Source organism: Amycolatopsis sp. NPDC048633 (genome assembly GCF_040650695.1).
GTDB lineage: Bacteria > Actinomycetota > Actinomycetes > Mycobacteriales > Pseudonocardiaceae > Amycolatopsis.
This window is the reverse complement of record NZ_JBEZHS010000003.1, coordinates 222898-278096: the sequence shown is the minus strand read 5'-3', so window position 1 is coordinate 278096 and position 55199 is coordinate 222898. Positions and strand designations below refer to the sequence as shown.

Here is a 55199-nt window from a genome sequence, read left to right as displayed (position 1 = left end):
TCCATCTCCCAGGCGGGGCCGACGGAGATGTAGCGCTGCACCGCCTTCTCGAACAGCTGACGCTTGTCGCCGAATGCGGCGTACATCGAGGGCTTGTTGATGCCCATCGCCTCGGTCAGCTGCGCCAGTGACGCGCCCTCATAGCCGTGTTCCCAGAACACGTCGACCGCCCGGTCGAGAGCGGCGTCGACATCGAACTCGCGTGGCCTTGCCATACCCCAACTATACCTCGCGGTACAGAACATGCCATCATGATTCGATACCGCTCGGTACAAAACCGACGACAGGAAGCAGGACATGGGAAATCTCGACAACAAGGTCGCCCTCATCACCGGCGGATCACGCGGCATCGGTGCCGCCATCGCACTCCGACTCGCCCGTGAGGGCGCCGATGTCGCCATCACCTACACCGCGGCCGAGGAGGCGGCCAACACCGTCGCCAAGGAGATCACCGGTCTCGGTCGCCAGGCCCTGGTCCTGCGGGCGGACCAGGCCGACCCGGCCGCGGTCGACGCCGCCGTCCGGCAGGTCACCGGAGAACTGGGCCGGCTCGACGTCCTCGTGAACAGCGCCGGCGTCACCCACACCGGCCCGGTCGGGCCCGGCGGTCTCGACCTGGAGACCTCCGACCGGCAGATCGACATCAACTACCGAGGCGTGCGCAACGCCGTCCGCTCCGCCGCGGCGGTCATGGCCGACCACGGGCGGATCATCAACATCTCCACCTCCACCGCCACCGGCTCGATCATGTTCCCCGGGTTCGCCGAGTACTCCGCGACCAAGGCGGCCGTCACCGTCTACTCCAAGGGCGCCGCCCGCGACTTGGGGGCGCGAGGGATCACCGTCAACGTGGTCCAGCCGGGCCCGATCACCACCGACATGAACCCCGACGAGGGTGAGCTCGCCGACCTGCTCAAGGCCCGCGGCGCGCTCGGCCGCTACGGCACGACCGAGGAGGTCGCCGCGCTGGTCGCCTTCCTGGCCGGTCCGGAAGCCGGCTACATCACGGGCGCGACCTTCAACATCGACGGAGGGCTCGCGGCGTGAAGACGTGCCTCGTCCGCGTGGGCTTCCGCGTCGGACGAGGCACGCCCCCACACCGGGCAGGCTGGTGACGGCGCGTCCCCCGACCCGCCGGTGACACTGCCGGCCCCGCCCGCGGTTGTGAAAGGACCGGCCGCCGAGTCCGACGCCATCGGCCAGCAGGGGATGGTGCCCCACGTCGGGCGAACATCTGCCCGCGGAGGATGCGCGTTGTGACCAGGCCGCCAGCTCGGCCGCGGTCTTGGACCGGTAGGCCAGCAGCTTCGACGGGAACAGGTCCGTCCACAGTGTCTCGTCGGTGACCCCCGTCGGCGGTGGCCGTGGCCGTGGCCGAGCAGGTCCGCGATGCACCAGCCGGCCACTCAGCCGGTCACCAGCACCGTTTCCGTCATGATGTCCTCCCCCAGTTCGTCATCCGCACGGCCGACGAACTCAGACCAGCACTACTTCCTGGCGAGCCGGTTGATGTCGCCGCTGGTGAGCGTCCGCGGCCCGGTACCGTCCATTCGCGACACCGCCAGCATCGCCTGTCCGATGGCTCCGGTCGACGTCGTCCGGTCCGGCAGCACCCTTTTGAGTAGTGGATAGAGCCAGGACGTGGCCGCGTGGATCATCCGCGCGGCGCGCTCGCGGGGGCGGGCCCCGTACATCGGCTTGATGTAGCCCGGGCGGAACACGTAGGTATGGAACGGATACGCCAGCAAGGCGTCCTCCGCGCGCGCCTTCACCCTGGCCCACATGAGACGTGAGTCGCGCGAAGCGCTCGCACCGGACACGTAGACGTAGGTCAGCTCGTTGTCGAGCGGCAGGAGCGCGTCGGCGGCCGCGACCGCGTAGCCGACAGTCACCGCCGCGTACTCCGCCTCGCCGAGCCCGGCGGACGGGACGCCGACGCAGAAGAAGCAGGCGTCGACCTGGTCGAGGTGCGCCGTGGCCGGCTCGAGGTCGGCGAAGTCGTCGTGCAAAACGACTTCGAGCTTCGGATGGGTGATCTCCGGCGGGCGGCGGCAGATCGCGGTCACCCGCTTCACCGCGTGGTCGCGCAGGCACTCGTGCAGCACGCCGTGGCCCACCAGTCCGGTCGCGCCGAGCAGGACGACGTTCACGACCGGACCGCCGTCCCGCGCAGGAACGGGACGACCCGATCGAGGACCGCGGCCGCCTGCCCGTAGGTGATGGCGTGTCCCCGATCCGGCAGAGTGACCAGCTCCAGCTGGGGGATCCACTGTCCGACTTGCGCCGACTGCGCGTACGAGTTGACGGCGTCCGCGGTGCCCCAGGCGGCGAGGACCGGGATCCCGGAGCGCCCGACCGCCTGGTAGACGTCCGGCTGCCAGGTCGAGTCGTAGTTGCGGACGGTGTTGAGGATGCCTTCGGCGATCCCGCCGAAGCGAGTCTGCTCGGCCATCCAGGCCACCATCTCGTCGCGCGCGGGACCGGGCGGATAGGCGTCGGCGATCATGCTCCGCACTTGCGACGGCCCGGCGACGCGGAAGATCCAGTCGCCGACCACCGGCCACGTCAGCACCGGCGCGACGACGGCGGATCGCCCGCCGCCGCTCGGTGCCATGAGCGCGAGCGAGGCCACCCGTTCGGGATGGGCCGCGGTGAACGCGGTCGCGATCGCCCCGCCCAGCGATGCACCGACGACGTGGACCGGGGCGGTCATCCCGAGGCCGTCCAGCAGCTCACGCAGCTGGCGCGTGTAGAACTCCCGCGTGTACGGCACATCCGGGCGCTCCGAATAGCCGTAGCCGAGTAGATCGGGCACCACGACCCGGAACCCCGCTTCCGCCAAGGGTTTCCGCCACGCGGCGAAGCCTTGGCCGCCGACCGCGCCGCCGTGCACGAGCAGGACGACGGGCCCCTTCTCAGGCCCCGAAAGGCGAACGTTCAGCACCCCTTGCGACGTCGGCACGAAGCGCTCGGCCTTCCCGTCGCGTAGCAGTTCCGCGCGCGCGGGCTCGCCGAGCGTCTCCCGCGTCGCCCCCGCGATGACGTAGGTCGCCGCCAGCGCCACGACCAGCGTCGCGACCGCGACCCCACCCCACTTCAGCACTCTCCCCGCCATCCGGCGCTCCTCGCTCACGAGAGTTCATTAGCCAATCGGCTAATGAACACGCTACCTTGGTTCCAGGACGACCACCAGGGTCGGTGAGCGGGGCACAACCGTACTGAACGAACTGGAGGGGTGGCGAGATGCAGGCATGGCTGTCCGCGGTACCGGCGGCGATGGTGTACCTGGCCGTGTTCTTGGTGGTCGGCGGTGAGTTCTTGTGCCTTCCCCTGCCGGGAGGCGTGGTGCTGACGACAGCGACCCTGCTCGCGGTCCAGGGATCGGTCGAGCCCTGGGCGGTCTGCGCCGCCGCGACAGCCGGGGTACTGGCCGGCAGCGCCGCGGGGTACCGGGTGGGACGCCGGGGCGGCCGCGCTGTGCTGGAGAAGCTCGTGCGGCGGTTTCCCCGCATGCTGTCCCAGGCCCGGGTCGCGAACACGGAGAAGCTGTTCGAACGCTGGGGTGTCCGGATGATCGTGGTCAGCTGCTTCTCGGCCGTCCTGCGGATGATCACCGCTCCGCTGTCGGGGACCGTGGCCGTCCCGGTCCGGCGGTTCGCGCCGGGGATCACGGTCAGCGTGCTGCTCTGGTCGATCGGCACGACACTGGGGATCTACTACCTCGGACTGGCTGCGGAGTCGTGGATCGACGGCCTTTCCTGGGCCGGGCTCGCGATGCTGGCCGCGCTGGCCCTCGCGTCGGTGCCCTCGTGGTTCCGCCATCGCACCGGCACTCGATGAAATCGCGCTGGGTCCGCCGGAACCGCCTGGGCCACGATCGATGCCGTCGACCGACGTTCGGCGCGCGGCGGATCATCGCACCCGCGAGCCCGGTCGTAGAGTTCCGGTAGCCGGGCGGACCGGCACCGGTGTGCGAGGTGACGGAGGTGCGCGTGGCCGGTTCGGACGACGGTGACGACAGCTCGACGGCGGACGTGTTCGTCACCGGCGGGGACGTCACCCGGGACCTGGCCGCGGTGGACTGGTCCGCGACCCCGCTCGGCCCGCCCGCCGAGTGGCCGCAGAGCCTGCAGACCGCCGTCGACATCCTCGTGTCGTCCCGGTTCTCGATGTGGATGGCGTGGGGACCCCGGCTCACGTTCTTCTGCAACGCCGCCTACCGGCGCGACACGCTGGGCCGGAAGTACCCGTGGGCGCTGGGGCGGCCGGCGAGCGAGGTGTGGGCGGAGATCTGGGACGACATCGGCCCGCGGATCGACACCGTGCTCAGCACCGGGCAGGCCACGTGGGACGAAGGCCTGCTGCTGTACCTGGAGCGCTCCGGATACCCCGAAGAGAGCTACCACACCTTCTCCTACAGCCCGCTGCGCGACGACGCCGGTGCCGTCGTCGGCATGTTGTGCGTGGTCCGCGAGGACACCGAGCGCGTCATCGCCGAGCGGCGGATGACGACGCTGCGCGACCTCGGCTCGGATCCCAGCGTCGTACGCACCGAGCAGCAGATGCTGACCTTCACCAGCCGGCAGCTCGGCCGCAACCGGCGGGACCTGCCCTTCACCGCGACCTACCTGTTCGGCGAGGACGGCCTGGCCCGGAAAGCCGCGTCGACCGGGTTCGCCGACGGGCACCCGGCCGCTCCGGCCGAGCTGGTGGTCGGCGACGCCGCGAGCGTCTGGCCCGCCGCCGGACCGGCCCGGGACGAGCCGGTCGTGGTGGACCTGAAGGGCACTCCGTTCACCGGCCTGCCGACCGGCGACTGGCCCGAGCCACCGTCGCAGGCGCTCCTGGTGCCGTTGCTGCAGCCCGGCGCCACGCCGTACGGCTTCCTGGTCGCCGGGCTGAACCGGTACCGGCCGCTGGACGACACGTACCGCGGATTCGTGGAGCTGGTCGCCGGGCACATCGCGGCCGGGATCGGCAGCGCCCGCAGCTACCGCGCCCAGCAGCGGCGCGCCGAAGAACTGACCGAGCTCGACCGCGCCAAGACGGTGTTCTTCTCCAACATCAGCCACGAGTTCCGCACCCCGCTGACCCTGATCATGGGGCCGCTGGAAGACCTCCGTTCCCGCGTGGGCGCCACCGACGAGCGAGCGGGCCAGGACCTGGACGTCATCCACCGCAACGGGTTGCGGCTGGGCAAGCTGGTCAACTCCCTGCTGGACTTCTCGCGCCTCGAGGCCGGCCGGATGCAGGGCCGGTTCGAACCGGTCGACCTCTCGGCGGTCACCACCGAGCTCGCCGGGGTGTTCCGCTCGGCCATCGACAAGGCCGGCCTGCGCCTGGACGTCGACACCCCGCCCCTGGGCCGGCAGGTCCACCTCGACCGCGGCCTGTGGGAGAAGGTGATCTTCAACCTGCTGTCCAACGCGCTGAAGTTCACCTTCGAGGGGGCCATCACCGTCGCGGTCCGCGCCGACCACGACCAGGCGGTCGTCACGGTCGAGGACACCGGGATCGGCGTTCCCGAAGACGAGCTGCCCCGGCTGTTCCAGCGGTTCCACCGCATCGAGAACGTCCGGGCCCGCTCCACCGAAGGCAGCGGCATCGGGCTGGCCCTGGCCCAGGAGATCGTTTCGATGCACGGCGGCACGATCACCGCCGACAGCGTCGCGGGCGAAGGCAGCACCTTCACGATCCTGCTGCCCTTCGGCTCCGCGCACCTCCCTGCCGAGTCGCTGATCCCGGCCGGCGGGACCACCGTGGCGCCGGACGCCTCCGCCTACGTGCAGGAAGCGCTGCGCTGGCTGCCCGACAGCACCGCGACCGGCTCGAGATCGGCCCAGGAGCCGCCGTCGGGCCTTCAGGTCGCCTCGACCGGGGCGACCCGGGTGCTCGTCGCCGACGACAACGCCGACATGCGGGAATACCTCACGCGGCTGCTGAGTGACGCCGGCTACCAGGTCACGGCGGTCATCGATGGCCAGGAAGCGCTCGAAGCGGCGCGCGCCACGACGTTCGACCTCGTGGTCAGCGACGTCATGATGCCCCGGCTGGACGGCCTGGCGCTGGTGGCGGCCCTGCGCGAGGATCCGCGGACCGCGTCGATGCCCGCGCTGCTGCTGTCGGCGCGCGCCGGGCAGGAAGCGTCGATCGAAGGGCTGCACGCGGGGGCCGACGACTACCTGATCAAGCCGTTCGCGGCGGCCGAACTCCTCGCGCGGGTCCGGGCGAACATCGAGCTCGCCCGGCTGCGCACCCACCAGGCGCGCTGGCGCACCGCGTTGGTCGACTCCCTGCAGGAGGCGTTCTTCGTCTGCGACGCCGACGGCGCGGTCATCGAGATCAACGCCGCGTTCACCGAGATCCTGGGCTACGGCTCCGAGGGACTGCCCTACTACCCCGTCCACCCGTGGTGGCCGGATCCCGTCACCGATCCCCAGGGCCACCAGGCGGTCGCCGACGCCTTCGCGACGCTGGTCGGCCAGAGCAGCGGCACCTACACGATCCCCGTCACCCACCGGGACGGCCACCGGCTGTGGGCCAGGGCCGCGTTCAGCCAGGCCCAGGACCCGGACACCGGGCAAGCGGTGATCGTCGGCACCTTCCGCGACGTCACGGCCGAGCACTACGCGATCCAGCGGGACAACGCGCTGGCGTCGATGAGCACCCGCCTGGCCGAGGCCACCACGCTGGCCGACGCACTGTCCGCCGCATTGAGCGAGCTGAAGGACCTGTGGCGTGCCGAGGCGGTGCTCGGGGTCGTGTTCGGCGACGGCGACGAACCGGCGGTGTCCCAGGCCGGCGCGTCCCTCCGCTGGCAGGACTTGTCCGACGAGCGGCGGCGCGTCCTCACCGAGCTGTGGGACGGCCCGTTGCTGGCGCCGGTGTCCGATCACACCTGGTCCGGGATCGTGCTGGAGCACCCGCGCGGGCGGCTGGTGCTGTGGATCGACCTCGGCACCCGCCGCCCGTTCACCGACGAAGACCGGCTGCTGCTGTCCCTGCTCGCCGGGCACGTCGGGCCGAGCCTCACCCGGGCCCACCAGATCGACCAGCAGCGCGAGACCGCCGTCGCGCTGCAACGGGCGATCCTCGGCCCGTCCGAGCTGCCCGCCGGGTTCGCCGTCCGCTACGAGCCCGCCACCCAGCCTCTGGAAGTCGGCGGGGACTGGTACGACACCGTCACCTTGCCCGACGGCCGCATCGGCATCGTCGTCGGCGACTGCGTGGGCCGCGGACTGCCGGCGGCCGCCGTGATGGGGCAGCTGCGCAGCGCGTGCCGTGCCCTCCTGCTGACCGACCCCCGGCCCGCGCAGACACTCATGGCCCTCGACCGGTTCGCCGCCAAGCTCGACGGCGCGCTGTGCACGACCGTCTTCTGCGGTGTCCTCGACCCGGTGACCGGGCATCTGAGCTACAGCACCGCCGGCCACCCGCCCGGCATCATCGCCGGCTCCGACGGCTCGACGGCCCTGCTCGAAGGCGGCCGCTCCCTGCCGCTCGGGGTCCGCCCCGGCCGAGCGCGCCCGGCCGCGGAGCACACCATCCCCGCCCGGGCGACCCTGCTGCTGTACACCGACGGGCTCGTGGAACGCCGCCGGCGGTCGCTCGACGAAGGCATCGAACGCGCCGGCCGGGTCCTGCACGACGGCCGCGCGAAGCCCGTCGAGGACCTGGCCGGTGACCTCATGACGCGCCTGGCCCCCGCCGCGGGCTACGACGACGACGTCGCCCTGCTCCTCTACCGGCACCCGGGGCCGCTGGAAGTGAGCTTCCCGGCCGAACCGGCCGAGCTCGGCCGGGTCCGCAAGGCCCTGCGCAGCTGGCTCAGCCAGTGCCAGCTCGACACCCTGCAGGCGCAGAACGTCCTGGTGGCGGCCGGAGAAGCCTGTGCCAACGCCGTCGAACACGGCCACCGCGACAGCCCCGGCGAAATCGTCCGGCTCCGCGCCGAAGCCTTCGCCGACCGCCTGCACCTGTCCGTCGCCGACACCGGGCGGTGGAAGACGGCGGACGCGAGCTCCGGCAGGCACCGCGGTCACGGCATCGCGTTCATGCGCGCGATGACGCAGAACGTCACCATCACCACCACCGCCGACGGAACCACCGTCGACATGCAGATCAGGATCGTGTGATGCCCACGCAGTTTTCCCTTGGCCCGCACAAGCAGCCGGACGGCACCACCGTGCTGGCCGTGAGCGGCGAGATCGACATGAGCAGCGCTCCGGCACTCGCCGCCGCCCTCGAAGACACCGCCGGCCGGCTCGTCGTCGACCTCACCGCCGTCGAGTACCTCGACAGCGCCGGGATCGCCGTGCTGTTCGACCACGCCCATCACGTCGAACTCGTCGTCCCGGAACTGCTCGCTCCGGTCGTGACCGTCTCAGGCCTCGGTGAGCTCGTCACCGTCCGCGGACCGGGAGCGGCGCCGCCGGTGTGAAGGAACGTCCCGCTTCGCGACCGGTGATGCGCCCGATCCGGCGGCCATGAGGCGATGGCTGCGTCTCGTGGTGAGCGGCGCCGCGTCCTGCGCTGGAGAAGCTGCCCTGCTGCTGGCAACCGAGCTGGGTCCTACCCGAACAGCGGTCCCGGAAATGCCGACCTCTCGGGTTCCACCAGCACTGATTCCGGGTCCTGCGGGTCATACCGCACCACCACCGACGAGCCCCGCGAAGGCGCCTGGAACAGCGGTGTCACCATCGTCGCCACCACCGTCCGCTCGCCCGTCTCCGTCGGGTACCGGACGTGGACCACGAACCGCGGGTTCCCCATCACCCAGACGTTGGTGAACTCGACCTGCACCACCTGACCGCTCACCTGCCGCCCCCGGTGGCGGAGTGCCTCCGCCCGGTCGTCCGCCTCCGCCTCACGTAGGAACGCGCGCAGCAGCACCACGATCATCACCAGCGCCACCACCGCGGACACCGCCGGGACCAGGTACGGCTCGTAGTACACGACCCAGTCCACATCGGACCAGGGCTCGGCCTTCCCGTCGAGGAAGGGCAACCGCCGGCCCACCGACTCCGGCCGGGTCCACGACGGGATCGCGATGCCGCTGCCCAGCGCCACGCCCAGTGACGTCGTCAGCGAGCTCGCCCGGAAGCCGAGGCCGAGGCCGCTCAACGACATCCCCACGCCCCACAGCATCGCGAAACCCAGCGACGATGCCACCGTCACCGCCACGCTGAAGAACAGCACCAGGGAAACCGCCGGGCCCGCGTCGGCCCCCCACGCGTCGACGCGGTTCAGCGACATCAGCCGGAAGGGGTCCAGCAACCCCAGTGCCCCCGACCAGCCCGCGGCCGCCCAGGCGAGCGTCGTCGGGATCCCGAGCAGCCACAGCCGGCGGCTCGGGCGCGGGGAATCCGAAAGCCCGAACACGGCCGCCCCCTAGTCGATCGGGCCGAACACGGCGACCTTCGCCGGGTCGGCCGGGTCGACGCGGGCCTCGTGCCGGGTGCCGGGCGCGTACTGCTGGATCGTCGCCTGCGGCGTGATCAGCGGGGTCACCGTCCGGTACGTGCTCCCGTCGGCGCGGGTGACCTCCAGCGTCGCCGTGTACTGCGCCTGCCCGGCGATGCTCCGGCCGGTTGGCTCCATTGCGCGGATCACCAGCGTGGCCGGCTCGCAGGTGTCGTACAGCCGCCGCAGCTCGGCGCCGTAGGCCTGCAGCTCCTGCTGCTGGCGCAGCTGCTCCTCCGGCGGGAGCGCCAGGAACGCCGCCAGGTCCGGGTCGGCGGTCATGCTCCGGTACGCCTGCGCGGCCAGCTGCGGCGTCGGCAGCTGCGGGGTGATGTCGTGCCCCTGCGCCGCGGCCGCCTGCCGGAACTGTTCGGCGTGCTGCCGGAAGTCCTGCGCGCCGCGGGCCATACCCTGCTGGGTGGCCTCGTTGACCTTGTCGCGGATCTTCTTGAACATCGGTCCCGCCTTTCGCTGTGTGGTGTGCACACAGCTTCGGGCGGGGCGGCCGCTACCGAACCCAGGTTTGCCCGTCGTCGGAGGCATCGAGGCAGGTCAGCGCCGCCCAGAACACCGGCGAGCGGGCCGGCTCGGCCCGTTCGCGCCAGCGCGCGAGCCGCGTCCGCTGCCACGCGCAGAGCTCGGCGACCGGGTCGTCGCCGGCCAGCGCCGTGTCGACGGCGATCACCAGCTCGGCCATCGGGTCCGCGCCGGGCACCGCCGCCGACGTCGGCAGCGCCCACACCGTCGCGGCGACCAGCCGGGCCCCGGCCGCGACGGCCGCGAGCAGCACCCCGAACGGTTCGGCCAGGCCGAAGTCGCTCGCGCTGGCACAGCCGATCAGCGCCACCCGCGCCGGCATCGCGTCCACTTCGGACAGCGCGAGGTCCGCGGCGGTGAAGGGGCGGTGCGCGCCGATCGGTGCGGCCGTGCCGGGCAGGCCGGCCGCACACGACAGGTGCAACGCGGTCTGCGCGCCGTGCTCGTCGCGGACCCGGCTGACGTGCCCCACGAACACCAGCCGCGAACACGGCTCGGCCAGCAGCCGCGCGAGCAGCCGCCGGTCGGTGTCGGTGCGGCGGACCAGGTCGAGACCCCGCGCGGCGGCCGGCCGGACCGGGCCGTCGGCGAGCCGCGCGTCCAGGTGGCGGATCAGCGGCGACGCCGGATCCTGCTTGCCGAGCACCGAACCCAGCTCACCGAACGCACTCTGGCCTGGGATCCGCGGGTCGAGCAGGTAGACCGGCGGCCCGGGCGCCGCCGGTGGGCGCCGCGGGATCCCGACGGGCGCCAGCAGCGAGACGTCAGTGACGTCGAGGACGCGCTCGTCGCCGTCGAAACAGCTGCCTTCCGCCCCGGGTTCGAGCACGCGGTCCGGCCGCCGGTCGGGCAGGGCGAGCAGCCCCCACGGCACGGCGGCGAGGCTCGGCGACGGCTGCACCCGCAGCAGCGGACGCCGTCCTTCGGCAGCCGCCTGCCGCAGTCGCGCGACGAGGTCGGCGGGCAGCAGGTTCAGGCCGAGGACGCGGGCCAGCCGTTGTTCGCCGGCGAAGCTGCCGAAGGCGTCCATTGCCCGTGCGACGGCGTCCGGGACGCTCTCCCCCTCCTGCGGCGTCGGTGCGGCCGCGTCCAGGTACTCGCGGGCGGTCGCGACCAGGGCGGCGTCGACCGGGTGGGTGTGGACGGTGTCCAGGTCACCGGTGGTCCGCCACGTGAGGAAGGTGTGCCCGGCGTCGGCGTAACGCAGGATGAACGTCTCGCGCCCGGCAGCCGGCCAGGTGCACACAGCCGGCGTTTCGGGCCGGGACAACGGATACCGCTCGGCGGCGACCTCGAGCCAGCGGTCGAGCTCCATCGGCGAGTCCGGGGACCACCGCAAGGCGGGCGGCGGGGCCAGGCGCAGCGGCAACGACGACGTGACGGTGCCCAGCGCGGCGAGCGGCAGCCGGTCACCGGCGGGCGCCACGTCGAGAGCGGGCACCGTCCCGGTCAGCCCGACGGGCGCTCCCTCCGCCCCCGTGTAAGCGCCGACGGCGCAGGTGCGTTCGATCAGCTCCGCCGCCAGCCTCGGCTCTCGCAGCCGCGCCAGCACCGCCATCAGCAGTTCGGTCGCCGGGCCCGCGACGTCGCGCGCCCACGCCGTGCGGGCCCGCGGCGACGCGAACTCGAACCGGTACTCCGCCGCCGCCAGCGCCAACGGCAGCAGCAGGTCGAGCAACGCCCGCAGGTCGTCGCCGCGCGCGTAGCCGATCGTGGCCGCGACGAAGTCCGTGTGCAGGCACTCCAGCCATTCACCGGACGCGCGCGCCGACTCCCGCGCTTGCATCGCGTGGTCCTCGGCCGTCTCCCAGTCGCCTTCCGCCGCGGCGCACCGGGCCAGCGCCACGTCGAGCCGTCGCAGACCGGGTGTGTCTTCGTGGGCCGCCCAGATCTTGCCCGCGTGCTCGAACTGGTCCCGCGCTTGCCTGACGTCGCCGGCGAGCAGCAGCAACATCCCGAGCGCGTGGCTCGCCTCCGCCACGTCGCCGGTCGCGCCCGTCGCCGCGAGCTCGTCGCGGGCGGCGATGATCGCCGCGACCGCACCCGGGAAGTCGCCGCCCGACGCGCGATCGGCGGCCAGCTCGATGGCGAACTTGGCGGAGTGGTCCGCGGTGAGCCGGACCAGGTCGGCGCGCGCGTCGGCGTCTTGGCCGCCGGCCCGGCGAAGGCGGGCACGCTCGGCCTGAGCCATGGCGCGCAGGGACGCCACCCGGTCGCCGGTCGCGACGTCCAGCGCGCTCAGGATCCCCTCGAGCGCGGCCGACGCCCCGGCCGGATCACCGGCGGCCACCCGGACGCGCGCCTCGAAGATCCGCAGCTCCAGCTCGTCCGTGCCGTGCGGGTCGAGCAGCTCCGGCGGGTACTGCTCCGGTCCGGCCGCCTGCCGCTGGGCCGCCCGGTGCCGCTGTCCCGCGATCAGCTCGCGGGCCCGCACTACGTCACCCTCCTCAGTGGACAGTGAGATCAGCACGCGATCGGCGACCTCACGGGAACCTTCGACCATCCGGAGCTCGGCGTACTGTCCGAAGTGGACGGCAGCGGCCACGCTCACCCGGAAGGCCGTCAGGACGGCTTCGGCGCACTGCCGGGCGTTGCGCAGGTCTCCCGCCGAGTAGCAGACCGTGGCCAGGTCGCTGACGGCGGCGAGCTCGAGGTCGCTCCGGTCGAGCTGCTGAGCGATCCGCCGCATCCGGCCGTACATCCGCTGTGCGCCGGCGATGTCCCGCGCCGCGGCGAGCCGCTTGGCCTCCTGCTGGACCTCGGCGGCTTCGCCCAGCAACCGCCGGTACTCGGCCTCGGCGAGCGAACACGCGGGCAGTTCGCCGTAGGGTGCCGGGTCCAGCCCGAAGTGCGCGGCGACGCACCGGCAGTTGTAGCCGTGCGAACTCGCCCCGGCCAGTTCGTCCGGCAGCGGCCGGTCCGGCGGGGTGAGCGGCGGCGGCAGACCCACGAGCACGTCAGAACTCCTCTAGGGCGACCGCGCGCTCGGCCAGCGTCCGGGCCGCCGGAGGCAACGCCTCGCGCGCCCGCACGAGGGACACCACCTCGGCCCGGTCGGCCGCCGTCGTCCCGGCGACGTCCTCGGCCGTCACGCCCACGACGAGTCCGAAGTGGACGGAAGGCGCGGTGGCCAGGTCGACGGCCCCGGCGAACTGCCCGGCGCCCAGCTGCAGGGGAACCTCCGCGACCACCTCGCCGTCACGGGTCGCGAACGCGGTGAGGGCCGCGTCGGCCAAGGCCCCGGTGACCTCGACCTCGAGCCGGGTGGCCGTGGGCGCCGCGACGACCCGCCAGGTCACGGTGTCCTCCGCGGCGTCGAGGACGCCCGGTGGCACCCGAGCCCAGTCGACGCTCGCCCGGCCCTCGGTCACCACGCCCTCCCCGGACGCGCCGGAACCGGCTCCCGCGGCCAGGGCATACGCCCGTTGACCCGGCATCGCGTCGGCCGCCAGCCGGGCCGCTGCTTCGGCGCGCACGACGTCGTCCTGGTCGTCGAACCAGGCCGACAACCGCGTGCAGAGGCCACGGACTTCGTCGGCGACGGGCGTCGCGGCGAGCCCTTCGACGGCTGAATCGAACAGTTCGCCCGGCGTGGCTTCGAAACCGTCGAGCATGCCTTCGCCCACGTTCTCGACCGCCGCGGTGGCGACGGCGGTTTCGAGATCGAGCAGCGCCGGATCCAGGGACGGAACCCCGAGCGCCACGCTCGCGGGCCACCACCGGCGAGCCCACAGCAGCAGTGCCAGGGTGGCCAGTTCGGGCCGGGCGGGGACATCGACGTGGCCGGAAGCAAGGGCCTCCAGGGCGTGCTCCTCCCCGACGAGCCGGGTCAGCCAGGGCTCCGCGGCCGCGGCGTCACTGAGTTCGACGCGCATCGAGTCGGCCACGCCGGTGAGCAGGTCGGCGAGGGTGAAGCGGACGAGGCCGCCGTCCGCGGCGACGACGGGGGTGTGCACCGGGTGCGTCACGACACGGCCTCCAGATCCGGCAGGCGGGCCACGAGCGCGCGCCGCACCTTCGTCCGCAGGTCCAGCGAGGTCGACCGGACGACGCCGGTGACGAGGTCGCGGACGTCCGCGGCGTCGGCCGGGAGGTCGCCGCGCACGTCGAAGCCGTGCAGGCGGATCCACAGCCGGCCGAGGAACTGCTTGCCGAACTCGCGCAGTTCGCGCACGAGCTCGGTGTCGGGACGCGGGGTGAGCGGCGTGGCGCCGGCCAGCGCCCGACGCGCGTGGAGCACGTATCCCTCGCGCGCGACCTGGGCGTTGAGCTGCCGCGCGAACGCGGGGGCGGTCCCGGATGCGACGCCGTCGAGCGGCCGGAGGGCGGGCGCGAGGACCACGCCCAGCGCGAAACACGTGGCCAGGGCGGGCAGGCCGAGCCCGAACCCGGCCACGACGCGGCGGGTTTCGTCGTCGACGAGGTCGGCGACGGAACCGCGTTCGCCGGCGGGGAGCCGCCGCAGGGTGGCCCGCACGCGCCGTTCGACACTGCGTTCGAGGAGTTCGGGGCCGGCTTCGTCCTGCCGCCGCAGCGGCGGGACGGCCGTGCGATCTCCGCGCTGCAAACCGAGATCCGGCGCCGGCGAGCCGGAAACGGCCTCGGCGGCGCGGGCGAGCGCGTCGGCTCCGCCGGGCTGACGCAGCGCGAGGCCGAGGGCGTGGCCCGCGGCGGACCCGGCCAGCCACGCGGCATCGGTGAGGGTGTCCACGAACTCGCCGAGCAGCACCACGGCTTCCTGCGGCGCGAGACCGGCGCCGGTGTGCCAGCGGCGGTGCAGCGCGGCGGTCAGGTCCGCGGCAGCCCGGGGGTCGGCGAGATACGCGGTCAGCTGCGCGACGCCGGCTTCGTCTCCTTCGCCGTGCAGCTCGCGCAACGCCGACGCGGCGGCCTCCGGCGCCTCGGGCCCCGGCATGCCGAATCCCGTCGCCAGCTCGTACGCCAAGGGGAAGCAGACGTCCTGGACGTCGCCCGCGGTGATGCGCAAGGCCCGGCGCTGCCGTTTCAGGTGGACGAACCACGCGGCGGTCGCCCGCAACCGCGGCGCGTCGGCGAGGAGCAGCTCGGTGAGCTCGGCCGCCGCGGCGGGCTCCAGGAGCGGCCGGCCCAGCTTCGGGCGCGCCGCGGTGCGGACCACGAGCGGGTCGATGATCTTCTTGACGGTGCGGGTCAGCGGGCCGCCGTCCCCGGCCGACAGGACCTCGAGGCCGGGGATCCGGTGCCACGCCGCCGCGAGAACCACCGAGCGCAGCCGGGGCTTGCCCGATCCCGTCACCGCCACCCTCGCACCTTACGTGACCGGTACTCGAAGGCCGGCGCCTACTGAGGGCCGTTGGTCAGCGAGAGGTTGAACGCGTAGCGGGACGCCCGGTAGACGTGCCAGCCGTACTCGACCACGCGGCCGGTGTCGTCGTAAGTCGTGCGCTGCATGGTCAGCAGGGCCGCGCCCGGCTCCTCGTCCAGCTGCTCCGCGTCCTCTTCGGTCGCCAGCCGGGCGCCGATGTGCTGCTCCGCCGCGTGCAGGCGGACCCCCGCCGAGCGCAGCAGCTGGTACAGGCCTTTGTCGCGCAGTTCGTCGTCCGCCGGGTCGATGATGCCGTCGGGCAGGTAGTTGTTCATCAGCGCGAGCGGCTCGCCGTCGGTCGAACGGATGCGCGTCAGCCGCCGCACCTGCGTCAGGCCCGGCGCCTCCAGCAGCTCGGCCACCTCGGCGCCGGCCGGCTCCACGCGGTTGGCCAGCACCACCGACTCCGGCTTGCCGCCGAGCCCGGTGAGGTCGTCGAAGAGGCTGCTCAGGCGCAGTGGCCGCGCCACCTTGGTCCGGACGACCTGGGTGCCGACCCCGCGCCGCCGCACGAGCAGGCCCTGGTTGACCAGCGTCTGGATCGCCTGGCGGACGGTCGGGCGCGACAGCCGCAGGTTCGCGGCCAGGTCGACCTCGTTGCCCAGCCGGGCCCCCGCCGGCAGCCGGCCGTCCTCGATCGCGGCGTGCAGCTGCCGGGAGACCTGGAAGTACAGCGGCTCGGGACTGCCCGGGTCCAGCACGATCTCCCGGCCGGGATCCCAGGCCGGGTGCGTGACATCCACGCGGGACGACGGCGGAGGGGTGCTCACCGGCGGAAGCCTACCGTCACCCGGCCGGTTGACCGTATGTCCATATGTCTTGACAAAGTCCGCCGGGCGCTGGCATCGTCGATCGCGTGACGGAAATGGTGCGGCGCATCGTCGCCAAGCGGGTGCACGACCCGGGCGCGGTCGCCGAGGCGGCCGCGAGCCGCGTGCGGGCCGAGTCGCCCTTCAACAACAAGGGCCGCGCGATGATCATCGCCGCGGACCACCCCGCCCGCGGCGCCACCGCCGTCGGCGGCAATCCGACGGCGATGGCGAACCGGGGCGAACTGCTCGAACGGCTGTGCCTCGCGCTCGAACGGCCCGGCGTCACCGGCGTGCTGGGGACCGCGGACGTCCTCGACGACCTGCTGCTGCTCGGCGTGCTCGACGGCAAGACGGTCATCGGGTCGATGAACCGCACCGGGCTGGCCGGGTCGAGCTTCGAGATCGACGACCGGTTCGCCTGCTACGACGCCGAAGCGATCGAACGGATGCGGTTCGACGGCGGCAAGACCCTCACCCGCATCTGCCTCGACGACCCGGCCACGCCGAGCGTCCTGGAGAACACCGCGAAGGCGGTCAACGAGCTGGCCGACCGCAAACTCGTCGCGCTGGTCGAGCCGTTCCTGTCGCGGTGGACCGGCGGACGCCTCAAGAACGACCTCTCCCCCGACGCCGTCATCAAGTCGATCACGATCGCCGCCGGGCTCGGCCGCTCGTCGGCCTACACCTGGCTCAAGCTGCCGGTGGTGGACGACATGGAACGCGTGCTCGCTTCCTCGACCCTGCCGGCCCTCCTGCTCGGCGGCGAGGTCACCGACCCGGACGCGGCCTTCGCGGCGTGGCAACGCGCGCTCACCCAGCCGACCGTGCAAGGCCTGGTCGTCGGACGCTCGCTGCTCTACCCGCACGACGGCGACGTCGCCAAGGCAGTCGACACCGCGGTGGGGCTGTTGTGAACAACCGGATTCAGCGCACTACCCGTGGGAGCATCGTGAACACCATCGACCACTGGATCAACGGCACCGCCACGTCCGCGGGCTCGACCCGCACGGCGCCGGTCCACGACCCCGCCACGGGGCGGCAGCGGGCGGAGGTCCTGCTCGCCGAAGCGTCCGATGTGGACACCGCGGTCGCGGCCGCGAACAAGGCCTTCGAAACCTGGGGCGACTCCTCACTGGCCCAGCGCACCAAGGTGATGTTCGCCTTCCGTGAGCTGCTGGTGAAGCACGAGGACGAACTCGCGCGGATCATCTCCGGCGAGCACGGCAAGGTCGTCGAAGACGCCCGCGGCGAGATCGCGCGCGGCCGCGAGGTCGTCGAGTACGCCTGCGGCATCGCCGACGCGCTCAAGGGAAGCTTCTCCGACCAGGTCTCCCGCGACGTCGACGTGCACGACTTCCGGCAGCCGCTCGGTGTGGTCGCCGGGATCACGCCGTTCAACTTCCCGATCATGGTCCCGCTGTGGATGCACCCGGTCGCGATCGCCACCGGCAACACGTTCGTCCTCAAGCCGAGCGAGCGCGACCCGTCGGTGTCGAACTTCGTCGCGCAGCTCTATGCCGAGGCGGGTCTGCCCGAGGGCGTCTTCAACGTCGTGCACGGAGACAAGGTCGCGGTCGACGCGATCCTGGACCACCCGGACATCGCGGCCGTGTCGTTCGTCGGCTCGACCCCGATCGCGAAGTACGTGCACGAGCGCGGGACCGCGGCCGGCAAGCGCGTCCAGGCCCTCGGCGGGGCGAAGAACCACGCGGTGGTCCTGCCCGACGCCGACCTGGAGTACGCGGCGAACCACCTGACCGCCGCCGCGTTCGGCTCGGCCGGGCAGCGGTGCATGGCGATCTCGGTCGGCGTCGCCGTCGGGGCGGCGGGCGACAAGTTGGTCGGGATCCTCGAGCGCAAGGCCCGCGAGGTCAAGGTCGGCCCCGGCAGCGACCCGGCCAGCGACATGGGCCCGGTCGTCACTGAGGCCGCCCGCGAGCGCGTGGTGAACGCCGTCGCACAGGGCGCGCGGCAGGGTGCCTCGGTGGTGGTCGACGGTCGCGGGCTGACGGTCGAGGGCCACGAGGGAGGCTTCTTCGTCGGGCCGTCCCTGCTCGACCACGTCACCACGGACATGCAGGCTTACCGGGACGAGATCTTCGGGCCGGTGCTGGCGGTCGTGCGCGCGGAGACCGTGGACGAGGCGATCGCGATCATCAACGCGAACCCCTACGGCAACGGCACCGCGATCTTCACCGCCAGCGGCGAGGCGGCGCGGAAGTTCCAGCGCGCGGTCAAGGTCGGCATGATCGGCGTCAACGTGCCGATCCCGGTCCCGATGTCGTACTACTCCTTCGGCGGCTGGAAGGACTCCCTCATCGGCGACAGCCCCGTCCACGGCCCCGCCGGCGTCCGCTTCTACACCCGCGCGAAGGTCGTCACGACCCGCTGGCCCCACACCGAAGCAGCGTTCACCTTTCCCACGTCCAGCTGACCGACCGGTAAGCGGAACACCCATCTCCGGTTTCCGGTACGGTGGGTGGCGGCACCGACGAAGGAGGCCACCGTGGGATATCGAGGCCCGCTCCCGAAGAACGCCGTCGACCGCGTCAACACGTGCGTCGGCACGCTGCGGACGTCCCCGCGCTGGGGACGGCTGGTCCGTCGCCACCTCACCCAGGTCACCTACACGGGACGGCGGTCGGGCCGCACCTTCAGCACCCCGGTCGGCTACCGGCGCGCGGGCGACGTCGTCACGATCGGCGTTCGGCTGCCGGACGCGAAGTCGTGGTGGCGCAACTTCACCGGCGACGGCGCCCCGCTCACCCTCGAACTCGACGACGCCGCCCGCACCGGCCACGCGGTGGCCCACCGCGACGAAAAGGGCCGCGTGACGGTGACCGTCCGGCTCGGCGAAGACGAAACCGCCTAGCGGGCCATCCCATGCCAGAGCAGCTCGGCAAGGCCCTCCGCGTCGCGGCGCCACTCGCCGTTCGGGTCGAGGAGCAGCAGCCCGGCCAGGCCGCGCAGCACCACCAGCGGGTCGAGGTCCGGGCGCACGGTCCCGGCCGACTCGTTGGCCTTCAACAACGTCGACACCGCGCCGACCATCGCCTCGTACGCGTTCGCCGGCAGCTCGCCGCGGGAGGCCGTCGCGCGGCGCAGGGCGTCGGCCAGTCCCTTCTTGGTCATCATGTAGTGCGCCAGGTGGTCGGTCACCCACACCCGGAACGCCTCGTCCGCGGGGTGCTTCTCCAGCAGCACCGGCACGATGTCGACGATGTGCCGCACCTCGCGCTGGTACACCGCGAGGATCAGCGCTTCCGGCGTCGGGAAGTGCCGGTACACCGTGCCGACGCCGACCTCGGCCTGCTTCGCGATCGCGTTGAACGAGACTTCGCCCGTCCTGGCCAGCGACTCCGCGGCGACGACGAGGATGCGCTCGTGGTTGCGCCGGGTGTCCGCGCGCCGGGGGCTGACCGATCCCGTCGTCATCGCCCTCCCGTTCGTCGTGCCGTCCCGCCGAATCTAACCCAGACCTGGAGCGACTCCAGCGTGTCCGGTTCGTTGCGAACCGGATTGTAATCCGCTAGCCTCGCGATCGGGTGAAGCGGATGAGTATCCGCTCCCCGTTCGCCGCCACCACCACCGTCAGGTACCCACCCGGACGAGCTGCGGAAAGAGACCAGTGGACATCTCACTCGAAGTCAACGGCAGTACCGAACACCTGGACGTCGATCCCGGGGTGACCCTCCTCGACGCGCTGCGCGAGCGCCTCGACGTCACCGGCCCCAAGAAGGGCTGCGACCGCGGGCAGTGCGGCGCCTGCACCGTGCACGTCGGCGGCCGGCCCGTGCTTTCGTGCCTCACCCTGGCCGCCACCGTCAAGCAGCCGGTGACCACCGTCGAAGGACTGTCCACAGAGGACAAGCTGCACCCGGTGCAGCAGGCGTTCGTCGACCAGGACGCCCTGCAGTGCGGGTTCTGCACCGCCGGGCAGATCATGTCGGCGGTCGCCGCCGTCGAGCAGGACGTCGAAGACGTGCGGGAGTTCATGTCCGGCAACCTCTGCCGGTGCGCGGCCTACCCGAACATCGTCAAGGCTGTCGACCAGGCGAGGCGGGCCGATGCGTCCGTTTGAGCTGACCGCGCCCACCACCGTCGAAGCCGCCCTCGCGACGCCCGGCACGTTCCTGGCCGGCGGCACGACCCTCGTCGACCTCATGAAGCTCGACGTCCTCACGCCGCAGCACGTCCTCGACATCAACGAGGTGCCGCTGCGCGGGATCGACACCACCGACGGCCTGCGGATCGGCGCGCTGGAGCGGATGAGCGCCATCGCCGCCCACCCGCAGGTCTACCCGGCCATCTCGCGCGCCCTGCTGCTGAGCGCCTCCCAGCAGATCCGGAACATGGCGAGCATCGGCGGGAACCTGCTGCAGCGCACACGCTGCACGTACTTCCGCGACGTCGCGACGCCGTGCAACAAGCGCGAGCCCGGCAGCGGCTGCTCCGCGATCGGGGGTGCCAACCGGATGCAGGCCATCCTCGGCACCAGCGACTCCTGCGTCGCGACGCACGCCAGTGATGTCGCCGTCGCCCTGGTCGCGCTCGATGCCCGCGTGAAGCTGGCCGACGCCGAGGGAACCCGCGAAGTCGCCCTGCGCGACTTCTACCAGCTGCCCGGCGACACCCCCGCGCTGGAGAACGACCTGCGGCCCGGCGAGCTGATCACCGAGGTGATCGTCCCGCGGCTGGACTGGGCGGCGAACTCCACCTACGTCAAGGTGCGCGACCGCCAGTCCTACGAGTTCGCGCTGTGCTCCGCCGCGGTCGCGCTGGACGTCCGGGACGGCAAGATCGCCGATGCCCGGGTCGCGGCCGGCGGCGTCGGGACGGTGCCGTGGCACCTGCCCGCCGTCGAGGACGCCCTGCGAGGCGCCCCGGCGACCCAGGCCACCTTCGAGGCGGCCGCGGCCGTGGCCGCCGAAGGCGCCGAACCGTTGTCGGACAACGGCTTCAAGGTGTCACTGCTGAAGCGGACGATCGTCCGCGCGCTGCTCGAACTGACCGAGGGGAGCTCCCGATGATCACCCGGCTCGACGCGCCGCTGAAGGTCACCGGCGGGGCCAAGTACGGCGCCGACCACACCTTCCCCGGCATGGTCTACGGCTACGTCGTGCTCAGCACGATCGCCCACGGCGAGATCGCGGCCATGGACTTCTCCGCCGCGCGGGAAGCCCCCGGTGTCGTCGGCGTGTACTCGCCGTTCGACCCGCTGAAGCTGGCGACGGCGACCTCGCCGCTGTTCGGCGAGACGTGGGTTCCGCTGCAGACCGAGGAAGTCACCTACTACGGCCAGCCGATCGGCTTCGTCGTCGCGGAGACGTTCGAGCAGGCACGGGACGCGGCGGGGCTCGTCCGGGTGACCTACCGCGAGCTGCCGGCCAAGACGTCGCTGTCCGAAGGCCTCGCCGACGCCGAAGACGCGCCCCCGGGCCGCGACGGCGAAGGGTCGACACTGGCGATCCTCGAGGACGGCGTCGAGTCCATCGAGGACGCGTTCGCCGCGAGCCCGGTGGTCGTCGAAGCGACCTACTCGACCGCGACGCAAAACCACGCCGCGATGGAGCCCCACTCCGCCGTCGCGGTGTGGGACGGCGGCGAGGTGACCGTGTACAGCGGCAACCAGGCGTCGAACTTGCAGGCGATGGAGCTCGCCAGCGCGCTCGACACACCGCTGGAAGCCGTGCACTGCGTGAACCCGTTCGTGGGCGGCGCGTTCGGCGGCAAGGGCCGGACGTCCGCGCCCGCGTTCCTCGCCGCCGCGGCGGCCCGCGACCTCGGCCGGCCGGTGAAGGCCGCGCTCACCCGCGAGCAGGTCTTCACCGCGACGGCGGGCCGGGCCGCGACGGTCCAGACGATCAAGCTCGGCGCGGAACGCGACGGCAGCCTGGTCGCCCTGAGCCACGACTCCTGGTGCAGCACGGACACCGCGCGCTCGTTCGTCGAACCGACCTCGCACGGCACCTCGCGCGAGTGGTACGCGACGCGGAACCTGGCCATCAGCCAGAAGATCGTGCCGCTGAACGTCCCGCCGACCACGTTCATGCGCGCCCCCGGCGAGGCACCCGGCTCGTTCGCGCTGGAGAGCGCGATCGACGAGCTCGCCGAAGCACTCGGCATGGACCCGATCGAGCTGCGGATCAAGAACAACTCGATCGCCCCGCCGGGCAAGGACCTGCAGTGGGCGAGCAAGCACCTCGACGAGTGCCTCCGCGTCGGTGCGTCCCGGTTCGGCTGGCAGCACCGCCGGCCGGGCGGGCACACCGACGGCGACTGGCTCGTCGGGATGGGCGCGGCCACCGCGATGTTCCCCGCCCTGCGGTTCCCGGCCACGGTCGGCATCACGCTGCGGGCGGACGACACCGCCGACGTCGCGACGAGCGGCGCCGACCCCGGCACGGGCCTGCTGACCGTGCTCTCCCTGATCGGCGCGGAGTCGCTGGACATCCCGGCCGACCGGATCAGCCCCCGGCTCGGCGACTCGTCGCTGCCGCCGGGTGGCCTGTCCGGCGGTTCGACGGCGACGGCGAGCGCGGGCACGGCCATCATGATCGCGGCCACCAAGGCGATCGACGAGCTGGTGGCGCTGGCGTCCGACCCCGGCGCGCCGTTCGAAGGCGCCGAAGTCACCTACGCCGACGGCCGCGTCTTCGCCGACGGCAAGACCATGACGTTCGGCGAGTTGCTGCGGACGCTGGGCCGGGAGAAGCTCGAGGTGACCGGCTCGTCCGCCCCTGGCGAGGAGCTGACCAAGCACTCGTTCAGCTCGTGGGGCGCCCAGTTCTGCGAGGTCCGCGTGCACAAGTGGACGCGCGAGGCCCGGGTGTCGCGGATGCTCGGCGTCTTCGACGCGGGCCGGATCATCAACGACAAGGCGGCCCGCAGCCAGCTCATGGGCGGCATGATCTGGGGCATCTCGGCGGCCCTGCACGAGGGCCTGGAGATCGAGAAGAACGGCCGGCTCGCGAACGGCGACTTCGCGAGCTACCTGCTCCCGGTGAACGCCGACATCCCGGAGGTCGACGTCCAGTTCGTCGAGTACCCGGACACGCTGCACAACGCGGTCGGCGCGCGCGGGCTCGGCGAGATCGGCACGGTCGGCATGGCCGCGGCGGTCGCCAACGCCGTGCACAACGCCACCGGCATCCGGGTCCGGCACATCCCGATCACCATCGAAGATCTGCTCGAAGACTGACGTCCGAGGGGCGGGGCACGCGCGTGTCCCGCCCCCTCGTTCGGCCACCTGGCGCAACGGACCCGGCGCCGTTATCCATCCGCGACAACCAAGGGGACGGTTCGCCCATGACGGCGGCCCGTCCCCGGTCCTAGGCTGACGGGCGCTCGCCCGATCTTCCTCGAAGGGACCCCCCGGCATGACCGACCCCGTCGTCCCCACCACGTCCGGCGCGGTCCGCGGTCAAGTCACCGCCGCCGGCTTCGCGCTGTTCCGCGGCATCCCGTACGCCGCCGCGCCCGAGGGCGACCTGCGCTTCGCCGACCCGGTCCCGGCCCCGCCGTGGGAGGACGTCCGCGACGCGAACAGACCAGGGCCGACCGCACCGCAGCGCCGGCACGACGTGCCCGGGCTCGACCTCACTCCCCTCACCGGCACCGGCTGGCGGCCGGGCCCGGAGTACCTGACGGTCGACGTCTGGACCCCGCAGCTCGGCGCGGCCGGCCTGCCCGTGCTGGTGTTCGTGCACGGCGGCGCGTTCCTCGGCGGCACCGGCTCCGCCCCGGTCTACGACGGCACCTCGTTCTCGCACGCCGGCGCGGTGCTGGTGACCGTGCAGTACCGGCTCGGCGTCGACGGCTTCCTGCCGTTGGACGGCGGCACGACGAACCTCGGGCTGCGCGACCAGCTCGCGGCCCTCCGGTGGGTCCAGGAGAACATCGCCGGCTTCGGCGGCGACCCCGGCAACGTCACCTTCTTCGGCGCGGCCTCGGGCGCGGTGAGCGTCGCCTGCCTCCTCAGTTCCCCGCTCTCGCAAGGACTCTTCCACCGGGCGATCGTCCAGAGTGGACACCCGGACATGGTGCGCGACGGCGTCCAGGCGCGCCGCCTCGCCAAGGTGATCGCGGACGAGCTGAAGGCCGAACCCACCGCCGAGGCGTTCCGGAAGGTGTCGACCGAGCAGCTGCTCGACGCGCAGGACGCCGTCCTGCGGCCCGGTGGCGCCCCCGACCTGCGCGACGCCCTCGGCTACGACCGCGGGTACGGGCTCAGCCCGTTCCTCCCGGTGATCGGCGACGACGTCCTGCCGCAGCACCCGGCCAAGGCGATCCGGGCGGGCGCGGGCCGCGACGTCGACCTGGTCGTCGGCAGCTGCAGCGAGGAGATGCGGCTCTACCTGGTGCCCACCGGCGCGCTCGAAGCGGTCACCGACGACCAGGCCGTGGCCTCGCTGGCCGTGTCGCACCCCGACCCGGCCGGGGTGCTGCACCGGTACGGCCTCGGCTCGGACCTCGCCGCGGGCGAGGTCCTCGTGGCGGCCCTGACCGACCTGGTCTTCCGCGACGGCGTGCGCGAGCTGGCCGAGCACCACGGCGGCCGGACCTTCCGGTACGAGTTCGAGTGGGGCTCGCCGCTGCTCGAGGGCAGCCTGGGCGCGTGCCACGGGCTCGAGCTGCCCTTCGTGTTCGACGCGCTGGGGCCGGCGTCCGGGCCGCGGGGCCTGCTGGGCGAGCACCCGCCACGGGAGCTGGCCCGCGACCTGAACGGCGCCTGGTACCGCTTCGCCGCCACCGGTTCGCCCGGCTGGGAGGAGTACGCGGGTGAGGACACGCTGTTCCACACCTACTGAGCGGTGAACACCCCGCGCCAGTGTTCGGCGGCGCGGGCGAGGTCCCGGCCCACGTGGTCGAAGTACCGGCCCATCGCGTCCAGCCGGTCGCCCGCCGGGGTGCCGTCGAGCAGGCCCGCGCCCTCCCGCGCGGCGTTCGCCCAGGTGGTGCAGACCTCGACTTCCCGGGCGGAGGCGCGGTACCAGGCGTCGTCGTCGACGACGTAGCGCTCGCGGCGGCCGGCGGCGGCCCGGTCGCGACGAACCAGCTCGAGCCGTTCGAGGTAGGCGACGGCCTTCGACACCGACGCCGGGCTGACCCGCAGGCGGCGGACGAGCTCGGCGGCGGACAGGGTGGCGCCCTCGCTGGTGAGCAGGCAGGCGAGCACGCGGGCGGGCATCCGCGCGAGGCCCGTCGCGACCATCACGGCGGCGAACCGGTCTTCGAACGCGCCGATCGCGTCGCCGGGACCGGGCGCCGGCGGAGCCAGCCGGCGGGCCCGGTTCCGCGTCGCCACGTCCGCGGCGGAAGGCCGGTAGCCGCTCGGGCCGCCGTTGCGCGCGATCTCGCGGGTGACGGTCGACGTGGGGCGCGCGAGCCGGCGCGCGATCTCGGCGTACCCGAGACCCGCGACCAGCCCCTCGGCGATGCTCTCCCGATCGGTGAGCGTGAGCCGGCTGCCAGGCATGGCGTCCTCCTTTGCACTCCCGGCAATCATTGCAACGATCTTCGAAAACAGCACCTCAAAACGATGAAACGCGTTGACCGAGTTGGAAACGCAACATAACGTCCGAAGTATGGGAACCACGCTCCCGGCCTTCACACCGGTCGAGAAAAGCCTCTACCTCACCCTGGGCGGCCGCGCGCTCGACAGCCGCTCGCCCCACCCGGTGCTGAACGACCCGACGGCCTGGGAGATCGCCGAGAAGGTCGGCTACGACCCCGCGACGACCAGCGTCGTGGCGAGCCAGGTCCGCGACATCGCGCTGCGGGCCAAGAAGCTCGACGAGGTGGTCCGGCGGTTCACCGGGCAGCACCCGGACGCCGTCGTGCTGGATCTCGGCGCGGGTCTCGACGATCGCCGCTCCCGCGTGACGCCGCCGTCCACGGTGGACTGGTACGACGTCGACCTGCCCGGGGTCACGGCCGTCCGGCGGGAGGTCGTGCCGCCGCGGGCCAAGGTCCACGCGCTCGCCGCCGACCTCACCGACCCGGAGTGGCTCGCCGGCGTTCCGGCGGACCGGCCCGCGGTGATCGTCGCCGACGGGCTGGTGGCGTTCCTTAGCGAAGCCGACTTCACCGCCCTCCTGAACCGGCTGACGAGCCACTTCCCCACCGGCGAAGTGGCTTTCAACGGCTACACCCGCTTCCACCTGTGGGCGATCAAGCACTACCGCGGCACCGGGTCCATCGCCGGCGTCGTGCGCCACCCCGGCTTCGACGACCCGCGCGAGCCCGAGCGGTGGGACCCGGATCTGACCCTCGTCGAGGAGATCCTCCTGGCCCGCGCGCCCGAGGTCGCCGAGTACCCGGCCGCGATCCGGTGGTTCACGCGGCTGGCGGCGCTGAGCACCGCCGTCTCCCGGCGCGGCACGACCGTGCTCCGCTACCGCTTCTGACCGGAGGGGACCCCACCCCGGGGGCGGTTGACGACGGCCCCGCCGCGCTGCCAGGCTCAGTCAGCCCGGACGGCCGGATGAAATGGGGACCACCGATGCCCGAGGCGGGCTCTGCCGAACCGCCGCGCGCGCTCGTTCGCACGCTGCTGCGGAGCGGCACGCCCGCGGAACCGGCCGGGCCCCCCGACGAGCACGGCGACCTCGCCGCCGTCGGGGACGCGACGCTCGCCCGAGCCGCGCGCTACTGGGTCGTCGTGCCGCTGGCGTACCGGATCGCGGCGTTCGTCAAGGTGTTCATCGGGTTCGCCGCGGCCAACGGCCGGGTCGGGCTCGGGCCGGTGCTGGCGGCCACGGTCTTCGCCGTCGCGGCCAACACGGCCGCGATGGCCTGGGTGCTGCGCTCGGGCGGGCTGCGGACCCGCGTCACCGGCCGCGCCCTCGCCCTGGACCTGGCCGTCGGGGTGGCGCTCAACTTCGTCGTCGCCGCGACGACCCCGGCGTCCGTGCAGCCGTTCGCCGTCGACGTGTCGTGGACCTGGCTGGTCGGCGCGGTGGCCATGTGGGCGGGCACGTCCGGGCTGCCGTCGGCGCTGTGGCTGCTGGTGGCGGCCCTCCCGCTGCGGGCGGCGCTCACGCTGGCCGGCGGTCTCCCGCTGACCGACCAGCTCTCGGTGACGCGCTCGATCGGCTGCATGATCGCGCTGGCGGTGGCGATCGTGCTCGCCGCGGGCATCCTCATCCTGCTCGGCGCCGGCACGCGGTTCGCGGTCGACATCGGGATCCGGCGCGGGCGCGAAGCCGAGCGCCACCGGACGCGGCGCATCATGCACGACAGCGTGCTGCAGACGCTGGAAGCGCTCGCCATCTCGGCACCGGGCGACGACGCGCACGCCGTGGCCCGGCTGTCCGAAGTGCGTTCCGTGGCCCAGGCCGAGGCCGCCGAGCTGCGGCGCCGGATCACCGAGCCGGTACCGACCGGGCTGGCGCGCGGGTTCGCGGTCGAGCTCGCCGACGTCGCGACCGAGATGGCCCGCGACGGCCTGCGCACCCAGCTGGTCGCCGCGGACTTCGCCGACGAGCACAAGCTGTCCCAGGACCGCCGCACCGCGCTGTGCGAGGCGGTGCGGGAAGCGTTGCGCAACACGGTGAAGCACTCCGGGACGAAGCAGGTGGTGCTGCGCGTGGAGGAGCGCGACGGTGGGATCGCGGTGGTGGCGCGCGACCAGGGCCAGGGCTTCGACGTCCGCGACCGGCCGCCGGGCTTCGGCATCACCCAGTCGATCGTGGCCCGTCTGGCCGAGGTCGGCGGCCACGGCACGGTGGACTCCCAGCCGGGCCGCGGCACCCGCGTGACGATGTGGGTGCCGAACTAGCCCGAAATGATCCGGGCGATCTCCGGGGCGTGCGTGAAGACCAGCCCGTGATCGGCGTCGAGCCACGAAACGGCGATCTCCGGTCGCTCGTGGACGAGCCGTTCGACACCGGCCCGCCAGTTCCGGTTGCACCGCACGGCGAGGCCTTCGCTGTCCCCGGCCATCGACGTGGACATGATCATGCTGATCGGGCAGTCGATCTCCGCGTACCGGCCGAGGATCCGTGCGCGGACCTCGTCGATCTCGACGTTCAGGTCGAGGATCTCCGGCCCGGTGAGCAGCACCTGGCGCGAAGTGCCCCGGCGAGCTTCGTTCTCCGCCGCCATGTCGTCCCACATCGCGCGGAACACCGGCAGGTCGGCATCGGTGAGGAACGGCTCCGGCACCGGGTTCGCCCCGTCGACGAGCACGAGCCGGTCGACGGTGCCGGGGTGCGCCGCGGCGTGGTGCACGGCCAGGTCCGCGCCCAGCGAGTAGCCCACGAGCACGGGCTTGACGGGTCCTACCTCAGCCATGACGGCGGCGAGATCGCCGAGGAAGCCGTCGAAGGAGTACCCGGCGGCCGCCGACGCGAGGCCGTGGCCCCGCAGGTCGAAGGTCATCACGTCGTGGTCGCGCCGCAGCAGTCCGGCCAGCTCGTGCAGATCGGCCTGGGTCGAGCTCAGCCCGGGGCAGAGGACCAGTGGCCGGCCGCGGCCGCCTCGGGAGACCGGGATCGTGACGTCCTCGTGGTGCACCGTGAATTGCCGCATCGCCTGCCGACCCTAGTCCGCGCTGCGTGCCAACCACCCTGCGCTGCGGCACAAGACCGCGGCCCGCCGCGGGGCGCACCATGCCCGGACAAGCCACCGCGGGAGGAGAAATCCCATGTCCGACGCACTGCGCCGCGACGCGCTGGGCACGCCGGGTGTCGTCTTCCTCGTGCTGGCCGCCGTCGCGCCGCTCACCGGCATCGTCGTCATCGCCGCCCTGGGCATCGCGCTCGGGAACGGCGGGGGCATGCCCGGCGCGTTCCTGCTCGCCGCCGTGATCCTCGTGCTCTTCGGCGTCGGCTACGCGCAGATGAGCAAGGTCGTCACCGGCGCGGGTGGGTTCTACGTCTACGTCACCAAGGGGCTGGGCCGCCCGCTCGGCCTGGTCGCCGCGCTGGTCGCGCTGCTGGGCTACAACTGCTTCGTCGCCGGCGCGGTCGGGACGAGCGGGTTCTTCACGGCGAACGTCGTCGAGCAGGTCTTCGGGTGGCACACGCCGTGGCAGCTGTGGAGCCTCCTGTCCGCCGCCGCGGTGTTCGCGCTCGGCCGGCGCGGGGTCGACGTCAGCGCGAAGGTGCTCGGCGTCTCGCTGGTCCTGGAGGTGTCGATCCTGCTCGTCCTCGACGTCGCGGTCGCCGTCCGGACCGGCCTGGACGTCCACGCCTTCGCGCCCGGCGTGGTCTTCTCCGGCTCGGTCGGGGTCGCGTTCCTGTTCGCCTTCAACGCCTTCGTCGGCTTCGAGGCCACCGGATTGTTCAGCGAAGAGGCCCGGGACCCGCACCGGACGATCTCCCGCGCGACCTACACGGCGATCGTGCTCATCGGCGTCTTCGCCGCGTTCACGACGTGGGCGGTCGTCAGCGCGACGAGCGTCGCCGAGGCCGGGAAGACCGCCCAGGACCACCTCGCCACCGGGGACCTCGTCTTCGCGATCAGCCGGACCTACCTGGGCTCGTTCCTCACCGACGTGATGATGCTGCTGCTGGTCGTCAGCCTGTTCGCGGCCCTGCTGGCGCTGCACAACTCCGCGACGCGCTACCTGTTCGCGCTCGGCCGGGCCCGGGTGCTGCCCGCGGCTCTCGGCCGGACGAACGCGCGCAACGGCGCGCCGTACGTCGCCAGCGGGACGCAGATCGGGGTGGCGACGCTGATCGCGGCGGTTTACGCGCTGGCCGGGCTGGACCCGCTCGCCGACCTCACCGCCAGCATGACCGGCATCGGCACGCTCGGGGTGATCGCCCTGCAGGCCCTGGCCGGGGTCGCCGTCGTCGCGTTCTTCCGCCGGCGGCGCGACCCCCGGATCTGGCGCACCGCGGTGGCTCCCGGCCTCGGCGGGCTCGGCCTGATCGCCGTGACGACGCTGGCGTTCCTCAACTTCCCCACCCTCGCCGGGTCCGACGCGCCGGCGATCGCGCTGCTGCCGTGGCTATTGGCCGTCGCGGTGGCCGGGGGACTCGGGCTCGCCGGGTGGCTGCGGCGTCGCCGGCCGGACGTCTACGCGGGCCTGGACGAGCTCGGGCTCGAAACCGTGTCCGGCTAGGCGGCGCGCCGGGCGTCGCGCTCGGCGGCCAGGCTCGAGCGGCAGGCCACGGTCAGCCGGGTGGTGGCGGCGCTGCCGCCGTGGCCACAGCGCGGGCAGGTCATCGAAACGGCCAGGGACAGCTCGTCGACGGCGACGGACAGCTCGGTCCGGCAGCCGCGGCACCAGCGGTGCCGGGTGACCGGGCTGACGTGCGCCGGCGAGGCGACGCACTGGTGGATCCACCGGCCGTGGACGTGGCAGGTCAGCCGGTCGTCGGGGGCCAGCAGACCCATCTCCTCGGCGTCGTCTTCGGTGGCGAGCAGGACCGGCAGACTGCGGATCCGGGTGCTGGTGGTGCAGGTCGTGGTGGTCATCGTGGTCCCCTTCCTCTACCTGTTCGTCGAAGGAGGACCGCCGGATTCGACATCGGAGACAGGTTGGCCGGATCTCGGTGGTTCTTGGCATTCCAGCCACTCCCGAGCACGTCGCGGGGAAGCCGGCCGAGATCACGCCGCCCGGCGCCTAGCCGGGCACGCGGACCGCGACGAAGTCCGGCCGCTGCCGCAGGACGAACCCGAGCGAGAGGTAGAGGCGGATCGCGGAGGTGTTGCTCGCGGCCGCGTGCATCATCGGTGTCTCGCCGCGCTCGCGGATGCCCGCCGCCACGGCGAGCACGAGCCGCGTCCCGAGGCCCTGGCCGCGGTGGGCCGGGTCCGTGCACACCGCGCTGATCTCGGTGTAGCCCGGCGGGTGCAGCCGCTCCCCGGCCATCGCGACCAGTGCGCCATTCCGCCGGATCCCGAGGTACGTGCCGAGCTCGACGGTCCGCTTCCGGAACGGCCCGGGCTTCGTCCGCTCGACGAGATCGAGCATCTCCGGCACGTCCGCCAGCCCCAACCGCACGGCTTCCGCGTCCGGCGCGGCCGCGACGCTCTCGTCGACGAGCTGGACACCGGGCAGCGCGTCGAGCACCTCCCAGCCGGACGGCGGCCGCGCGGCGGTGGCGGCGAGCACCACGACCGCTCCCGGACCGGCGAGCCCGGCGACGTCCAGCCAGTCCTGCTCTTCGGGAGCGTCGGGAAGGGCGAGGAACGGAGCGACGTCCACGGGGTAGCGCAGCACGCGTCCACGCCGTTCCGCGAACCGGGCGTGCGGGCCGGCCAGCGACGCCCAAGCCGGGTTGTCGAGCGGAGAAGCCATGACACCAGGATGCTCGGAACCGCCGGCCTCGCGGCGGCGCTCCCACATCCTGAGCGAGCGCTCAGCCGACGGTCGTCAGCTCGTCGTCCGAGAGCACGCCGGACCCGGCCGACACGACCAGCCTGCCGCCCCCGACCTGGTAGGTGTAGTCCCCGTTCTTCGCGACGAACCCGTCGCCCGACGCCTGGGCCGGCAGCACGATGTGGGTGTCGTCCGAGGCCGCCTGCCCGCGGGCCTGGCCGTCGTAGAAGATCTTGCCGTCGGGTACCTGGCAGATCGTGATCAGGGACTTCGCCGTCTGCGCGACCAGCAGCGCCGTCCCCTGGCCGCCCGGCAGGTACCGGGCCGCGTCGCCCGGGCACGGCTTCCCCGCCGGCGTGGCCGAGGTCGAGGTCGGCGTGGACGGCGTGACCGGCGGGGTGAGGCCGTTCGCCGTCGTGACCACGGTCTTGGTCGTCGGCAGGGCGGGCGTCGTGTACGAGGGGAACGGCCCGGACGCGTCCGGCGAAGGCTTCTCACCTCCGGAGAACAGCAGGACCCCGCCCACCGCGACCCCGGCGACCACCATCAGGGTCAGCAGCACCCACAGCGCCCGCGCCCGAGCCCGACCGGGGGCCAGGCTCGAGCAGGTACCGCACCGTCCGGCCGCGGGGTCGTTGACCGCGCCGCACTGCGCGCACGTCCAGGGGGAACCCGCCATCGGGCCTCCTTCGCCCCGGCGCGGGAGCACGCCGGCCCCTCATCGTCACCGACGCGGGCGCGGGCTGCAACGCCCCGTTACGCTTTTTGGACGACGTTGACCATCCACGGGATGCCGAACTTGTCGATGCAGGAACCGAATTCGTCGCCCCACATCTGCTTTTCGAACGGAACCGTCACGGTGCCGCCCTCGCTCAGCTTTTCCCAGTAGCCGCGCAAGTCGCCCGCGTCGTCACCACTGAGGCTGACCGTGATGTTCGTGCCCGGGTCGTGGTCCATCCCGGCCGGCGTGTCGGACGCCATGAGCGTGTAGCCGTTGCCGGTCTCCAGCTGGGCGTGCATGATCTTCTCCGCGTCCGCTCCTTCGGGTGAACCGAATTCCCCGAACGTGTTGACGGTCAGCGTGCCACCGAAGACGCTCTTGTAGAACTCCATCGCCTGTCGTGCCTCGGCGCGGAAGCTCAGGTACGGGTTGAGAACGGAAGCCACGGCGAACTCCTTCTGCTCGAAGAGAGCAGCATCCTCGCAGAAGCCCGTGACCTCGACAAACGCGGGAATTTCAGACGACGAACCGGCGGTGCGCGTGCGGTTCCAACGGCAGCGCGCCGTTCAGCGCGGCGCGGGCGCGCAGCTCCAGCGCGCGGTCGAGGGGCGGGGTCCCGGCGGCGGGCGCCGTGTGGAACGTGCCGCGGTCGAACAGGTACACCAGCGCGAGCTTGCGGTCGCGGCGCCCGTCCGGCTCGGCGAACTCGACGGTCGCCGAGCGCAGGCAGCCGCCGTAGCCCGCCCGGGCCAGCCGGTCGGCGACGTCGACCAGGTCGGCCGTCAGCACGCGCAGATCGCGGTTGCGGCGCCAGCACCGGACCGTCGAACGGCCGTGGAGATCCTGCGTCACCAGCGGGTGCACCGGCAGCCGGTCCGACGTCGCGGCGATCAGCTCCGCCTCGGTGCGGGCCAGCGCGTCGCCGTCCACCTTGAACCCGACCGTGCCGCCGCCGGTCGGCATGAGGCCGAGCGCGGCGCGCATCCGCGGGGCGGCCGCGGCGAGGGTGTAGAGGGACTGCAGGTGCGGACGGGACGTCCAGCAGCGGACGAGCTTGCTGTCCAGCAGGGTCACGGGCGGTGTGTCCTATCTCCGGTCGAGAAGACCACCGGGCCGGGCGCACTGGCAATGTCCACAGTGGACGTCAGGCGCGGGGACGCGGGGTCGGAAAGGACAGCATGCGCCCGCGGCCGCCGGTTCCGGACCGGAACTCCGCGATCACGCGGCGAACGGCCGCACTTCGCCGCCGAACGGTCACTCCGAGTCAGGTTCAGCCGATCAGCGGTATCCCTCTCGCCTCAGGCCGTCGTGATGACGACCTTCCCGAGGTTGCGCCGGCTCCGGAACCGCTCGAACGCGGCCACGGCGTCGTCGAACGGGAAGACGCTGTCGACGACCGGTTCGATCGGATGGACCGCGAGCCGCCGGACCAGGTCCTCGGTGTCCTCGCGGCTGCCGACCCAGATCTTCCGCACGGTCGCGCCGCTGCGGAAGAGGTCCATGAAGTCGATCGGGGCTCCCCCGGTGCCGACGAACCCGACGAGCGCGATGTCGGCGTGGTGCGTCCCCGCCGCGACGAGCGACTGCGCGAACGTGCCGGGCCCGCCGACCTCGACGATCCGGTCCGCGCCCCGGCCGCCGGTGGCGTCGAGGACGGCCTTGCCCCACTCGGGCGTCGCGGTGTAGTCGATGACGACGTCGGCGCCGAGCTCGGTCAGCTTGGCCGCCTTGGCCGCGCTCGACGTCGTCGCGACCACCCGCGCGCCGTACTGCTTGGCGAGCTGCACGGCGAACAGCGACACGCCGCCGGTGCCGAGGGTGAGCACGACCTCGCCCGGACGCAGCGGCGTCCCGCCGTTCAGCGACGTCCACGCGGTGACCGCGGCGCACGGCAGCGTCGCCCCCTGTTCGTAGCTCAGGGAGTCCGGCAGCGCGACGAGCGCGTGCTCCCCGACGGCGCGGTACTCGGTGAGCCAGCCGTCCTGGCCGTTCCCGTAGCCGACCAGGGTGTCCGGCAGCCGTCCGGCGATCCAGTTCGAGTGGAAGGAGCCGATCACCCGGTCGCCGGCCGCGAAGCGCGTCACGCCGTCGCCGACCGCGACGACGTCACCCGCGGCGTCGGACACCGGGACCAGGCTCCCGGGACCGTTCGTGAAGTGGTCGCCGTCGAGGATGAGCAGGTCCCGGTAGTTGAGCGACGTCGCCCGGACCCGGACGAGCACCTCCCCGCGCTGCGGCTCGGGAACCGGCTCGTCGCGCAGGAGCAGGTGGCCGGATTCGGGACGGTAGACGCGCACCGCGGGACTCCCTCATGTTAATCGATTGGCTAACATCGACCATGGCACAGCTGCCCGCGCCCCGGCAACCGGGGATACTCGGACCATGGCCAGCCGCACCGCGACCCCCCTGGAGCACCCGCCCCTCGCGGACGTCTCGTTCCCCGCGGCCCTGGAAGCCCTGCGCGACCCGCACCGGCTGGCCATGGTCGCCGCGCTCGCCCGCGAACCCGGCCAGTCGTGCGGCGCGATCATGCCGCCGGTCAGCAAGCCCGCGGCGTCCCGCCACTTCAAGATCCTCCGCGCGGCCGGTCTGCTGAAGCAGTGGGACAGCGGCACGCAGCGGCTGAACGCGTTGCGCCGTGAGGAGTTCGACGCCCGCTTCCCCGGCCTGCTCGACCTGGCCCTCGCCGAAGCCGCGCGCCTGCCGGGCTGATTTCCGCGCATTTCTCCCCGACCAGACATTTAGCATTGCTAATAGATCTGAGTCAGAGCTACCTTGACGGCATGACCGAACTCGCCGAACGGCTGCTCGGCGCCGTCCAGGGGATCCGCCGGGTCGTGCGCCGCCGGGTGCGCGCCGACGTACCCGGCTTCCCCCTGCCCGGCGCGCAGGTCGAGGTCCTGCGCGTGGTGGCCGACCAGCCCGGCGTCGGCGTCGCCGCCGCCGCACGCGAGCTGCACCTGGCCGCCAACTCGGTCAGCACGCTGGTGAACCAGCTCGTCGACGCCGGCCTGCTGCGGCGCGAAGCCGACCCCGCCGACCGGCGCGCGGCCCGGCTGGAGATCACCGACGCGGCGCGCGACCGGATGGCGTCGTGGCGGCGCGCCCGCACCGGGCTCGTCGCCGAAGCGCTCACCGGGCTGTCCGAAGAGGACACCGCGGCGATCGAGCAGGCGTTGCCGGCGCTCGAAAAACTCATGGGCATCCTGAAGGAGCAGCCATGACCGAACCCGCGGTGCGGTGCACCGAGCTGAGCCACTCGTTCGGGACGACCCGGGCGGTGGACGGCGTCGACCTGGAGATCCCGCCCGGCGAGGTGTTCGGCCTGCTCGGCCCGAACGGCGCCGGCAAGACGACGACGCTCCGGATGATCACCACGCTGCTGCCGACCACACCGGGCCGCATCACGGTGTTCGGCGTCGACGTCGCGCGCCGCCGGATGGCCGTGCGGCGGCTGATCGGCTACGTCCCGCAGCAGCTGTCGGCCGACGGCGCGCTGACCGGGCGCGAGAACGTCGCGTTGTTCGCGCGGCTCTTCGACGTGCCCCGCGCGCGACGCGACGCCGAAGTGCGGCGCGCCCTGGACCTCGTCGGGCTGGCCGACGAAGCCGACCGCGTCGCGAAGGGCTATTCGGGCGGCATGATCCGCCGGCTCGAGCTCGCCCAGGCCCTGGTCAGCTCGCCGCGGCTGCTGATCCTCGACGAGCCGACGATCGGGCTCGACCCGGTCGCCCGCTCGGCCGTGTGGGAACGGATCACCCAGATCCGCACCGACACCGGCATGACCGTGCTCGTCACCACCCACTACATGGACGAGGCCGAGCAGTACTGCGACCGCGTCGCGCTCATGCACACCGGCCGGATCCGGGCGCTGGGCACCCCCGCCGACCTCGAGACCGACCTCGGCCCGGGGTCCACATTGGACGATGTGTTCCGGGTGGTCACCGGCGACCGACTCGAAACCGACGAAGGAGGGATCCGCAGTGTCCGTGCCGCTCGCCGCACCGCCCGCCGTCTCGGCTGACCCCGGTCCGCTGCGCCAAGCGCGCATCCTCGCCGCGCGCGTCGGCGCGATGTGCCTGGTGGAGCTGCAGAAGCTGCGCCGCGACCAGACCGAGCTGCTCACCCGGGCGATCCAGCCCGCACTGTGGCTGCTGATCTTCGGGGAGACGTTCACCCGGCTCAAGGCGATCCCGACCGGCTCGACGCCGTACCTCGACTACCTGGCGCCCGGCATCCTCGCGCAGTCGGCGTTGTTCATCGCGATCTTCTACGGCATCCAGATCATCTGGGAACGCGACGCGGGCGTGCTCGCCAAGCTCCTGGTGACCCCGACGCCGCGTGCGGCACTCGTCGCGGGGAAGGCGTTCGCCGCCGGCGTCCGGGCGCTCGTGCAGGCGCTGATGGTGCTGATCCTGGCCGCGATCCTCGGCGTCAGGCTGACCGTGAACCCGCTGAAGCTGCTGGCGATGGCCGTCGTGCTCGTGCTCGGGTCGGCGTTCTTCTGCTGCCTGTCCATCGTGATCGCCGGGATCGTGCTGTCACGGGAACGGCTGATGGGCATCGGCCAGGCGATCACGATGCCGCTGTTCTTCGGCTCGAACGCGCTGTACCCGGTGGACCTGATGCCGTCGTGGCTGAAGGTGCTCAGCCACGTCAACCCGCTGAGCTACCAGGTCGACGCGCTGCGCGGGCTGCTGATCGGCACGCCGTCGCACCTCGGGCTCGACTTCGGCGTGCTGGCCGCGGCGACGGTCGTCGCGATTTCGGTCGCCTCGGCACTGCTCGGCAGGTTGGCCCGGTGAGGCACATGTCTCACCGAACAGAAGCTTTATCGCGGAATGTCTAATCTCGATTCTGTGAATCGTGGCCGGGGCGTGGTCCCCTTTGTCGGATTGTGTCTGCTCGCCGGAATTCTCGTGGCCGGAACGGCGGCACCCGCCGCCATCGGGGCGGGCCTGTTGTCGAATCAGGTCAGCGATTCGGTGGACGCCATTTCCGCCCAGCTGGCCGCCGCCGATCCGCCGCTGACGACGACGGTGACCGACCGGGACGGCACACCGATCGCGACGCTGTACGCGCAGTACCGCCTCCCGGTGACCCCGACCGGGATCGCGACGACGATGAAGGCCGCCATCATCGGGATCGAGGACCGCCGGTTCTACACCGAAGGCGGCGTCGACGTGCAGGGCATGCTCCGGGCGGCGGTCAACGACAGCGCCGGCGGCTCGCTGCAGGGCGCGTCGACGATCACGCAGCAGTACGTCAAGAACTACCTCGTGAACGTCGTCGACCGGACCAACCCGATCGCGCAGCAGGAAGACCGCGAAGACTCGCTCGCGCGCAAGCTGCGCGAGGCGAAAATGGCCGTCCAGCTCAACGACACGACGAGCAAAGACGACATTCTGGCAGATTACCTCAACGTGGTCGAATTCAGCGGAACCGTGTACGGGGTCGGCGCCGCGGCGAAAGCCTATTTCGGGACGACGGCGGACAAACTGACCGTGCCACAGGCGGCGTTGCTCGCCGGAATGGTGAACAACCCCAGCATCTACAACCCGTACACCCACGCGGACCGGGCGACGCAGCGCCGGAACCTCGTCATCGACGCCATGGTCACCAACGGCTCCATCCCGGCGTCCTACGCGGCGACGGCGAAGGCGGCACCACTCGGGCTGCTGCCGGACGGGCCGGTCACGCCGTCCGGCACGTGCATGGGTGCGGCACCGGACGCCGGATTCTTCTGCGCCTACGCGGAAAACTACCTGGTGCACGCCGGGTTCACGGCGGACCGGCTGGCCACCGGCGGCTACACGATCAAGACCACGCTCGACCCGCACGTCTCCCAGGTGACGAAGGACGCCGTCGACGCGAACGTGCCGACCACCCAGGACGGCGTGGCCAACACCTTCGCCGTCGTCCAGCCGGGCCCGGCCGGCCACCAGGTGCTCGCCATGGTCGCCAACCGGAACTACGGCACGGACCCGGCACAGGGCGAGACGTCCACGGACATCGTCGCCGACGCGAGCAACGAGTTCGGCGCGGGCTCGTCGTTCAAGATCTTCACCTCGGCCGCGGCGCTCGTCACCGGCAAGGCGGGCCTGGAGACGCCGCTGCCCAACCCGGACAGCCAGTGCTTCACGCCGCCGAACGCCAACGCGCACACGGCGTGCTACACCGTCCACAACGACGGCCACTACGCCGACCCGATCAGCCTCGCCGACGGCCTCGCGACGTCGCCGAACGTCGCCTTCGTCGGGCTCGAGAACCAGGTCGGGATGCCCGCCGTGCTCGACATGGCGTACAAGCTGGGCCTGCGGAACACGCTCGCGACCAACGACGCCGGGGCCGTGCCGAACCCCGCTTCGGGCAGCCCGCAGTACAACGAGCCGCAGTCGAAGTACTTCCAGAACCTGCTCTCGTTCACCCTCGGCAACAGCCCGGTCAGCCCGCTGGAGATGGCGAACGTCTCGGCGACGCTGATGAGCGGCGGCGTCTGGTGCCCGCCGAACCCGATCCTGTCGGTGACCGACCGGGACGGGAACGCCGTCCCGGTGCCGCAGCAGGCGTGCGAGCAGGTCATCCCGGCCGGTGTGGCGAACACCCTCGAAGCGGGCCTGAGCAAGGACACGACGGACGGCACGTCGGCTCAGGCGGCCCACGCGGCCGGCTGGACCCGCCCCGACATCGGCAAGACCGGCACGACGCAGCAGAGCGAGTCCGTGGCGTTCGTCGGCGGCGTCGACGGCTACGCGGTCTCGTCGATGGTCTTCGCCGACGGCCCGCGCCCGCGCGAGATCTGCCCGGGCACCCCGGTGCACCTCGGCACCTGCGGCCACGGCGCGTTCGGCGGCACGGTCGCCGCGCCGCCGTACTTCCACGCGATGAGCGTGCTGCTCGCGGGTGTGCCGGACCAGGCGATCCCCGGCCCGGACCGGGGCTACCTGACCGCGCGGGGCTAGCGCGGCTCGAGGAAGACGAGCGGGATCTCGCGCTCGGTCTTGGTCTGGTACTGCGCGTAGTTCTTGAAGTCGCCGGAGATCTTCGGCCAGAGCTTCGCGCGCTCGCCGGCGTCGGCGACCCGCGCGTGCATCGGCCGCTTCGGGGCGCCCTTGAGCGACACCTCGACGTCCGGGTTGTCGCGCAGGTTGAGGAACCACGCGGGGTGCGTGTCGTCACCGCCGCGCGAGGCGACGACGACCAGCGTGTCGCCTTCCTGGTGCGGCGAGGTCAGCAGCACCGACCGCGGCTGCCCGCTCTTGCGGCCGGTCGTGGTGAGCTCAAGGACCGGCATGGCGGCGTGCCAGCCCACCTTCCCGCCCGTGAGCTTGATCAGTCCGCGGTGCACGGCGTTCATGGTCTTGAGGGCGAAATCGCTCGGCATGATCACAATCTAGTCCCCGAGTTCGCCGAAACCGCCACGCGGCGGCGCGCCGATGTGCGACGCTGCGCGGCGGACACAAGGACCTGGGAGAAAGAAGTACCGATGCTGATCTGGGGCTGGCGAACGCGGATCTACGTGCTGGCGATGACGACCTTCCTGTGCGGCCGGTGCGGCAACCCCGCCTCGCACGCGGTGCGCAAGGCGGTCACGAAGTTCACCCTCTTCTTCATCCCGCTCTTCCCGATCAGCGTGAAGTACTCCGCGCAGTGCACGTTCTGCGGGATCGAGAACCGGATCCCGAAGGAGGACGCCGTCCGCCTGCAGGCGCAGGAGGAGCAGGGACAGCAGCAGCAGGCTCCGGCGCCGGGGTACCCGCAGTCGCAGGGTTTCCCGCAGCAGGGGGCCCCGCAGGGCTTCCAGCAGTCGCCGCACCCGTCCCAGCCGCAGGGTTTCCCGCAGCCGCAGCACCCGTCGCAGGGGGCTCAGCAGCAGCAGTACCCGCCGCAGGGCCAGTTCCCCCAGCAGGGCAACTGAAGTTCGGCGCTCGTCTTGAATGACTCATTCACCTCGTCCGAGGTTCCGAATGGGTCATTCAAGACATTGAGCCGCGGTCGGCTTCGCAAGCGTTCGCACACTGCGTCCTTTTCGGACAATCAGGGCGAACCTCGCCCGGGCCACCCGCTCGGCAGTCAGGCGCCGACCGACGTGAACCCCGCCGCCCGGCGCGCGATCAGAGCCGAGGTACCGGCGAACCGGCCGTAGACCGCCGCGAGCAGCACCACGTCGACAGCCGCGCCCGCGCCACACCCGCGCGCGGCTTCGCGCAACCCCCGCTCCGCGACCTCGGCGAGCACGACAGCATCGGCCAGCCCGGCATCACCTCGCCCTCCGAGCAGGCCCTGAAGCGCCCGAGCCGCCGCCACCGCGTGCCCGCCCAGCCGCCCGAGCGCGGGCCGCACCTCCATCGGCACCCGCCGCGGCTCCGCGACCTCCCGCACAAGACCACCCATCCGAGTGAGATCCGCGGCGGTGCAGACGGCGGCGACGACCGCCTTCACGTCCTCCTCCCGCGGCGCGTGCAGGGCCAGCAGCGCGCACGCCTGGTCCTCGCAGGCGGCCCCGAGCGCGGCCACCGCCGCCACCTCCTCCCGCACCCGTCCGCCCAGCGTGCGGTCACTTTCGAGCACGGAACGCGTGGCCTCTTCGAGCGCGATCGCGACCAGCTCGCACAGGTCCGCCAGCCGGTGGGCGAGCGTGACCAGCTCCTTCTGAAACGCCGTCGGCATGGCGGCAGGAAACCAGCCCGCCCGGGTGTCGGCATCTCGTCGCCCGGCCCGGAACTGTCGGACCCCCGTGCTCTCCTCGTCGGCGAGAGCGGTGCACCCCGCACCCGGAGGAGAAGGAGGAGACCGATGGCAGGCGAAACGCTGGTCACCGTGGTCGGCAACCTGACGACCGACCCCGAGCTGCGGTTCACCCCGTCCGGCGCCGCGGTCGCGAACTTCACGGTCGCGTCCACGCCGCGCACGTTCGACCGCGAGTCCGGCGCCTGGCGCGACGGCGACGCGATGTTCCTGCGCTGCAGCCTGTGGCGGCAGTACGCGGAGAACGTCGCGGAGTCGCTCGGGCGCGGAGCCCGCGTGGTCGTCCAAGGCCGGCTGAGACAGCGGTCGTACGACACGAAGGAGGGTGAGAAGCGCACCGTCACGGAGCTGGACGTCGACGAGATCGGCCCGGCCCTGCGGTACGCCACGGCGAAGGTGACCAGGCTCAGCCGGGCCGCCGGCGGCGAGGCGAGCAGTTCGTGGACGCCGGAGCCGGCGGTCGCCGGGTCGCCTCCGTTCTGAGCCCATCCGGTCGCGTCCGGCGTCCGAACACCCGTCGACGGGAAGTCGACCCGGGCTCGACCGGCGGCGGTGACGATGGACGCACGCTTCTGGCCGGGCCGGTTCCGGATGTGCTGTCGAAATCCCGTCAACTGGTTCGACGCATGGGTAGGACGAGGTCGAACCACGAGCGGGAGGGACCGAGATGACCAGGAACGAAAAGACCGGAACACCGGCCGTGCGCCCCTTGGTGAACCACCGGATGCTGGCGATGCTGCGAGCGGTCGGCGCGGGCCGCGGCCGCGTCTCCTGCAGCAGCGAGCCCGACCTGTTCATCGACGGCGTGTCGTGCGGCGACCAGTTCGCGGCCCACGCGCTGGCCCACCAGGGCCTGGTCCGCGCGGCCCGCCCGGGCCTGCCGGGCGAGCTGGTCCCGGCGATCCTGACGGCTGACGGCGAGGCGATCGTCACGGCGCAGCAGCACCACGCCGCCTGACCCGGCGGTACGCAGTTTGACAACTCCACAAAGCGAACCCGGCCGCCACTCGCGCGGGTCCGGTCCGGCCACCAGCCTGGCCTGCGCGGTCCTCCCGTGGCCGAGCCCGCGCCGCCTCCGCGGTTCCGTCCGGCCCCGGAGCCCGGCAGGCGACGCGACTACCGTGGCGGACATGAGCAACACCGAGGCCGCACCCGCCGAGCTCGCCTGCGGCGACCGGCCCACGACCGCCGACCCCGAGCACCCGGCCGTCGAAATCCTCACCCCGCGCGAGGTGCCCCTGGGCGGTCCGCGGGCGATGTCGGTCCGGCGGACGCTCCCCCAGCGGTCGCGGTCGCTGATCGGCGCCTGGTGCTTCGCCGACCACTACGGGCCGACCGACGTGGCCGGCGCGATGGACGTTCCCCCGCACCCGCACACCGGCCTGCAGACGGTGAGCTGGCTGTTCGCCGGCGAGATCGAGCACCGCGACAGCCTGGGCACGCACGCCGTGGTCCGCCCCGGCGAGCTGAACCTGATGACCGGCGGGCACGGCATCTGCCACTCGGAAGTCTCGACCGGCGCCACGAAGACGCTCCACGGTGTCCAGCTCTGGGTGGCGCTGCCCGAACGCCACCGGCACACGGCGCGCGCCTTCGACCACTACGTGCCCTCGGTGAACCGGATCGAGGGGGCCGAGATCCGGGTGTTCCTCGGGTCGCTGGCCGGGCGCACCTCCCCGATCCCGACGTTCACCCCGCTGCTGGGCGCGGAGATCGTGCTGGGCCCGGACGCCCACATGTCCCTCGGCGTCGACCCCCGCTTCGAGCACGGCGTCCTGGCCGACACCGGCGACGTCGTGGTCGCGGGCACCCGCGTCCGCGCGGCCGAGCTGGGCTACGTCGGCACCGGCGTGCGCTCCCTGACGCTGAGCAACCGGGGCACGGCGCCGGCCCGGTTCCTCCTGCTGGGTGGGATCCCGTTCGACGAAGAGATCCTGATGTGGTGGAACTTCGTCGGCCGGACCCACGAGGAGATCGCGGCCTTCCGCGAAGCCTGGCAAGCGGAGTCCGACCAGTTCGGCAGCGTCACCGGCTACGCGGGCACCCCGCAGCGGCTGCCGGCGCCGGAGCTGCCGGCGGTCCGCATCAAGCCGCGCCGGAACCCGGCGTTAGGCCAGGAAGCCCGCCACGGCTGACACGAACGCCGGCGCGTCGTCCAGCCAGGGATAGTGCGCGGCGCCGGGCAGGACGACGACCCGGCCGTCCGGGAACAGCGCGGCGAACTCTCCGGCGACGGCGGGGCTGGCGATCCAGTCCAGCTCACCCGCCAGCACCAGCACGGGAGCCTCGACGGCACCGAGCGCGTCCCGGGTGCGCTCGGGTTCGAAGGCGCCGGCGGAGTTGTAGACGCGCGCGGCGGCGCCGTTGCGCTGACCGGGCTCGGCGGCTTGGTGCCGCCGGGCGGCTTCGTCCCAGCGGCCGTAGTACATCGGTGCCATGGCGGCCCAGTCGGCGCTGGTCGCGGTCCTGGCGGCGATCGCCTCATAGGCCGCGGCGGCATCGTCGAACCAGGGCGCACCGGCCCGCCGCTCCATGATCCGCCGCCGGTCGGCGACGGGCAGTTGCAAGCCGACGGCCCGCGGGCTGGGCGCGACGAGCGCAAGGCGCCGCAGCCGCCCGGGATACCGAGCGGCATAAAGGACGGCCAGACTCGCCCCGGCCGAGTGCCCCAGCAGGTCGAGCCGCTCGAGACCGAGGTGCTTGCGCAGCGCTTCGACGTCCTCGACCTGCCGATCGCACCGATAGGTGGCGGGGTCACCGGGTGCCTCGGAGTCCCCGGTCCCCCGCGCATCCAGCACGGCGAGAAGGCGCTGAGCACCAAGCCCACCGAGGTCGTCCAGGTAGGCCCCGGCCCGCATGGGCCCACCGGGCAGGCAGACCAGAGGCTCACCACCGAAGCCGCGAAGGCGAAAGGCGAGCGCGGTCCCATCCGGCGCGGAGAAGATCGGCATCCCCGACCCTGACACTCCCGGGGCAACCGGGGCAACCCTCACCAGGACACCCGAGCCCGGCGGTCCCCGCGCCCTGCCGAGCAACCCTCAATCGCGCGCCCGCGCGAGCCAAACGACCGCTCGCCCTCGCACCCTCGGCATGCAACCCTCCCCTGCAGGGACCTGCACCGGTGCCGTACGACCCCGGCCTCGCCAACCGGAGACCGCCTACCCGGCCCGAGCAGCTCCTCAACCGGGCCCGGCGACCATCACCGCTCCCGCGCGAGATAAGCCTCCAGCGTCGCCAGCCGATGCCCCCGCGCGAACCGCTCGACCTCCGCCGGATCGCCCCCGCCCTCGATCAGCTCCAGCAGCCGCTCGTGCTCCTCGACCGACTTCGGTGCCCGCCCCGGGACGGACGCGAACGTGCTGTCGCGGACCGCGGCCAGCCGGGTCCAGCAGCGCTGCACCAGGTCGACCAGGTTCGGGTTCGGGCAGGCGCCGAACAGCACCTCGTGGAACTCCGCGTTCAGCGCCGTGAACGCGAGCGGGTCGAACTCGGCCAGGCTCCGGCGCATCCGCTCGTTCAGCGAACGCGCCCGGGCCAGCGCCTCCGGCGTGAGCAGCGGCGCGGCGAGCCCGGTCGCCGCGCCTTCGACGATCGCCACCGTCTGCATCGCGTGCTGGTATTCCGTAGGGTCGATCGCCACCACCCGGGCGCCGACGTTCCGCTCGAACTGGATCAGCTCCTCGGCCTCGAGCCGGCGCAGGGCCTCGCGGACCGGCACCGCGCTGACCTCGAGCTCGCGGCCGATCTGGTCGAGCACCAGCCGGTAGCCGGGCCCGTAGCGGCCGGCGAGGATCCTGGCTTTGATCGTCTCGTAGGCCAGCTGGGACTTCGTGACCGGTCTTCCCGAGGACGCGCTGATCATGTAGGAAACCATATATGGTCCCGCCGACGGACGACGCCCAGGAGGCCGTGCCGATGCCGATTCCCCCGCCCGCTCCCACCGCGGCCGACCTGATCGTCGACGGGCTGCGGGCCCACGGCGTCGACACCGTCTTCGGGCTGCCCGGCGTGCAGACCTACGACCTGTTCGACAGCCTCGCCCGCGCGGGCGACGACATCCGGGTGATCGGCGCCCGGCACGAACAGACCGTGGCCTACATGGCCTTCGGGTACGCCCAGGCGACCGGCCGCACCGGTGTCTACACCGTGGTGCCCGGCCCCGGCGTCCTCAACGCCTCGGCCGCGATGCTCTCGGCGCACGGGGCCAGCGCGCCGGTGCTCTGCCTGACGAGCGAGATCCCGCGCGCGTACCTCGGCCGCGGGCTCGGGCACCTGCACGAGATGCCCGACCAGCTGGCCACCCTCCGGACATTGACCAAGTGGTCGGCGCTGGTCGAGCACCCCGTCGAGGTCCCGGACGCGCTGGCGACCGCCTTCCGCGAAGCCGCCGGCGGGCGACCGAGGCCGGTTTCCCTGGCGGTGCCCTGGGACGTGCTGGGCCTGCGCGCCCCCGCCGAAGCGGTCGGTCCGCTGCCGCTGCCTCGCCCGGCCGTCGACCCGGTGGCCCTCGCCGAAGCGGCGGAACTGCTGCACGGCGCGCGGAACCCGATGATCATGGTGGGCGGCGGTGCCCGGCACGCGGCCGCCGAGGTCCGGGCGCTGGCCGAACGGCTGCAGGCGCCGGTGGTGCCGTTCCGCGGCGGGCGCGGCATCGTGGGCGACGACCACCCGCTGGGCTTCACCTGCGTCTCCGGCTTCGAGCGGTGGGCGGAGACCGACGTGGTGATCGGCATCGGGTCGCGGATGGAGCTGTCCTGGTTCCGCTGGCCGGAGCGGCCCGGGGGCCTGAAGACGATCCTGCTCGACATCGACCCGCGGCAAGCGACCCGGCTGGAAGCGGATGTCGCGATCGTCGCCGACGCCGCCGACTCGACGGCCGCGCTCACCGAGGCCATCGGTCCACAACGGACGGATCGGACCGCGGAGTTCGCCGCCCTGAAGGAGACCGTGGCCGAACGGTTCACCGACGTCGGGCCCGAACTGGAGTACCTGCGGGCGATCCGGGACGTGCTGCCCCGCGACGGCTTCTTCGTCGAAGAGATCTGCCAGGTCGGCTTCGCGTCCTACTTCGGGTTCGAGGTCTACTCGCCGCGCACCTTCGTCACGTGCGGCCACCAGGGCACGCTCGGCTTCGGCTACCCGACGGCGCTCGGCGTGCAGGCGGCCTTCCCCGGCCGCCCGGTGGTTTCGGTGGCCGGAGACGGCGGTTTCATGTTCGCCGCGCAGGAGCTCGCGACGGCCGTCCAATACGGACTGAACGTGGTGGCGGTCGTGTTCGACAACGGCTACTACGGCAACGTCCACCTCGACCAGGAGCGGCTGTTCGAGGGCCGGGCGCTGGGCGGGCGGCTGCGGAACCCGGACTTCGCCCGGCTCGCCGAGACGTTCGGCGCGCTCGGCCTGACCGCGCGCACCCCGGACGACCTGCGGGGCGCGCTGGACAAGGCGTTCGCCGCGGGGCGGCCGGCGCTGGTGCACGTGCCGTGCGAGCTGGGCGCCGGCGCCTCGCCGTGGAAGTACCTGATGCCGAAATCGGACCGCAGCTAGCCCGCGGCCACGCGTTCGAGCACGGCGAAGACGCGGTCGACGTCGGCCGGGGTCGTCCGCCAGTTGCTGAAGGCGGCACGCAGCCCGGGGCGGCCGTCGTACACGGTGGGGGTCAGGAACGTGGTCCCGTCCTCGGCGATGGCGCGGACGAGGGCGTCGATCCGGTCCTGCGTGACGTCCTCGGCCGGGGCGAAGCACACGACGTTGAGCCGCACCGGCGCGAGCAGCCGCCAGCGGGGCGAGCCGTCGAGCCGCGCGCTGAGGTCCCGGGCGAGCGAGACGCAGCGCTCGACGATCTCGCGGTGCCCGTCCCGGCCGTAGGCCACGAGCGAGAACCAGGCCGGGAGGGCGCGCAGCCGCCGGGAGTTCTCCGGCGTGAGGTGCACGAAGTCCGGGGTTTCGCCGATCTCGCCCAGGTAGGCCGCGTTGTTGCTGAACACGCGCAGCTGCAGGTCGCGGCGGCGGGTGAACTGGACGGCGGAGTCGTAGGGCACGTTGAGCCACTTGTGCAGGTCGACGACCACGGAGTCGGCCTGGTCGAGGCCCGCGGCCAGCGCGGCGTGCTCCGGCGAGAGCGCGGCGAACGCGCCGAACGCGGCGTCGACGTGCAGCCAGAAGTCGTACCGCTGCTTGAGCGCGGCGATCGCGCGCAGGTCGTCGAAGTCGACGGTGTTCACGGTGCCCGCGTTCGCGACGACGACGGCCGGCCCGTCGAGCGATTCGAGCGCTTCGGCCAGCTTGGCGACGTCGACGGCTTCGCGGCCCGGCAGCACCGGCACCTTCCGCAGCGCCGAACGGCCCATCCCGAGGAACGACAACGCTTTCAGGATGCTCGAATGCGGCGAGCCGGACAGCACGGTGACCGGGCCGAGCGCGGCGGCGCCCTCTTCGGACACCGACACCCCGGCGCACTCGCCGAGCCATTCGCGGGCGATGGCGAGGCCGGTGACCGTGGACATCGTGGCGCCGGTGACGAACGCGCCGGAGAACTCCGCGCCGAGCCCGAACAGCTCGGCCAGCCAGCCGACCGTCTCGCGCTCCAGGTCCTGCGCCGAGGAGTCCATGCCGCTGGCGGGGTTCTGGTCATAGGCGGAGGTGAGCCAGTCGCCGGCCAGCGACGCCGGGGTCGCCCCGCCGGTGACGAACCCGAGGTAGCGCGGTCCGGCGTTGCCCGCGAAGCCGGCTTCCCAGCGTTGCGAGAAGGCCTCCAGCGCACCCCGCGCCCCGGCACCCTCGAGCGGCAGCGGCGCCCGGACCAGCTCGCCGGGCGGCACGGCAGCAGGCCGATCGGGCAGCCCGGCGAGCGCTTCACCGGCGAGTTTCCGCGCGGCGTCCAGCAGATCGGGCAGGGAGTTCAGGTCTTCGGCAAGCCTAGGGTGCACCCCACGGACGCTAGGCGCCCCCGGCACCGCTGTCGCGGTCCAATCCCCCGAAACTGGCCCGCCGCACCACCGTGTCGACCCTCAAATCACGCGTGATGCCCCCTCAATCACATGAGACGCCCCTCCAGACACAAGAGATGCCCCACCCAGCACACGAACCGACCCTCCAAGTACGCGAGCCGACCGCCCAATCACGCGAGTTCCGCCTCTGACCACGCGAGTTCCGCCTCTGACCACGCGGATGACGTCCCGGATCATGGAAACCGACGACCCGGGGCACACGAACCGACCCTCCAGGTACACGAACCGACCGCCCAGGCACGCGAACCGACCGCCCAGGTACGCCAGCCGACCGCCCCAAGCACGCCTGCTGACCGCGCAAAGCGCGAACCGGCCCCCTCAGTGGCGCCGAAGCCGCCGGACCCGGACCTCCGCCGGGTCGAACGCCACCCGCCTCAACGGTGCCAGCAGCAGGAGCACCACCGCCATCGCCGACAGGGCGGCGAGCACCATCGCGGCGACGAACTGGGCGGCGCCGGACGTCGCCGTCCCCAGCACCAGGTACCCGGCCAGCACCAGCGCGACCGGCGCCAACAAGCCGCAGAGGACCGGCACCGGGGGCACCCGGTCACCGTCGGGGCGGCGGGCGGACACCACCGCCGCCCCGGCGCAGGTGACCGCGGCGACCAGGAGGCAGCCGCCGACGGTGTCGCTCAACCGGTGCCAGCCCAGCGCCACGGCCGCGGCCGAGACCCAGGCGACGCCGACCCCGCCGGCCACCAGGGCCTGGGGGCGGAAGCGGCGCGGCAGGACGATCGCGAGCGCCACCAGCACGGCCATCGCCGCACTGACGTGCCCGCTGGGAAAACTGTTGTGGCTCGCGACGCCGAACCGGTCGCCCGTGCTCGGGCGGTCCAGGACGTACAGCTTGAGCAGCTGCGCCACCACCAGTGGCGCGGCGAGCATGAGCAGGGCCGTCACGCCGAGCGCGAACCGCCGCCGCACCAGGGCGATCACCACCAGCAGCACCGCGACGCCGCCGAGCACGACCACCAGGTCGGCGTCCCGCAGCGGGGCCGCCCACGCCACCGTCGTCCCCGCGGACTGGGCGCTGTGGACGACGCCGTTCTCGACGCCGCGGCCGGCCTCGGTGCGGACGAAGAGCAGGTAGGCCGCGACGAAGGCGAGGGCGAACCCGGCCGCGCCCGCCGCGAGCACGGCGGTGCGGGACACCGCCCGGGTCACGAGCGCGTGGTGCCCGGCCGGCGGGGTGGCGGGGCGTACCTCGGAGATGATCACTGCCATGTCTTCGAGTCTGGATCCGGCATTTCGAGATCCCGTCAGCGCGATGTCATGGTTTTGCTACAAGATCCGCCCGGGTCGCCACGACGTGCGCTTTTCCGAATAATGGCGCCGTGGCCGAGGTACTGGTGGTAGAAGACGACGCGGCGGTACGGGAAGGACTGCAGCTGGCCCTGCGCCGGCAGGGACACGTGGTGCACACCGCGGAGTCGGGTGAGCGCGGCATCGAGGTGCTCGTGCACCAGCATCCCGACATCGTCGTGCTCGATCTCATGCTGCCCGGCATGGACGGCTTCGAGACGTGCCGCCGGATGCGCGTGTCGGGACCGATCCCGATCATCATGCTCACCGCGCGCAGCGACGACTTCGACGTCGTGGCCGGGCTCGAAGCGGGCGCGGACGACTACGTCGCCAAGCCGGTCGAACCTCGCGTGCTGGACGCGCGGATCCGGGCCGTGCTGCGCCGGGCCGTCAGCGAACGGCCGGCCGGCGGGCAGCCGGAGCCGCAGGAACGCCACGGCGACCTGGTGATCGACCGGGCCGGGCTCGAGGTGACCAAGGGCGGCGCCCCGGTGTCGCTGACCCCGACCGAGCTGAAGCTGCTGCTGGAGCTCTCGCGCACGCCCGGCCAGGTGTTCAGCCGCCAGCAGATCCTCGCCGCCGTCTGGGACCACGACTACCTCGGCGACTCGCGGCTCGTCGACGCGTGCGTGCAGCGGCTGCGCGCGAAGATCGAAGACGTGCCGGCGAAGCCGGAGCACGTGCAGACGGTCCGGGGGTTCGGCTACCGGTTCGGCCGGTCGTGATCCGGCAGGTCCGCTCGTGGCTCGCCGGGCTGAGGCCCCGGCTGGTCGCCGCCTTCGCGGTCATCATGATCCTCGGCGCCACCGCCGCAGCGGGCGCGAGCTACGTCTCCGCGCGCACCGCCATCCTCACGGGCATCCAGGACCAGACGATGCTCAAGCTGCGCGACCAGATCGTCGCGTACCTGCCGACCGTGTCGCTGCCGCCGTCCCAGGCCACGCTCGACGCCTTCGCGACCGCGCTCAAGCCCAGCGGCGCGCTGGTCGTCTACCACGACCTGCACTCGTCTTCGGGCATGACGGTGGACGAGGTGCCCGCCGAGCTGCACCAGACCGTGGCGAGCAGTACGAACATCCAGTTCCAGCGGGTCGACAACCAGGGGTTCCCGATGTTCTTCGTCGGGATCCCGGTGCAGACCGGGTCGGGGACGACGAGCGGCATCGAGGTCTACGCGAAGGCGTCGCTGGACCAGCAGCAGGCCGCGATCGACGACCTGGCGCGCCAGGCCTGGCTGGTCTCCGCGCTCGCCCTGCCGTTCGCGGTGGGGGTGGCCTTGCTGGCCGCGCGGCAGGTGCTGCGGCCGGTCCGCGCGCTGAACACCGCGGCCGACCAGCTCGGCCGCGGGCGGCTCGACGTCCGGCTGCGCGTCAAGGGCTCCGACGAGCTCGCGCAGCTGGTCACGACGTTCAACCACACCGCGGCGGAGCTGCAGCGCACGGTCGGCACGCTGCGCGCGATGGAGGCCGACGCGCGGCGGTTCGTCGCCGACGTCTCGCACGAGCTGCGGACGCCGCTGGCGGCGATGAACGCCGTCACCGACGTCCTCGACGAGGACGCCGGCCAGCTGCCGGCGGACACCGCGGTCGCCGCGCGGCTGGTGTCGGCGGAGACCAAACGGCTGACCCGGCTGGTGCAGGACCTGATCGAGATCTCCCGGTTCGACGCCGGGCGCGCCGAGCTGCGCCGGGAGGAACTGGACGTCGCCGCCGCCGTCAGCGACAGCATCGCCGCGCGCGGCTGGGAGCCTGGCTCCGAAGATTCTGGCCTGGTGTCCGACCTGCCGCCCCGGATCACGGCCGCGCTCGACCGGCGGCGGCTGGACATCGTCGTGGCGAACCTCGTCGGCAACGCGCTCCGGCACGGCGCGCCCCCGGTCGAGGTGGTGCTGCGAGCGGAGCGCGGCGAGGTCGTGCTGACCGTCACCGACCACGGGCCGGGCATCCCGGTGGAGGTGCTGCCCCGGGTCTTCGACCGCTTCGCCAAGGCGGACACGGCCCGGGCGCGGTCCGAGGGCAGCGGGCTCGGGCTGTCGATCGCGCGCGAGAACGCGCGGTTGCACGGCGGCGACATCGTCGCGGCCAACACCGGCACCGGCGCCCGGTTCGAACTGCGCCTGCCCCGCGAGGCCCTGTTCGGGGAGGCACGGTGAAGAAGCTCGTCGTCCTGGTCGTGGTGCTGCTGGTGAGCGCGTGCGGCGTCAAGCCGACCGGCGTCGTCCCGGCCGGGCCGGCGCCGACGCTGCGGAACCCGGGCAGCAGCGGGCGCGGCACCGACGTGACCCTCTACTTCGTCATCGACGGGCGCCTGGCCCCGGTGACGCGGGCGACCGGCAGCACCGTGGGCGTCGAGAACGCCCTGTCGACGCTGCTGGCCGGACCGACCACCGACGAGGCGCGCGACGGCTACGTGACGGACCTCCCGGTCCGGTCCGGTCCGATCATCCTGTCCCCCGGCCCACCGGCGGCGATCACGTTCTCGTTCCCGCTGAAGCCGATCACCGACGTCGGGATCAACCAGCTGGTCTGCACCGCGTTCGCGGCGCTGGCGGCGCAGAGCAGCTACGCGATCGACGGCACCATCTCGCTGTCCGGGACGGACGTCCAGCTGCCGTACCAGACGTGCCAGGCGTTCTGACCACTTGTCTACTGTGGACTGTTCGGCACCGTGGCCGAGGCGACGAAGATCGGGATAGCCAGGAAGAACCGGCCGGCTGTGGCCCGCGCCGACTGCTCCCGCAGCCAAGCGTCGATCCGCGCGTCCGTCGCGAGGCCGGCGGTCCGGGCCGCGGTGGCGAGGCCGTCGAGCAGGGGCCGGAGGCGGCCGGCGGTGTCGACGACCGTCCTGACCTCGACCGCGATCTCGGTGAAGCCGGCGTCGACCAGCAGCGTCCGGTACTGCCGGGCCGCCCGGGGGCCCGCGATCGCGTCGGCGCGGGCGTGGACGATCGCGCGGGTCAGGGCCGGCCGGTCCGAGTCGAGCACCAGGGTGTCCCAGTCCTGCCCGCACAGCACGGCGCGGCCCCCGGGCGCCAGCACCCGCCGAGCTTCCGCGACGGCCGCCGCCGGGTCGGCGAGCTCGTGCAGCACCTTGTCGGCCCGGTAACCGCGGAACTCCCCGTCGGCGAACGGCAACCGGAGCACATCCGCCTCGACGAACCCGGCCGGCGCGGGAGCCGGGGTGCGCGGCGAAGAGCCCGCCGACGTGCCGGACGCCTCGCCTCCCGGCACCGGCACGACGCCGGGCTCCGGAAAGCCGCCGGCCATCAGCGGCACGCTGCCCGGCGCGGCAAGCCCGGCACTCCGGGCCCGCGCCGCGGCCAGCATCCCCGGGTCGCGATCCGCCCCCACCGCGCGCACCCCGCGGCCGCACAGCTCCGCGACCGCTCGCCCGCCGCCACAACCGACGTCCAGGACCCGGTCGCCCAGCTCGCAGCGCAACAGCTCGTACGTCGCTTCGCGCAGCTCTTCCGCTCCCGGCAGTGCGTCGGCCCGGTCGAGGCGGGCGAGCAGCTGTTCCGTCGTCATGCCCGCCATCGTCGGCCTTCAAGCCGACCTGAAGTCAAGCTCCGGGATACGGCCGGGCCGTCCGCGCCTCCGTCAGGGACCGGGCCCACCAGCCCAGCTGGTCGAGCATCGTCTTCGCCGCGACCGCCGCCGCTTCGTCCGTCGGCTTTCCGTCCGGGCCGAAGCGCGTGTGGGCGCCGTGGAAGCTGACCGTCTCGCGGATCGTCACCGCGTGGAGCTCGGCGAAGACCGCCCTCAGGTGCTCGACCGCACGCAGGCCGCCGGACATCCCGCCGTAGGAGACGAACGCGACCGGCTTGGCCGTCCACTCCGTGCGGTGCCAGTCGATCGCGTTCTTCAGCGAGGCCGGATAGCTGTGGTTGTACTCCGGGGTGACCACGACGAACGCGTCGGCCGCTTCGAGCCGCGGAGTCACTTTGGCGACTTCGGCGACGACAGACGCCGCCGGCACCGAGCCGAACGCGGGCAGCGCCATCGGCAGGTCGGCCTCGGCGAGGTCGACGACGTCGACCTCGAACCCGCCATGCTCGCCCGCGACGTCGGCCAGCCAGCCCGCCACCACCGGGCCGAACCGTCCTTCCCGGACACTTCCCACGATCACCGCGACCCGTACGGGAGCTTCGGACACACTTCCTCCTTGGCACAGCGGCCTTGTTGCCGTCCGGCCCAGGATCAGACCTCAAGCTCGCTTGAAGTCAAGCGCGCGGCTGTGGTTGGCTGGGAAGCATGGTGAACGCCACAGCCCGGACGCTGCCCGATCTCACCGTCGGCGAACTCTCGCGGCGCAGCGGGGTCCCCGCGTCGGCCCTGCGGTTCTACGAGGACGAAGGCCTGATCCGCAGCCGCCGGACCGCCGGCAACCAGCGGCGCTACTGCCGGGACGCGCTGCGGCGGGTGACCTTCATCCGGATGTCCCAGCGGGTCGGCATGCCGCTCTCGACGATCCGGGAGGTGCTCGCCCTGCTACCGGATGACCGCACGCCGACGCGGGCCGACTGGGCGAGGATTTCACAGTGCTGGCAAAGCGACCTGAACGCGCGGATCCGCCAGATGGAACAGCTTCGCGACCAGCTCACCGACTGCATCGGCTGCGGCTGCATGTCCCTGGCCAAGTGCCGCCTCGCCAACCCGGGCGACCAGCTCGGCGCCGAGGGGCCCGGCCCGCGGCGCCTGGCCGACCACCGCGGGGAGGGCTACGAAGACTAGCGGCGCTCCAGCACGCCGCGGACGAACATCGCCTGCCCGGCGTGCTGGATGTCGTCGTCGAGGACGCTGACCAGCCGCACGCCCAGGGTCACCGGCGGGTCCCAGGCCTCGTCGACGACCCGGTCGAGCGCCTGCCCGTCGATGCCTCCGACGTACCGGAGAGTCTGCTCGTGCACGGCGTCGTAATACCCGGTGAGCAGCGCCGGGTCGTCGACCCGGACCGCCTCGACGTCGGCCGGGCGGTGCCCGAAGCCGGTGTCGCCCGCCGGGAACGGGAGGCCGAACCGCGAAAGCCAGTCCTGGCCGGTCCACACCTGCTCGATCCCGGCCACGTCGGCGACGTGGTCGTCCTGGACCCGGGTCAGGTGCCACACCAGCCAGGCGATCGAGTTGGCCTCGTCGTCCAATCGGGTCCCGAGCTGCTCGGCGGTGAGCCCTTCCACCGCCGCGTGCACGTTCTCCCGGACCCGGCCGAACCCGTCGGCGAGCAGATCGGCCACGTTCATCGGCTGCCTCCCGTTGCTGAAGCCGTTCACCGGCGAGCTACCCGATCATGCCCGCCGGCAAACGGTTCCCGCTACCGCGGCAGCAGCTGGTCGAAGAACGAGCGGTAGCGGCGCAGCGCGATCCGCAGCTCTTCGGTGGCCGGCTCACCCTGCCGCCACTGGCCTTCCAGCTCGCTCTTGTGCTCGGCGAACGTGGTGGCCAGTGCGCTGATCACGGCCGCGACGAGCTCGTCGGCCTGGTGGACCGCCTGCTTCGGGTCGTCGACGAAGCCGGTCTGCACGTTCTGCCAGCGGTCCCGGAAGCCGGTGATCTTCTCCTCGTCGATCAGCGGCGGCGCCTCGACGTCACCACCCGACTCCGCGGGCCGGGCATCCCGGTCGGTGTCGGTGTCGGTGTCCGTGTCGGTACGGGAGTCGGCGGGCTGGGTGGACGCCGAAGCCAGGTCGGCGGTGCTCAAGGTGTGCTCGCCACCGTCGGCGCGGCTCTCGTCGTCGTAGCTCTCGTCGGCGCCCGGCTCGCGGAAGTCGGTCCGGTCCTGGCCGGCGAGTCCGGTGGTGTCCGGCTCGCGGACGTCCTCACGCCCCGTGAAGTCGTCGTCGTGATCGGTGCTGTGCCGGGTCAGGTGCTCGGTCATGGTCAGCGTCCTCCGTTCCACTCGGTCCGCGGCTGCGCGGACGCTTGGCGTTCGTGTTGTCCGGTCTCGTGGATCTCGTGGGCCTCGTGGGCCTCGTGCCGGTCCTCGTCAC

General features: G+C 72.6%; 57 protein-coding genes (2 of these 57 only partly in view). 28 read left to right on the top strand and 29 right to left on the bottom strand.

Going from position 1 to position 55199, the window contains the following annotated elements; genetic code table 11:
• Positions 1 to 215, bottom strand: partial view of a TetR/AcrR family transcriptional regulator gene (locus AB0C38_RS09975; protein WP_360669463.1) — the start only. Its footprint begins 385 nt before the window's first position; the window shows 215 of its 600 coding nt (coding positions 1–215); it begins with the start codon at positions 213 to 215; its stop codon lies beyond the left edge, outside the window.
• A gap of 82 nt (positions 216 to 297) precedes the next feature.
• Here AB0C38_RS09975 and AB0C38_RS09970 point away from each other — a divergent pair, with 82 nt between their 5' ends.
• Positions 298 to 1047 (top strand): SDR family oxidoreductase, encoded by a 750-nt coding sequence (locus tag AB0C38_RS09970; protein ID WP_360669460.1) that lies wholly within the window; start codon positions 298 to 300, stop codon positions 1045 to 1047.
• Positions 1048 to 1487: 440 nt separating this feature from the next.
• Here AB0C38_RS09970 and AB0C38_RS09965 read toward each other — a convergent pair whose 3' ends face one another.
• Positions 1488 to 2150 (bottom strand): epimerase, encoded by a 663-nt coding sequence (locus tag AB0C38_RS09965; RefSeq protein ID WP_360669457.1) that lies wholly within the window; start codon positions 2148 to 2150, stop codon positions 1488 to 1490.
• A complete protein-coding gene (locus AB0C38_RS09960) occupies positions 2147 to 3115 on the bottom strand; it encodes an alpha/beta hydrolase (protein ID WP_360669454.1) in 969 nt (322 codons plus the stop codon). The genes AB0C38_RS09965 and AB0C38_RS09960 overlap by 4 nt, the downstream gene beginning before the upstream one ends.
• Positions 3116 to 3243: 128 nt before the next feature.
• Here AB0C38_RS09960 and AB0C38_RS09955 point away from each other — a divergent pair, with 128 nt between their 5' ends.
• From AB0C38_RS09955 to AB0C38_RS09945, 3 genes are all read left to right on the top strand, one after another.
• Positions 3244 to 3840: a VTT domain-containing protein gene (locus AB0C38_RS09955; protein WP_360669451.1), complete on the top strand. Its 597-nt coding sequence runs from the start codon at positions 3244 to 3246 to the stop codon at positions 3838 to 3840.
• 152 nt (positions 3841 to 3992) lie between these two features.
• On the top strand, positions 3993 to 8135 hold the full coding sequence (locus AB0C38_RS09950; RefSeq protein WP_360669448.1) for a SpoIIE family protein phosphatase: 4143 nt from the start codon (positions 3993 to 3995) through the stop codon (positions 8133 to 8135).
• Entirely contained in the window at positions 8135 to 8440 is a 306-nt protein-coding gene (locus tag AB0C38_RS09945) for an STAS domain-containing protein (RefSeq protein ID WP_360669445.1), read from the top strand. The genes AB0C38_RS09950 and AB0C38_RS09945 overlap by 1 nt, the downstream gene beginning before the upstream one ends.
• A gap of 131 nt (positions 8441 to 8571) precedes the next feature.
• Here the strand turns inward: AB0C38_RS09945 and AB0C38_RS09940 are convergent, their stop codons facing one another.
• The 6 genes from AB0C38_RS09940 to AB0C38_RS09915 are packed head-to-tail and all read right to left on the bottom strand — an operon-like array spanning position 8572 to position 16113.
• Positions 8572 to 9381, bottom strand: coding sequence for a DUF3592 domain-containing protein (locus AB0C38_RS09940; protein WP_360669442.1), 810 nt, complete (start codon positions 9379 to 9381; stop codon positions 8572 to 8574).
• A 9-nt stretch (positions 9382 to 9390) separates the two neighbouring features.
• Positions 9391 to 9918, bottom strand: coding sequence for a hypothetical protein (locus AB0C38_RS09935; RefSeq protein WP_360669439.1), 528 nt, complete (start codon positions 9916 to 9918; stop codon positions 9391 to 9393).
• A gap of 52 nt (positions 9919 to 9970) precedes the next feature.
• Positions 9971 to 12955, bottom strand: a complete 2985-nt coding sequence (locus tag AB0C38_RS09930; RefSeq protein WP_360669436.1) for a hypothetical protein — start codon at positions 12953 to 12955, stop codon at positions 9971 to 9973.
• A 1-nt stretch (position 12956) separates the two neighbouring features.
• Positions 12957 to 13967, bottom strand: a complete 1011-nt coding sequence (locus tag AB0C38_RS09925) for a hypothetical protein (protein ID WP_360669433.1) — start codon at positions 13965 to 13967, stop codon at positions 12957 to 12959.
• Positions 13964 to 15280 carry a hypothetical protein gene (locus tag AB0C38_RS09920; RefSeq protein WP_360669430.1) on the bottom strand — a complete coding sequence of 439 codons (1317 nt, stop codon included), beginning with the start codon at positions 15278 to 15280 and terminating at the stop codon, positions 13964 to 13966. Before AB0C38_RS09920 ends, AB0C38_RS09925 begins: the two co-directional genes overlap by 4 nt.
• A 38-nt stretch (positions 15281 to 15318) precedes the next feature.
• Entirely contained in the window at positions 15319 to 16113 is a 795-nt protein-coding gene (locus AB0C38_RS09915; RefSeq protein ID WP_360669427.1) for a GntR family transcriptional regulator, read from the bottom strand.
• Between the two features lie 86 nt (positions 16114 to 16199).
• Between AB0C38_RS09915 and AB0C38_RS09910 the strand changes: the two genes are divergently transcribed.
• The 3 genes from AB0C38_RS09910 (at position 16200) to AB0C38_RS09900 (ending at position 19027) form a co-directional block, all read left to right on the top strand.
• Complete coding sequence (locus tag AB0C38_RS09910) at positions 16200 to 17069, top strand: aldolase (RefSeq protein ID WP_360669424.1); 870 nt, start codon at positions 16200 to 16202, stop codon at positions 17067 to 17069.
• Between the two features lie 35 nt (positions 17070 to 17104).
• Entirely contained in the window at positions 17105 to 18589 is a 1485-nt protein-coding gene (locus AB0C38_RS09905; protein WP_360669421.1) for a CoA-acylating methylmalonate-semialdehyde dehydrogenase, read from the top strand.
• Between the two features lie 72 nt (positions 18590 to 18661).
• Positions 18662 to 19027 carry a hypothetical protein gene (locus AB0C38_RS09900; protein ID WP_360669418.1) on the top strand — a complete coding sequence of 122 codons (366 nt, stop codon included), beginning with the start codon at positions 18662 to 18664 and terminating at the stop codon, positions 19025 to 19027.
• Here AB0C38_RS09900 and AB0C38_RS09895 read toward each other — a convergent pair.
• Positions 19024 to 19590, bottom strand: a complete 567-nt coding sequence (locus AB0C38_RS09895) for a TetR/AcrR family transcriptional regulator (protein WP_360669415.1) — start codon at positions 19588 to 19590, stop codon at positions 19024 to 19026. The two genes, AB0C38_RS09900 and AB0C38_RS09895, sit on opposite strands and share 4 nt — an antisense overlap.
• Positions 19591 to 19783: 193 nt before the next feature.
• On the opposite strand from AB0C38_RS09895, the gene AB0C38_RS09890 reads away from it, so the two are divergent.
• The 4 genes from AB0C38_RS09890 (at position 19784) to AB0C38_RS09875 (ending at position 24965) form a co-directional block, all read left to right on the top strand.
• The gene (locus AB0C38_RS09890) at positions 19784 to 20236 is read left to right on the top strand and encodes a (2Fe-2S)-binding protein (RefSeq protein WP_360669412.1); all 453 of its coding nucleotides are present in this window, start codon (positions 19784 to 19786) and stop codon (positions 20234 to 20236) included.
• Positions 20223 to 21185 (top strand): xanthine dehydrogenase family protein subunit M, encoded by a 963-nt coding sequence (locus AB0C38_RS09885; RefSeq protein ID WP_360669409.1) that lies wholly within the window; start codon positions 20223 to 20225, stop codon positions 21183 to 21185. Before AB0C38_RS09890 ends, AB0C38_RS09885 begins: the two co-directional genes overlap by 14 nt.
• Positions 21182 to 23356, top strand: a complete 2175-nt coding sequence (locus AB0C38_RS09880; protein ID WP_360669406.1) for a xanthine dehydrogenase family protein molybdopterin-binding subunit — start codon at positions 21182 to 21184, stop codon at positions 23354 to 23356. Before AB0C38_RS09885 ends, AB0C38_RS09880 begins: the two co-directional genes overlap by 4 nt.
• A gap of 178 nt (positions 23357 to 23534) precedes the next feature.
• On the top strand, positions 23535 to 24965 hold the full coding sequence (locus tag AB0C38_RS09875; RefSeq protein ID WP_360669403.1) for a carboxylesterase family protein: 1431 nt from the start codon (positions 23535 to 23537) through the stop codon (positions 24963 to 24965).
• On the opposite strand, the gene AB0C38_RS09870 is transcribed toward AB0C38_RS09875, so the two are convergent.
• Positions 24959 to 25633, bottom strand: a complete 675-nt coding sequence (locus AB0C38_RS09870; RefSeq protein ID WP_360669400.1) for a helix-turn-helix domain-containing protein — start codon at positions 25631 to 25633, stop codon at positions 24959 to 24961. The two genes, AB0C38_RS09875 and AB0C38_RS09870, sit on opposite strands and share 7 nt — an antisense overlap.
• Positions 25634 to 25742: 109 nt before the next feature.
• On the opposite strand from AB0C38_RS09870, the gene AB0C38_RS09865 reads away from it, so the two are divergent.
• Both AB0C38_RS09865 and AB0C38_RS09860 read left to right on the top strand, forming a co-directional pair.
• Positions 25743 to 26564 carry a class I SAM-dependent methyltransferase gene (locus AB0C38_RS09865; protein ID WP_360669397.1) on the top strand — a complete coding sequence of 274 codons (822 nt, stop codon included), beginning with the start codon at positions 25743 to 25745 and terminating at the stop codon, positions 26562 to 26564.
• A 95-nt stretch (positions 26565 to 26659) separates the two neighbouring features.
• Complete coding sequence (locus AB0C38_RS09860; RefSeq protein ID WP_360669394.1) at positions 26660 to 27937, top strand: ATP-binding protein; 1278 nt, start codon at positions 26660 to 26662, stop codon at positions 27935 to 27937.
• Here AB0C38_RS09860 and AB0C38_RS09855 read toward each other — a convergent pair.
• Positions 27934 to 28689 carry an alpha/beta fold hydrolase gene (locus AB0C38_RS09855; protein WP_360669391.1) on the bottom strand — a complete coding sequence of 252 codons (756 nt, stop codon included), beginning with the start codon at positions 28687 to 28689 and terminating at the stop codon, positions 27934 to 27936. The genes AB0C38_RS09860 and AB0C38_RS09855 overlap by 4 nt on opposite strands.
• A gap of 115 nt (positions 28690 to 28804) precedes the next feature.
• Here AB0C38_RS09855 and AB0C38_RS09850 point away from each other — a divergent pair, with 115 nt between their 5' ends.
• Positions 28805 to 30229, top strand: a complete 1425-nt coding sequence (locus AB0C38_RS09850; RefSeq protein WP_360669388.1) for an APC family permease — start codon at positions 28805 to 28807, stop codon at positions 30227 to 30229.
• Here AB0C38_RS09850 and AB0C38_RS09845 read toward each other — a convergent pair.
• From AB0C38_RS09845 to AB0C38_RS09820, 6 genes are all read right to left on the bottom strand, one after another.
• On the bottom strand, positions 30226 to 30585 hold the full coding sequence (locus AB0C38_RS09845) for a hypothetical protein (RefSeq protein ID WP_360669385.1): 360 nt from the start codon (positions 30583 to 30585) through the stop codon (positions 30226 to 30228). The genes AB0C38_RS09850 and AB0C38_RS09845 overlap by 4 nt on opposite strands.
• A gap of 148 nt (positions 30586 to 30733) precedes the next feature.
• On the bottom strand, positions 30734 to 31411 hold the full coding sequence (locus AB0C38_RS09840) for a GNAT family N-acetyltransferase (RefSeq protein ID WP_360669382.1): 678 nt from the start codon (positions 31409 to 31411) through the stop codon (positions 30734 to 30736).
• A 61-nt stretch (positions 31412 to 31472) separates the two neighbouring features.
• The gene (locus AB0C38_RS09835) at positions 31473 to 32111 is read right to left on the bottom strand and encodes a hypothetical protein (protein ID WP_360669379.1); all 639 of its coding nucleotides are present in this window, start codon (positions 32109 to 32111) and stop codon (positions 31473 to 31475) included.
• 77 nt (positions 32112 to 32188) lie between these two features.
• Positions 32189 to 32599 (bottom strand): VOC family protein, encoded by a 411-nt coding sequence (locus AB0C38_RS09830; RefSeq protein ID WP_360669376.1) that lies wholly within the window; start codon positions 32597 to 32599, stop codon positions 32189 to 32191.
• Between the two features lie 70 nt (positions 32600 to 32669).
• Positions 32670 to 33227: a hypothetical protein gene (locus AB0C38_RS09825; protein WP_360669373.1), complete on the bottom strand. Its 558-nt coding sequence runs from the start codon at positions 33225 to 33227 to the stop codon at positions 32670 to 32672.
• A 224-nt stretch (positions 33228 to 33451) separates the two neighbouring features.
• On the bottom strand, positions 33452 to 34450 hold the full coding sequence (locus AB0C38_RS09820; protein WP_360669370.1) for an NAD(P)-dependent alcohol dehydrogenase: 999 nt from the start codon (positions 34448 to 34450) through the stop codon (positions 33452 to 33454).
• 85 nt (positions 34451 to 34535) lie between these two features.
• Between AB0C38_RS09820 and AB0C38_RS09815 the strand changes: the two genes are divergently transcribed.
• From AB0C38_RS09815 to AB0C38_RS09795, 5 genes are all read left to right on the top strand, one after another.
• Entirely contained in the window at positions 34536 to 34865 is a 330-nt protein-coding gene (locus tag AB0C38_RS09815) for a helix-turn-helix domain-containing protein (protein WP_360669367.1), read from the top strand.
• Positions 34866 to 34936: 71 nt separating this feature from the next.
• Complete coding sequence (locus tag AB0C38_RS09810; RefSeq protein WP_360669364.1) at positions 34937 to 35377, top strand: MarR family transcriptional regulator; 441 nt, start codon at positions 34937 to 34939, stop codon at positions 35375 to 35377.
• Positions 35374 to 36177, top strand: a complete 804-nt coding sequence (locus AB0C38_RS09805) for an ATP-binding cassette domain-containing protein (RefSeq protein WP_360669361.1) — start codon at positions 35374 to 35376, stop codon at positions 36175 to 36177. Before AB0C38_RS09810 ends, AB0C38_RS09805 begins: the two co-directional genes overlap by 4 nt.
• Positions 36137 to 36958, top strand: coding sequence for an ABC transporter permease (locus AB0C38_RS09800; protein WP_360669358.1), 822 nt, complete (start codon positions 36137 to 36139; stop codon positions 36956 to 36958). The genes AB0C38_RS09805 and AB0C38_RS09800 overlap by 41 nt, the downstream gene beginning before the upstream one ends.
• A gap of 36 nt (positions 36959 to 36994) precedes the next feature.
• Positions 36995 to 39115 carry a transglycosylase domain-containing protein gene (locus AB0C38_RS09795; RefSeq protein WP_360669355.1) on the top strand — a complete coding sequence of 707 codons (2121 nt, stop codon included), beginning with the start codon at positions 36995 to 36997 and terminating at the stop codon, positions 39113 to 39115.
• On the opposite strand, the gene AB0C38_RS09790 is transcribed toward AB0C38_RS09795, so the two are convergent.
• On the bottom strand, positions 39112 to 39537 hold the full coding sequence (locus AB0C38_RS09790; protein WP_360669352.1) for a nitroreductase/quinone reductase family protein: 426 nt from the start codon (positions 39535 to 39537) through the stop codon (positions 39112 to 39114). The two genes, AB0C38_RS09795 and AB0C38_RS09790, sit on opposite strands and share 4 nt — an antisense overlap.
• A 102-nt stretch (positions 39538 to 39639) precedes the next feature.
• Here AB0C38_RS09790 and AB0C38_RS09785 point away from each other — a divergent pair, with 102 nt between their 5' ends.
• On the top strand, positions 39640 to 40071 hold the full coding sequence (locus AB0C38_RS09785; RefSeq protein ID WP_360669349.1) for a zinc-ribbon domain-containing protein: 432 nt from the start codon (positions 39640 to 39642) through the stop codon (positions 40069 to 40071).
• A gap of 155 nt (positions 40072 to 40226) precedes the next feature.
• On the opposite strand, the gene AB0C38_RS09780 is transcribed toward AB0C38_RS09785, so the two are convergent.
• Positions 40227 to 40823: a PhoU domain-containing protein gene (locus tag AB0C38_RS09780; RefSeq protein WP_360669346.1), complete on the bottom strand. Its 597-nt coding sequence runs from the start codon at positions 40821 to 40823 to the stop codon at positions 40227 to 40229.
• A 126-nt stretch (positions 40824 to 40949) separates the two neighbouring features.
• Here AB0C38_RS09780 and AB0C38_RS09775 point away from each other — a divergent pair, with 126 nt between their 5' ends.
• From AB0C38_RS09775 to AB0C38_RS09765, 3 genes are all read left to right on the top strand, one after another.
• Positions 40950 to 41384, top strand: coding sequence for a single-stranded DNA-binding protein (locus AB0C38_RS09775; protein ID WP_360669343.1), 435 nt, complete (start codon positions 40950 to 40952; stop codon positions 41382 to 41384).
• A gap of 184 nt (positions 41385 to 41568) precedes the next feature.
• The gene (locus tag AB0C38_RS09770; protein ID WP_360669340.1) at positions 41569 to 41859 is read left to right on the top strand and encodes a hypothetical protein; all 291 of its coding nucleotides are present in this window, start codon (positions 41569 to 41571) and stop codon (positions 41857 to 41859) included.
• A 172-nt stretch (positions 41860 to 42031) separates the two neighbouring features.
• On the top strand, positions 42032 to 43036 hold the full coding sequence (locus AB0C38_RS09765; protein WP_360669337.1) for a pirin family protein: 1005 nt from the start codon (positions 42032 to 42034) through the stop codon (positions 43034 to 43036).
• Here AB0C38_RS09765 and AB0C38_RS09760 read toward each other — a convergent pair.
• Together AB0C38_RS09760 and AB0C38_RS09755 are read right to left on the bottom strand one after the other, a co-directional pair.
• Positions 43010 to 43759, bottom strand: a complete 750-nt coding sequence (locus AB0C38_RS09760) for an alpha/beta hydrolase (RefSeq protein ID WP_360669334.1) — start codon at positions 43757 to 43759, stop codon at positions 43010 to 43012. The two genes, AB0C38_RS09765 and AB0C38_RS09760, sit on opposite strands and share 27 nt — an antisense overlap.
• Before the next feature lie 341 nt (positions 43760 to 44100).
• On the bottom strand, positions 44101 to 44775 hold the full coding sequence (locus tag AB0C38_RS09755; RefSeq protein WP_360669331.1) for a GntR family transcriptional regulator: 675 nt from the start codon (positions 44773 to 44775) through the stop codon (positions 44101 to 44103).
• A gap of 2 nt (positions 44776 to 44777) precedes the next feature.
• On the opposite strand from AB0C38_RS09755, the gene AB0C38_RS09750 reads away from it, so the two are divergent.
• Positions 44778 to 46448, top strand: a complete 1671-nt coding sequence (locus tag AB0C38_RS09750; RefSeq protein ID WP_360669328.1) for a thiamine pyrophosphate-dependent enzyme — start codon at positions 44778 to 44780, stop codon at positions 46446 to 46448.
• Here AB0C38_RS09750 and AB0C38_RS09745 read toward each other — a convergent pair.
• Together AB0C38_RS09745 and AB0C38_RS09740 are read right to left on the bottom strand one after the other, a co-directional pair.
• A complete protein-coding gene (locus AB0C38_RS09745; protein WP_360669325.1) occupies positions 46445 to 47830 on the bottom strand; it encodes a pyridoxal-dependent decarboxylase in 1386 nt (461 codons plus the stop codon). The genes AB0C38_RS09750 and AB0C38_RS09745 overlap by 4 nt on opposite strands.
• A 399-nt stretch (positions 47831 to 48229) precedes the next feature.
• Positions 48230 to 49129 carry a phosphatase PAP2 family protein gene (locus AB0C38_RS09740; protein ID WP_360669960.1) on the bottom strand — a complete coding sequence of 300 codons (900 nt, stop codon included), beginning with the start codon at positions 49127 to 49129 and terminating at the stop codon, positions 48230 to 48232.
• A 116-nt stretch (positions 49130 to 49245) separates the two neighbouring features.
• Here AB0C38_RS09740 and AB0C38_RS09735 point away from each other — a divergent pair, with 116 nt between their 5' ends.
• Genes AB0C38_RS09735 through AB0C38_RS09725 form a run of 3 tightly spaced genes read left to right on the top strand, consistent with a single transcriptional unit; the run spans position 49246 to position 51850 of the window.
• Positions 49246 to 49938: a response regulator transcription factor gene (locus AB0C38_RS09735; protein ID WP_360669321.1), complete on the top strand. Its 693-nt coding sequence runs from the start codon at positions 49246 to 49248 to the stop codon at positions 49936 to 49938.
• The gene (locus AB0C38_RS09730) at positions 49935 to 51365 is read left to right on the top strand and encodes a HAMP domain-containing sensor histidine kinase (RefSeq protein WP_360669318.1); all 1431 of its coding nucleotides are present in this window, start codon (positions 49935 to 49937) and stop codon (positions 51363 to 51365) included. Before AB0C38_RS09735 ends, AB0C38_RS09730 begins: the two co-directional genes overlap by 4 nt.
• Positions 51362 to 51850, top strand: a complete 489-nt coding sequence (locus AB0C38_RS09725; RefSeq protein ID WP_360669315.1) for a hypothetical protein — start codon at positions 51362 to 51364, stop codon at positions 51848 to 51850. The genes AB0C38_RS09730 and AB0C38_RS09725 overlap by 4 nt, the downstream gene beginning before the upstream one ends.
• Positions 51851 to 51858: 8 nt before the next feature.
• Here the strand turns inward: AB0C38_RS09725 and AB0C38_RS09720 are convergent, their stop codons facing one another.
• On the bottom strand, positions 51859 to 52740 hold the full coding sequence (locus tag AB0C38_RS09720) for a methyltransferase domain-containing protein (protein ID WP_360669312.1): 882 nt from the start codon (positions 52738 to 52740) through the stop codon (positions 51859 to 51861).
• Between the two features lie 34 nt (positions 52741 to 52774).
• Positions 52775 to 53368 carry an NAD(P)H-dependent oxidoreductase gene (locus AB0C38_RS09715; RefSeq protein WP_360669309.1) on the bottom strand — a complete coding sequence of 198 codons (594 nt, stop codon included), beginning with the start codon at positions 53366 to 53368 and terminating at the stop codon, positions 52775 to 52777.
• A 98-nt stretch (positions 53369 to 53466) separates the two neighbouring features.
• Here AB0C38_RS09715 and soxR point away from each other — a divergent pair, with 98 nt between their 5' ends.
• Positions 53467 to 53946, top strand: coding sequence for a redox-sensitive transcriptional activator SoxR (gene soxR, locus AB0C38_RS09710; protein WP_360669306.1), 480 nt, complete (start codon positions 53467 to 53469; stop codon positions 53944 to 53946).
• Here the strand turns inward: soxR and AB0C38_RS09705 are convergent.
• From AB0C38_RS09705 to AB0C38_RS09695, 3 genes are all read right to left on the bottom strand, one after another.
• Positions 53943 to 54452, bottom strand: coding sequence for a DUF664 domain-containing protein (locus AB0C38_RS09705; RefSeq protein WP_360669303.1), 510 nt, complete (start codon positions 54450 to 54452; stop codon positions 53943 to 53945). The two genes, soxR and AB0C38_RS09705, sit on opposite strands and share 4 nt — an antisense overlap.
• 71 nt (positions 54453 to 54523) lie before the next feature.
• A complete protein-coding gene (locus tag AB0C38_RS09700) occupies positions 54524 to 55087 on the bottom strand; it encodes a hypothetical protein (RefSeq protein WP_360669301.1) in 564 nt (187 codons plus the stop codon).
• Positions 55088 to 55089: 2 nt separating this feature from the next.
• On the bottom strand, positions 55090 to 55199 hold the end of the coding sequence (locus tag AB0C38_RS09695) for a hypothetical protein (protein ID WP_360669298.1). The gene runs 637 nt beyond the window's last position; 110 of the gene's 747 nt are visible here — the last part of the coding sequence; its start codon lies beyond the right edge, outside the window; it ends in the stop codon at positions 55090 to 55092.

Coding starts and splice junctions, on each gene's coding strand:
- AB0C38_RS09785 (WP_360669349.1), top strand. CDS start 39,640: ATGCTGATCTGGGGCTGGCGAACGCGGATCTACGTGCTGGCGATGACG.
- AB0C38_RS09810 (WP_360669364.1), top strand. CDS start 34,937: ATGACCGAACTCGCCGAACGGCTGCTCGGCGCCGTCCAGGGGATCCGC.
- AB0C38_RS09805 (WP_360669361.1), top strand. CDS start 35,374: ATGACCGAACCCGCGGTGCGGTGCACCGAGCTGAGCCACTCGTTCGGG.
- AB0C38_RS09720 (WP_360669312.1), bottom strand. CDS start 52,740: ATGACGACGGAACAGCTGCTCGCCCGCCTCGACCGGGCCGACGCACTG.
- AB0C38_RS09870 (WP_360669400.1), bottom strand. CDS start 25,633: ATGCCTGGCAGCCGGCTCACGCTCACCGATCGGGAGAGCATCGCCGAG.
- AB0C38_RS09705 (WP_360669303.1), bottom strand. CDS start 54,452: ATGAACGTGGCCGATCTGCTCGCCGACGGGTTCGGCCGGGTCCGGGAG.
- AB0C38_RS09835 (WP_360669379.1), bottom strand. CDS start 32,111: ATGGCGGGTTCCCCCTGGACGTGCGCGCAGTGCGGCGCGGTCAACGAC.
- AB0C38_RS09855 (WP_360669391.1), bottom strand. CDS start 28,689: ATGCGGCAATTCACGGTGCACCACGAGGACGTCACGATCCCGGTCTCC.
- AB0C38_RS09875 (WP_360669403.1), top strand. CDS start 23,535: ATGACCGACCCCGTCGTCCCCACCACGTCCGGCGCGGTCCGCGGTCAA.
- AB0C38_RS09815 (WP_360669367.1), top strand. CDS start 34,536: ATGGCCAGCCGCACCGCGACCCCCCTGGAGCACCCGCCCCTCGCGGAC.
- AB0C38_RS09755 (WP_360669331.1), bottom strand. CDS start 44,775: ATGGTTTCCTACATGATCAGCGCGTCCTCGGGAAGACCGGTCACGAAG.
- AB0C38_RS09970 (WP_360669460.1), top strand. CDS start 298: ATGGGAAATCTCGACAACAAGGTCGCCCTCATCACCGGCGGATCACGC.
- AB0C38_RS09770 (WP_360669340.1), top strand. CDS start 41,569: ATGACCAGGAACGAAAAGACCGGAACACCGGCCGTGCGCCCCTTGGTG.
- AB0C38_RS09850 (WP_360669388.1), top strand. CDS start 28,805: ATGTCCGACGCACTGCGCCGCGACGCGCTGGGCACGCCGGGTGTCGTC.
- AB0C38_RS09895 (WP_360669415.1), bottom strand. CDS start 19,590: ATGACGACGGGATCGGTCAGCCCCCGGCGCGCGGACACCCGGCGCAAC.
- AB0C38_RS09945 (WP_360669445.1), top strand. CDS start 8,135: ATGCCCACGCAGTTTTCCCTTGGCCCGCACAAGCAGCCGGACGGCACC.
- AB0C38_RS09790 (WP_360669352.1), bottom strand. CDS start 39,537: ATGCCGAGCGATTTCGCCCTCAAGACCATGAACGCCGTGCACCGCGGA.
- AB0C38_RS09935 (WP_360669439.1), bottom strand. CDS start 9,918: ATGTTCAAGAAGATCCGCGACAAGGTCAACGAGGCCACCCAGCAGGGT.
- AB0C38_RS09795 (WP_360669355.1), top strand. CDS start 36,995: ATGTCTAATCTCGATTCTGTGAATCGTGGCCGGGGCGTGGTCCCCTTT.
- AB0C38_RS09765 (WP_360669337.1), top strand. CDS start 42,032: ATGAGCAACACCGAGGCCGCACCCGCCGAGCTCGCCTGCGGCGACCGG.
- AB0C38_RS09860 (WP_360669394.1), top strand. CDS start 26,660: ATGCCCGAGGCGGGCTCTGCCGAACCGCCGCGCGCGCTCGTTCGCACG.
- AB0C38_RS09865 (WP_360669397.1), top strand. CDS start 25,743: ATGGGAACCACGCTCCCGGCCTTCACACCGGTCGAGAAAAGCCTCTAC.
- AB0C38_RS09845 (WP_360669385.1), bottom strand. CDS start 30,585: ATGACCACCACGACCTGCACCACCAGCACCCGGATCCGCAGTCTGCCG.
- AB0C38_RS09760 (WP_360669334.1), bottom strand. CDS start 43,759: ATGCGGGCCGGGGCCTACCTGGACGACCTCGGTGGGCTTGGTGCTCAG.
- AB0C38_RS09885 (WP_360669409.1), top strand. CDS start 20,223: ATGCGTCCGTTTGAGCTGACCGCGCCCACCACCGTCGAAGCCGCCCTC.
- AB0C38_RS09880 (WP_360669406.1), top strand. CDS start 21,182: ATGATCACCCGGCTCGACGCGCCGCTGAAGGTCACCGGCGGGGCCAAG.
- AB0C38_RS09955 (WP_360669451.1), top strand. CDS start 3,244: ATGCAGGCATGGCTGTCCGCGGTACCGGCGGCGATGGTGTACCTGGCC.
- AB0C38_RS09960 (WP_360669454.1), bottom strand. CDS start 3,115: ATGGCGGGGAGAGTGCTGAAGTGGGGTGGGGTCGCGGTCGCGACGCTG.
- AB0C38_RS09780 (WP_360669346.1), bottom strand. CDS start 40,823: ATGCCGACGGCGTTTCAGAAGGAGCTGGTCACGCTCGCCCACCGGCTG.
- soxR (WP_360669306.1), top strand. CDS start 53,467: ATGGTGAACGCCACAGCCCGGACGCTGCCCGATCTCACCGTCGGCGAA.
- AB0C38_RS09775 (WP_360669343.1), top strand. CDS start 40,950: ATGGCAGGCGAAACGCTGGTCACCGTGGTCGGCAACCTGACGACCGAC.
- AB0C38_RS09700 (WP_360669301.1), bottom strand. CDS start 55,087: ATGACCGAGCACCTGACCCGGCACAGCACCGATCACGACGACGACTTC.
- AB0C38_RS09840 (WP_360669382.1), bottom strand. CDS start 31,411: ATGGCTTCTCCGCTCGACAACCCGGCTTGGGCGTCGCTGGCCGGCCCG.
- AB0C38_RS09750 (WP_360669328.1), top strand. CDS start 44,778: ATGGTCCCGCCGACGGACGACGCCCAGGAGGCCGTGCCGATGCCGATT.